General features: G+C 63.4%; 58 protein-coding genes (2 of these 58 running past the window's edge). 43 read left to right on the forward strand and 15 right to left on the reverse strand.

Translation table 11 applies throughout. From position 1 onward, the window contains the following. The 6 genes from HGI30_RS06685 to HGI30_RS06710 all read left to right on the forward strand — a co-directional run. Positions 1–183: the 3' portion of a Flp1 family type IVb pilin gene (locus tag HGI30_RS06685; RefSeq protein WP_168906912.1), read on the forward strand. It extends 30 nt beyond the left edge of the window; 183 of the gene's 213 nt are visible here — the last part of the coding sequence; its start codon lies beyond the left edge, outside the window; its stop codon occupies positions 181–183. A gap of 10 nt (positions 184–193) precedes the next feature. Continuing rightward, a complete protein-coding gene (locus HGI30_RS06690; protein WP_168906913.1) occupies positions 194–838 on the forward strand; it encodes a hypothetical protein in 645 nt (214 codons plus the stop codon). Between the two features lie 133 nt (positions 839–971). Beyond that, positions 972–3,191 (forward strand): hypothetical protein, encoded by a 2,220-nt coding sequence (locus tag HGI30_RS06695; RefSeq protein ID WP_168906914.1) that lies wholly within the window; start codon positions 972–974, stop codon positions 3,189–3,191. 7 nt (positions 3,192–3,198) lie between these two features. Continuing rightward, a complete protein-coding gene (locus HGI30_RS06700) occupies positions 3,199–4,122 on the forward strand; it encodes a hydroxyisourate hydrolase (RefSeq protein WP_168906915.1) in 924 nt (307 codons plus the stop codon). 36 nt (positions 4,123–4,158) lie between these two features. Then, positions 4,159–4,647 carry an A24 family peptidase gene (locus HGI30_RS06705; protein WP_168906916.1) on the forward strand — a complete coding sequence of 163 codons (489 nt, stop codon included), beginning with the start codon at positions 4,159–4,161 and terminating at the stop codon, positions 4,645–4,647. A gap of 71 nt (positions 4,648–4,718) precedes the next feature. After that, a complete protein-coding gene (locus HGI30_RS06710; RefSeq protein ID WP_168906917.1) occupies positions 4,719–6,434 on the forward strand; it encodes a DUF6382 and FHA domain-containing protein in 1,716 nt (571 codons plus the stop codon). On the opposite strand, the gene HGI30_RS06715 is transcribed toward HGI30_RS06710, so the two are convergent. From HGI30_RS06715 to HGI30_RS06725, 3 genes are all read right to left on the reverse strand, one after another. Then, on the reverse strand, positions 6,431–7,351 hold the full coding sequence (locus HGI30_RS06715) for a TIGR01777 family oxidoreductase (protein WP_168906918.1): 921 nt from the start codon (positions 7,349–7,351) through the stop codon (positions 6,431–6,433). The two genes, HGI30_RS06710 and HGI30_RS06715, sit on opposite strands and share 4 nt — an antisense overlap. A 53-nt stretch (positions 7,352–7,404) precedes the next feature. After that, positions 7,405–7,923: a LytA/YqiH family protein gene (locus HGI30_RS06720; RefSeq protein ID WP_168906919.1), complete on the reverse strand. Its 519-nt coding sequence runs from the start codon at positions 7,921–7,923 to the stop codon at positions 7,405–7,407. A 130-nt stretch (positions 7,924–8,053) separates the two neighbouring features. After that, complete coding sequence (locus HGI30_RS06725; protein WP_168906920.1) at positions 8,054–8,491, reverse strand: DUF2621 domain-containing protein; 438 nt, start codon at positions 8,489–8,491, stop codon at positions 8,054–8,056. 108 nt (positions 8,492–8,599) lie between these two features. On the opposite strand from HGI30_RS06725, the gene HGI30_RS06730 reads away from it, so the two are divergent. From HGI30_RS06730 to HGI30_RS06760, 7 genes are all read left to right on the forward strand, one after another. After that, positions 8,600–9,730, forward strand: a complete 1,131-nt coding sequence (locus HGI30_RS06730) for a deoxyribonuclease IV (RefSeq protein WP_168906921.1) — start codon at positions 8,600–8,602, stop codon at positions 9,728–9,730. Positions 9,731–9,949: 219 nt separating this feature from the next. After that, positions 9,950–10,849, forward strand: a complete 900-nt coding sequence (purU, locus tag HGI30_RS06735; RefSeq protein WP_168906922.1) for a formyltetrahydrofolate deformylase — start codon at positions 9,950–9,952, stop codon at positions 10,847–10,849. 138 nt (positions 10,850–10,987) lie between these two features. Then, positions 10,988–13,006: a transketolase gene (gene tkt, locus HGI30_RS06740; protein WP_168906923.1), complete on the forward strand. Its 2,019-nt coding sequence runs from the start codon at positions 10,988–10,990 to the stop codon at positions 13,004–13,006. 142 nt (positions 13,007–13,148) lie between these two features. Then, positions 13,149–13,466 (forward strand): pyrimidine/purine nucleoside phosphorylase, encoded by a 318-nt coding sequence (gene ppnP, locus HGI30_RS06745; protein ID WP_168906924.1) that lies wholly within the window; start codon positions 13,149–13,151, stop codon positions 13,464–13,466. Between the two features lie 113 nt (positions 13,467–13,579). Next, positions 13,580–14,239 carry an RNA polymerase sigma factor gene (locus HGI30_RS06750; RefSeq protein ID WP_168906925.1) on the forward strand — a complete coding sequence of 220 codons (660 nt, stop codon included), beginning with the start codon at positions 13,580–13,582 and terminating at the stop codon, positions 14,237–14,239. 145 nt (positions 14,240–14,384) lie between these two features. Then, a complete protein-coding gene (locus tag HGI30_RS06755; protein ID WP_168906926.1) occupies positions 14,385–15,191 on the forward strand; it encodes a hypothetical protein in 807 nt (268 codons plus the stop codon). A gap of 88 nt (positions 15,192–15,279) precedes the next feature. Continuing rightward, positions 15,280–15,609: a DUF2642 domain-containing protein gene (locus HGI30_RS06760; protein ID WP_168906927.1), complete on the forward strand. Its 330-nt coding sequence runs from the start codon at positions 15,280–15,282 to the stop codon at positions 15,607–15,609. Between the two features lie 173 nt (positions 15,610–15,782). Here HGI30_RS06760 and HGI30_RS06765 read toward each other — a convergent pair whose 3' ends face one another. Continuing rightward, the gene (locus HGI30_RS06765; protein WP_168906928.1) at positions 15,783–16,688 is read right to left on the reverse strand and encodes an NAD(P)-dependent oxidoreductase; all 906 of its coding nucleotides are present in this window, start codon (positions 16,686–16,688) and stop codon (positions 15,783–15,785) included. Between the two features lie 313 nt (positions 16,689–17,001). Here HGI30_RS06765 and HGI30_RS06770 point away from each other — a divergent pair, with 313 nt between their 5' ends. The 6 genes from HGI30_RS06770 (at position 17,002) to HGI30_RS06795 (ending at position 23,032) form a co-directional block, all read left to right on the forward strand. After that, a complete protein-coding gene (locus HGI30_RS06770; protein WP_168906929.1) occupies positions 17,002–18,351 on the forward strand; it encodes a glucose-6-phosphate isomerase in 1,350 nt (449 codons plus the stop codon). Positions 18,352–18,353: 2 nt separating this feature from the next. Continuing rightward, complete coding sequence (locus HGI30_RS06775; RefSeq protein WP_168906930.1) at positions 18,354–18,986, forward strand: YigZ family protein; 633 nt, start codon at positions 18,354–18,356, stop codon at positions 18,984–18,986. 285 nt (positions 18,987–19,271) lie between these two features. Continuing rightward, a complete protein-coding gene (gene cysT / locus HGI30_RS06780; protein ID WP_168906931.1) occupies positions 19,272–20,087 on the forward strand; it encodes a sulfate ABC transporter permease subunit CysT in 816 nt (271 codons plus the stop codon). Then, positions 20,084–20,881, forward strand: a complete 798-nt coding sequence (locus HGI30_RS06785) for a sulfate ABC transporter permease subunit (protein WP_168906932.1) — start codon at positions 20,084–20,086, stop codon at positions 20,879–20,881. Before cysT ends, HGI30_RS06785 begins: the two co-directional genes overlap by 4 nt. Before the next feature lies 1 nt (position 20,882). After that, complete coding sequence (locus tag HGI30_RS06790; protein WP_168906933.1) at positions 20,883–21,947, forward strand: sulfate/molybdate ABC transporter ATP-binding protein; 1,065 nt, start codon at positions 20,883–20,885, stop codon at positions 21,945–21,947. A 74-nt stretch (positions 21,948–22,021) separates the two neighbouring features. Beyond that, positions 22,022–23,032 carry a sulfate ABC transporter substrate-binding protein gene (locus HGI30_RS06795; RefSeq protein ID WP_168909768.1) on the forward strand — a complete coding sequence of 337 codons (1,011 nt, stop codon included), beginning with the start codon at positions 22,022–22,024 and terminating at the stop codon, positions 23,030–23,032. Positions 23,033–23,052: 20 nt separating this feature from the next. Here HGI30_RS06795 and HGI30_RS06800 read toward each other — a convergent pair whose 3' ends face one another. Continuing rightward, positions 23,053–23,676, reverse strand: coding sequence for a flavin reductase family protein (locus HGI30_RS06800; RefSeq protein WP_168906934.1), 624 nt, complete (start codon positions 23,674–23,676; stop codon positions 23,053–23,055). Positions 23,677–23,839: 163 nt separating this feature from the next. Then, positions 23,840–24,634 (reverse strand): Cof-type HAD-IIB family hydrolase, encoded by a 795-nt coding sequence (locus HGI30_RS06805; RefSeq protein ID WP_168906935.1) that lies wholly within the window; start codon positions 24,632–24,634, stop codon positions 23,840–23,842. A gap of 178 nt (positions 24,635–24,812) precedes the next feature. On the opposite strand from HGI30_RS06805, the gene HGI30_RS06810 reads away from it, so the two are divergent. Beyond that, positions 24,813–26,222, forward strand: coding sequence for a S41 family peptidase (locus HGI30_RS06810; protein ID WP_168906936.1), 1,410 nt, complete (start codon positions 24,813–24,815; stop codon positions 26,220–26,222). Between the two features lie 185 nt (positions 26,223–26,407). Here the strand turns inward: HGI30_RS06810 and map are convergent, their stop codons facing one another. Beyond that, on the reverse strand, positions 26,408–27,157 hold the full coding sequence (gene map / locus HGI30_RS06815) for a type I methionyl aminopeptidase (RefSeq protein WP_168906937.1): 750 nt from the start codon (positions 27,155–27,157) through the stop codon (positions 26,408–26,410). A gap of 118 nt (positions 27,158–27,275) precedes the next feature. Further along, positions 27,276–27,488, reverse strand: a complete 213-nt coding sequence (locus tag HGI30_RS06820; protein ID WP_168906938.1) for a hypothetical protein — start codon at positions 27,486–27,488, stop codon at positions 27,276–27,278. 123 nt (positions 27,489–27,611) lie between these two features. Here HGI30_RS06820 and HGI30_RS06825 point away from each other — a divergent pair, with 123 nt between their 5' ends. Continuing rightward, complete coding sequence (locus tag HGI30_RS06825) at positions 27,612–28,724, forward strand: M24 family metallopeptidase (RefSeq protein ID WP_168906939.1); 1,113 nt, start codon at positions 27,612–27,614, stop codon at positions 28,722–28,724. Between the two features lie 87 nt (positions 28,725–28,811). Here the strand turns inward: HGI30_RS06825 and HGI30_RS06830 are convergent, their stop codons facing one another. After that, a complete protein-coding gene (locus tag HGI30_RS06830) occupies positions 28,812–29,279 on the reverse strand; it encodes a cupin domain-containing protein (RefSeq protein WP_168906940.1) in 468 nt (155 codons plus the stop codon). A 172-nt stretch (positions 29,280–29,451) separates the two neighbouring features. Between HGI30_RS06830 and HGI30_RS06835 the strand changes: the two genes are divergently transcribed. Next, on the forward strand, positions 29,452–31,005 hold the full coding sequence (locus HGI30_RS06835; RefSeq protein WP_168906941.1) for a stalk domain-containing protein: 1,554 nt from the start codon (positions 29,452–29,454) through the stop codon (positions 31,003–31,005). Between the two features lie 108 nt (positions 31,006–31,113). Next, positions 31,114–32,904 (forward strand): B12-binding domain-containing radical SAM protein, encoded by a 1,791-nt coding sequence (locus HGI30_RS06840; protein ID WP_168906942.1) that lies wholly within the window; start codon positions 31,114–31,116, stop codon positions 32,902–32,904. Positions 32,905–32,989: 85 nt separating this feature from the next. Here HGI30_RS06840 and HGI30_RS06845 read toward each other — a convergent pair whose 3' ends face one another. From HGI30_RS06845 to HGI30_RS06860, 4 genes are read right to left on the reverse strand one after another with little or no spacing between them, the layout of a single operon-like run. Next, complete coding sequence (locus HGI30_RS06845) at positions 32,990–33,964, reverse strand: type I phosphomannose isomerase catalytic subunit (protein WP_168906943.1); 975 nt, start codon at positions 33,962–33,964, stop codon at positions 32,990–32,992. Between the two features lie 58 nt (positions 33,965–34,022). After that, positions 34,023–34,424, reverse strand: a complete 402-nt coding sequence (locus HGI30_RS06850; RefSeq protein ID WP_168906944.1) for a VOC family protein — start codon at positions 34,422–34,424, stop codon at positions 34,023–34,025. A gap of 15 nt (positions 34,425–34,439) precedes the next feature. After that, positions 34,440–35,060 (reverse strand): tRNA 5-(aminomethyl)-2-thiouridylate-methyltransferase MnmM, encoded by a 621-nt coding sequence (locus HGI30_RS06855; RefSeq protein WP_168906945.1) that lies wholly within the window; start codon positions 35,058–35,060, stop codon positions 34,440–34,442. Continuing rightward, the gene (locus tag HGI30_RS06860; RefSeq protein WP_168906946.1) at positions 35,060–36,157 is read right to left on the reverse strand and encodes a tRNA modification radical SAM protein MnmL/YtqA; all 1,098 of its coding nucleotides are present in this window, start codon (positions 36,155–36,157) and stop codon (positions 35,060–35,062) included. The genes HGI30_RS06855 and HGI30_RS06860 overlap by 1 nt, the downstream gene beginning before the upstream one ends. Positions 36,158–36,489: 332 nt before the next feature. Here HGI30_RS06860 and HGI30_RS06865 point away from each other — a divergent pair, with 332 nt between their 5' ends. Together HGI30_RS06865 and trmB are read left to right on the forward strand one after the other, a co-directional pair. Beyond that, the gene (locus HGI30_RS06865) at positions 36,490–36,684 is read left to right on the forward strand and encodes a hypothetical protein (RefSeq protein ID WP_206110033.1); all 195 of its coding nucleotides are present in this window, start codon (positions 36,490–36,492) and stop codon (positions 36,682–36,684) included. Positions 36,685–36,833: 149 nt separating this feature from the next. Further along, positions 36,834–37,607, forward strand: a complete 774-nt coding sequence (trmB, locus tag HGI30_RS06870) for a tRNA (guanosine(46)-N7)-methyltransferase TrmB (protein WP_168906948.1) — start codon at positions 36,834–36,836, stop codon at positions 37,605–37,607. 71 nt (positions 37,608–37,678) lie between these two features. Here trmB and HGI30_RS06875 read toward each other — a convergent pair whose 3' ends face one another. Beyond that, positions 37,679–38,200 (reverse strand): phosphatase PAP2 family protein, encoded by a 522-nt coding sequence (locus tag HGI30_RS06875; protein WP_235680349.1) that lies wholly within the window; start codon positions 38,198–38,200, stop codon positions 37,679–37,681. 579 nt (positions 38,201–38,779) lie between these two features. Here HGI30_RS06875 and HGI30_RS06880 point away from each other — a divergent pair. The 5 genes from HGI30_RS06880 (at position 38,780) to HGI30_RS06900 (ending at position 41,947) form a co-directional block, all read left to right on the forward strand. Beyond that, positions 38,780–40,024: a glycosyltransferase family 2 protein gene (locus tag HGI30_RS06880; protein ID WP_407945013.1), complete on the forward strand. Its 1,245-nt coding sequence runs from the start codon at positions 38,780–38,782 to the stop codon at positions 40,022–40,024. 291 nt (positions 40,025–40,315) lie between these two features. After that, on the forward strand, positions 40,316–40,813 hold the full coding sequence (gene infC / locus HGI30_RS06885; protein ID WP_168909770.1) for a translation initiation factor IF-3: 498 nt from the start codon (positions 40,316–40,318) through the stop codon (positions 40,811–40,813). Between the two features lie 28 nt (positions 40,814–40,841). Beyond that, the gene (gene rpmI / locus HGI30_RS06890) at positions 40,842–41,042 is read left to right on the forward strand and encodes a 50S ribosomal protein L35 (protein WP_168906950.1); all 201 of its coding nucleotides are present in this window, start codon (positions 40,842–40,844) and stop codon (positions 41,040–41,042) included. Positions 41,043–41,094: 52 nt separating this feature from the next. Continuing rightward, complete coding sequence (gene rplT / locus HGI30_RS06895) at positions 41,095–41,454, forward strand: 50S ribosomal protein L20 (protein ID WP_168906951.1); 360 nt, start codon at positions 41,095–41,097, stop codon at positions 41,452–41,454. A gap of 124 nt (positions 41,455–41,578) precedes the next feature. Continuing rightward, the gene (locus HGI30_RS06900) at positions 41,579–41,947 is read left to right on the forward strand and encodes a hypothetical protein (RefSeq protein WP_168906952.1); all 369 of its coding nucleotides are present in this window, start codon (positions 41,579–41,581) and stop codon (positions 41,945–41,947) included. On the opposite strand, the gene HGI30_RS06905 is transcribed toward HGI30_RS06900, so the two are convergent. Next, entirely contained in the window at positions 41,941–42,405 is a 465-nt protein-coding gene (locus HGI30_RS06905) for a GNAT family N-acetyltransferase (RefSeq protein WP_168906953.1), read from the reverse strand. The two genes, HGI30_RS06900 and HGI30_RS06905, sit on opposite strands and share 7 nt — an antisense overlap. 600 nt (positions 42,406–43,005) lie before the next feature. Between HGI30_RS06905 and ilvB the strand changes: the two genes are divergently transcribed. The 13 genes from ilvB to HGI30_RS06970 form a co-directional block, all read left to right on the forward strand. Further along, a complete protein-coding gene (gene ilvB / locus HGI30_RS06910) occupies positions 43,006–44,751 on the forward strand; it encodes a biosynthetic-type acetolactate synthase large subunit (RefSeq protein ID WP_168909771.1) in 1,746 nt (581 codons plus the stop codon). After that, positions 44,748–45,239: an acetolactate synthase small subunit gene (ilvN, locus tag HGI30_RS06915; protein WP_168906954.1), complete on the forward strand. Its 492-nt coding sequence runs from the start codon at positions 44,748–44,750 to the stop codon at positions 45,237–45,239. The genes ilvB and ilvN overlap by 4 nt, the downstream gene beginning before the upstream one ends. 188 nt (positions 45,240–45,427) lie before the next feature. Next, positions 45,428–46,420: a ketol-acid reductoisomerase gene (ilvC, locus tag HGI30_RS06920; protein WP_168906955.1), complete on the forward strand. Its 993-nt coding sequence runs from the start codon at positions 45,428–45,430 to the stop codon at positions 46,418–46,420. Positions 46,421–46,520: 100 nt separating this feature from the next. Then, complete coding sequence (locus HGI30_RS06925; RefSeq protein WP_168906956.1) at positions 46,521–48,065, forward strand: 2-isopropylmalate synthase; 1,545 nt, start codon at positions 46,521–46,523, stop codon at positions 48,063–48,065. Between the two features lie 201 nt (positions 48,066–48,266). Then, positions 48,267–49,352, forward strand: coding sequence for a 3-isopropylmalate dehydrogenase (gene leuB, locus HGI30_RS06930; protein WP_168906957.1), 1,086 nt, complete (start codon positions 48,267–48,269; stop codon positions 49,350–49,352). Positions 49,353–49,441: 89 nt separating this feature from the next. After that, positions 49,442–49,990: a peroxiredoxin gene (locus tag HGI30_RS06935; protein ID WP_168906958.1), complete on the forward strand. Its 549-nt coding sequence runs from the start codon at positions 49,442–49,444 to the stop codon at positions 49,988–49,990. 150 nt (positions 49,991–50,140) lie between these two features. Continuing rightward, entirely contained in the window at positions 50,141–50,383 is a 243-nt protein-coding gene (locus tag HGI30_RS06940) for a hypothetical protein (RefSeq protein ID WP_168906959.1), read from the forward strand. A 105-nt stretch (positions 50,384–50,488) separates the two neighbouring features. Continuing rightward, positions 50,489–50,914: a hypothetical protein gene (locus tag HGI30_RS06945; RefSeq protein ID WP_168906960.1), complete on the forward strand. Its 426-nt coding sequence runs from the start codon at positions 50,489–50,491 to the stop codon at positions 50,912–50,914. Positions 50,915–51,024: 110 nt separating this feature from the next. Then, on the forward strand, positions 51,025–51,858 hold the full coding sequence (gene sigI / locus HGI30_RS06950) for an RNA polymerase sigma factor SigI (protein ID WP_328805278.1): 834 nt from the start codon (positions 51,025–51,027) through the stop codon (positions 51,856–51,858). Beyond that, positions 51,855–53,195 (forward strand): anti-sigma factor domain-containing protein, encoded by a 1,341-nt coding sequence (locus HGI30_RS06955; RefSeq protein WP_168906962.1) that lies wholly within the window; start codon positions 51,855–51,857, stop codon positions 53,193–53,195. The genes sigI and HGI30_RS06955 overlap by 4 nt, the downstream gene beginning before the upstream one ends. A gap of 210 nt (positions 53,196–53,405) precedes the next feature. Next, positions 53,406–53,825: an anti-sigma regulatory factor gene (locus tag HGI30_RS06960; protein ID WP_168906963.1), complete on the forward strand. Its 420-nt coding sequence runs from the start codon at positions 53,406–53,408 to the stop codon at positions 53,823–53,825. Continuing rightward, positions 53,825–55,207, forward strand: coding sequence for an ATP-binding protein (locus HGI30_RS06965; protein ID WP_168906964.1), 1,383 nt, complete (start codon positions 53,825–53,827; stop codon positions 55,205–55,207). Before HGI30_RS06960 ends, HGI30_RS06965 begins: the two co-directional genes overlap by 1 nt. Before the next feature lie 79 nt (positions 55,208–55,286). After that, positions 55,287–56,198 carry the 5' portion of a leucyl aminopeptidase gene (locus HGI30_RS06970; RefSeq protein ID WP_235680350.1) on the forward strand. Its footprint extends 645 nt past the window's final position, so only the first 912 of its 1,557 coding nucleotides appear in the window; it begins with the start codon at positions 55,287–55,289; the stop codon falls past the right edge of the window.

A 56,198-nucleotide genomic window follows, 5' to 3' on the forward strand; every position in this document is an offset into this window, starting at 1 on the left:
GTCCGCTTGAACGAGGCGCTGAAGCGCTTTGCCCGTTCCGAAGAAGGACTGGGCACGCTGGAGATCATCCTGATTATCGCGGTCGTCATCATCATCGCCCTCATCTTCAAGGAATGGATCATCGACCTCATCAACAATCTCATGGGCAAAGCCGATGACCAGGCGAACAAGATTTTCGAATGATGAAAAGCCGATGCTGCTGAAGCGGCTCGCAGCCGGGGCGGAGGGCAGCCTCGCGCTGGAGGCAGCCTCGGTTTTCCCGCTGCTGCTTGCCGTGACGTTCGCTTGGATGATCGCCGCGCTGTTCATCTTCCAAGGAAGCGTGCTGCAAAGCGGGGCGGCCCGTGCTGCCGAAGCGGCTTCCCTGCACTGGGACAACAGCAAGCGGGAGGAATCCGGCCTGCCTCCTGCCGGGCAGGACGACGGCTTGTACGGGCGGCTGTCTCAGGACAGCCTGCTCCAAGGCCTGTTCGGACTTGCCGCCGGAGAGACTACCGCGAGCATCGCTTTGCCGGCGGCGCCATCTTCGAATGGTTCGCTCGCTGCGACGAAGCTGAGCAAGGCGGCCGCTCGGCTGTCTCCGGAGCTGCGCGGGGAGTTCGCCTACCGGAGAGAGGGGCTGGAGCGGCGCACGGAAGCCCGATTGCGCTTGCCGGTCGCGGCGGCGGAAGGACTGGCGCCGGCCGTTCGGGCATCGGCCGTCGTTACCGATCCGGTCGAATTCATCCGCAGTGTGGATCTGGTGCGCTATTATACCGCAAAATTCCGCTCCTCCCGTGACGTGCAGCCATCCTCGGCGGGAAAGGCGCTGACCGAATATGCTTCGGGCCGTCCTTAAGAGAGGCGCGGCAGCCTTCGGGCGTCGAGGCGGAGAATGCTCCGGCTGCAGTCTCCAGCCCTGCCGCCCGGATGAGCGGACGGGCGGTTCGGGCTTCCGTTCGACGCATGGCGCGGTCACGATCTGGACCTGCATGACCGTCTCGGCAGTCCTGCTGCTGATGGCGCTTCTTATCGACTATTCCCGGATCGCGGCCTTTCAGTACAAGCTCGACAGCCTGGCCGGGTCGTCGGTGCGCTCGGTGCTGGCCGCCTATGACGAGCCGCTGTACGAGCGGTACGGCCTCTTCGGGCGAGGAGGAACCGATGCCGCGCAGCTGGCAGCAGAGGCGCTTGACGCCTCGAGGGGACGGGACGGGCTGTCGGATCGGACGGCGAACGCGGATGACGCGTCGATGCGGCGGGTCGATCTGCTTCAGCTCCGTCTCGGCGAGCCGTCGGCCCAGCCGGCGCTCATGCTCGGCGAGTGGCCTGTGCTGCGCCGCCAGATCGAGCAGGAGATGAAGATCAAAGGACCGATCGATATGACGCTGGAGCTGTTCGACAAGCTTCGGCCGTTGGAGGGCTCGATGCAGCAGGCTAAGCAAGAGATCGACATGCTCCAGCAGTCGGAGAAAATCTTCGACAAGCGCCAGCGCGCGTTGACCGAGATGCTGGAGCTTGGCGAAGCCGCCGCCGCCGTCGCAAGCGAAACGGGCAGCGACGGGCTGGTCCCGCTGCCCGGTCTAGGCCAGGCGGACACGTTCAAGGCGGCGGCGGACGGCTACGGCCCTTACTTGGCGTGGCTGGCTGCCGATGAAGCCGCTCAAGCCGCCTATCAAGCCGCGCTCCTGGCAGCGCCCACAGGCGCTGAAGGCCTGCCGGGTTCCCCGATTCCGAGTCCGCCCATGCTGAATACCGCATCGATACAAGATTATGAAGCCGCCGCCGGCGAAGCGGCGAGCCGTTTGCTCGAGCTTGCTCCCGCAGCGGACCAGCATGATCGTCTCATCGGCCAGGCGCTGCAGCAGCTGGAGCTCGCCCTGCAAGCGGAGAAGGAGCTGGAGCGCCTGGCCGCTTCAGCGCCAGCCGCAGCGGCGCCTCCTGCGGGATCGGCTGCGCCGGCGGGAGGCGCAGCCGACTTGTCGGGACTGCTTCTCGGTCGGAGCTGGTTCGACCAGACAAAATCGGAGCTCCAGAGGCAAGGATCGCGCTTGCGCGCGTTCGCGGCTGAAGCATCGGTCGCAGGCAGACGTCTGGAGCAGGCTTTGACGCAGCGGTCCCTGGAATTTGTGCCGCTGCTCTTGGCCGATGCCGCCTTGCTCGCCGACAAGCTGAAGCCTTACTGGCAAGCTTATGTTTCACCCGGCCAGGAGCTGCAGGAACGGAAAGAAATGCTGAAGGCTTCGGACAACAGCAAGGGGCTGCGGGAAGCCGAGAAGAAAAAGGCGGACAGCCTCTGGAAACAGGCGAAAGAGATGCTCGATGGGTTCGAGCGGTTGAAGGCCGCGCAAGCCGAGCTGGAGGAATTCGGCAAGGTGGAGCAGTTGAGCGCAGCGAATCGTGCCTTCAACGAATCGCTTGGACAGCGGGCGGACAGTGGCGGCGGACAAGCAGAGACGGACGGCCCCGCGGACGTAGTCGACACGGCGGACGAGGCGATCGCCGATGCCCAGAACACGGGCAGCGGCGTGCTGGCCGGATTGGAATCGCTGCTGGCGGCAGGCGGCGAGCGCTTGCTGATGGCGGAATATGGCGCCCGCCGGTTTTCTTCCATGGACCCGAGAAGGCTGCAGACGCTGCTCGTCGGAGGGAGTTCGCAGGAGGCTCCGACGGAGCTTGCCTCGCTGAGCCAGCAGGAGCTGGAGTACATTTTATACGGATATGCCAACCCCGGGGCTAATCTCGCTGCCGCATACGGCGAACTGTTCGCTTTGCGGCTGGCGATCCGCACGATGGAAGGTCTGATCGCCAGCCGTGCCGCCGGCCATCCGCTGCTTGTGCTGGCCATGGCAGGCGTCTACGGCTTGCAGCATGCGCTGGGCGATATGCGCGAGCTTGGGGCGACGGGGACATCGGAGCTCTCCAAATATGCTCCGGTGCGGCTCGGGTATTTGGATTACATGCGTCTGTTCATGCTGGCGCACGGTACGGGAGACAAACCGCTCAGCCGCATGGCGGGGATCATCGAGCATCGGACGGGGGCAAGGCTCGACCAGGTGCCGACAGGAATGTCGGTCGCGCTGTCCGGCTCGATTCCGCTCTGGTTCCTGCCCGGCTTGGCGCGTCTTGCCGGACATGCAGGCTTGCTGGACGGACAAGTGACAGGAGGCAGGTATGAAGCGACATCGATTGCCGGCTGGTCCTACGGATAGCTCGGCCATGAAGCTGCTTCGCGGCCGCGAAGGCTCGATCGTGCTGGAAGCGGCGCTTGTCGTGCCGGTCTTCCTGCTATTGCTCGTGCTGCTCTCCGTGTTCCTGCAGCTGTCTGCGGCCGAAACGGCGCTGCAGAGAGCCGCCGACGCCTCGGCCAGACAGATCGCCGCTCATATGCGCCCGGCGCTGCTGCTGCAGCAAGAGGCGGCAGCGGCGATCGGGGCAGCCAACCCGAGCGGCTTGGACGCGGCTTTGCCAGGATGGAGGGAAGCGGCCGCAGCGGCGGCTGGGCGACTGCCGGAGCCGGCCGGTCCGCTCGCCGAATCGGTGTTGCGCGGCGAATGGAAGCCTGCGCTGCAGGCAGCCGCCGACACCGCGGCAAAAAAGGCGCTCGAGCCGCTGCTTCTCCGCGAGGCGGAGGCGGCGGGGCTGGAAAAGGAGCATGTTCGGCTCACGGCTGTCCGCTTGCCCGACCTCGACACCCGGGAGCAGGGATTCCTGCTGCTGGAGGCCGAGTATTCGTTTCCGATCCGAGTGCCGTTCACGAACGAACGCATCGTGCTGCGGCGGTGGGCCAAGGAACGTGCTTGGATCCCGGATGCGGCTGCGGCGACGGGCCGGGAACAAGCCGAGCCGGGAGAAGGCTCGGTACGGATTGCAAGCTTGACGCCGGTGCCGGCCCGTCCCGGAAAAAAGGCGACGTTGACCGCTGTCGCTGCTCCCGGTGTTCAGGTGACGCTTGAAGTCCGCTACAAGAGCGGCAGCAGCGTATCCCGACATGTCGGGACGAAAACGGCCGACTCGTTGGGCCGAGTCGATTGGACCTGGCTCGTCTCGGGCAATACGACGCCGGGAGTCTGGGAAGTGATCGTCACCTCATCGGACGGCGGAAGCGCGACGATGCCTTTCCATGTCAAGAAGAAGCCGTAGAGAAATCGACATTCATTCAAGAAAGGAGGCTCGGCGATGCCGATTTGGATAGGAGCTGCGACCGCTCTGCTGCTCGCCCTCGCTTTTTGGAGCGACGTCCGTACGATGCGGATTCCCAATGCGCTTACCGGAGGCTTTTTCGCCGCTGGACTCGGGGCGCACGGAGCCGTGGATGGCATATCAGGGATGGGCCAATCCGCTCTCGGGGCGGCAGCCGGCTTCATCCCGCTCGCGCTGCTTTACCTGCTGCGGGGCATCGGGGCCGGAGACGTCAAGCTGTTCGCGGCGATCGGGGCCTGGACGGGAGCGGCCGCAGTGCTCGAGCTGCTTCTCTACTCCATGCTTGCCGGCGGAATCGGCGGAGCCGTCTATCTGTTGTTCAGCCGTGCCCGCCGATTCAAGCGCGGATGCAGCAAGGGAGGAGCGCCGCAGGAATCCGATGCGGCGGAGCGGCCTGCGGTCCGCTTCCCGTTCATGCTGGCTGTCGTGCCGGGCGCGCTGGCGATGCTGCTGTTAGGAGGCTGAGTCTGGCTGTCGTCGGCTTGATGGCCGCCGCAGGAGCAAGGAACGCCAACGAAGCGAAAGGAGGACGCGGGATGCGTCAGATCGTAGCGGATTACGAATGGAATCGGGAGCATGAGCTCGTGCTGTCCCGGATCGGCGGCATCGGACGCGGCGACCTGGAGGAGATCGAGCTGGCGATGCTGGAAGAGGTCCAAGTGCCGGGATTGCTGCCGATCGGCTGGGAGGAGATGAATGGGGAGGTCAAGCTGAGATATCGGCTCACGGGCCGCAAGATGCTCAAGCAGAAGCTGGCGGACGGGATGGATCGGCCCGAGGAGCTCTACTCGCTGCTGTACGGTGTCGTCTCGGCCATCGAGCAATGCCGCGCCTGCCTGCTCGAGCCGGACAATCTGCTGCTGGAAGAAGCCCATGTATTCGTCGGCGACAGCTGGGAGGACTGCGGACTCGTTTACCTGCCGATGCGATTGGAGCATCGGCCGTCGGAGCTCCCGCTGCGCAGCCGGCTGCTTGCTCTATCCGCCGTATGCGCAGGCGCGGTTCGACAGGTCGACGCCGGCCTCCCGGCATTGCTCAAGGCGCTCGGTGACGATCAGGTCTCCATGGCGGGCTTGAAAGAGATGCTGCTGGAGCTGAGCGCCGGCCATAGCGGCCAAGCAGAGAGGAGACGCACCGAACGAGAACGCGGGGGAGAGCTTGAGCCGATGCTGTCTTCCATCGGCTTCCAAGGTCAAGCGGGCGAGCCGCTCCGTGCGGATCGACTTGTTGTCGGGGCGAAGGGCAGGCCTGTTTCTTCACCCTCCTTCGCGAATCCGCCATCGTCTGCTCGCGCCGTCCCGTCCGCCGCAGTCCCAGAATCGATATCCGAGCCGGAGGCGCCGGCGCGGCCGGCGGAGAAGCCCGGCGATGCTCCAAGGGAACGCAAGCCGGGGCTTCATACCTCGGATGCGTTGCTGCCGATGCGGCTGGATCCGTCCCCGGAGAATTCGCCGGCTCGTTCCACGAAGCCGCTGAATCGGGGCATCGTCATCCTTGCCGTTCTCGCTGCGGCGGCGCTTCCGTGGAAGATGCTCTACCTGGAGAGTCCGACGCGATCGAATCTGATGATTGGCCTGGGCACGCTCGCTGTCGCTGCAGCCGCGATCATATGGGTCTGGAAGGGGAAGCGGGGCGAGCAGCGGGAGGAGGCGTGGCCAGACAGCCACCCCTCCGCTTTCGAGCCGGACTCCGGTCCGCTGTCGCTCAAGAGAGACAAGCGCTGGTCGTTCGAACAGGGATCGGACGGGGAAGGAGAGGAGGAGGCGGAGCCGTGGAGATGGAACGCCCCTCCAGCTCCGCCGCAGCGTCAAGGTACGCCTCTTTCCGTTTCGGATCGAGCCCCGAATGAGGTCCGGCCTATGCCGTCACCGCCCGCTGCTTCGGACCCGACTGTCTGGCTCGGAAACGAGTTGGAGAAGGAGCAGGCGGATTCACATAGCGCGGCGGCAGGCGTCGTCAACCGGACCCGCGGAGGCGTAAGGGACAGCTTCGCTCTTGCTGCGGGGAGTCATACGATCGGGCGTGCGCCGGAGTCCGGGCAATGGCGGGATGAGACGAGCGGCGTCTCGCGCCGCCATGTCGAGCTGGCGTGCAGACCCGGCTCCTGCGAGGCCAAAGACCTCGGTTCAAGAAACGGTACGACCCTGAATGGCCGGGCGATGGTCCCTTATAAAAGCTATAAGCTGGAGGACGGCGATGTCCTCCAGCTGGCTGGTCGGGATGGTTCCCGGTATGAAGTTCGGCTCGGTTAGTGGGGCGGCTGACGGAGCAGATCGTCCAGCGCAGGCTGGATTTCGGCGAAGTGAAAGCGGAAACCGCTTTTCAGCGCCTTTTCGGGCAGGACCCGCTGGCCTTGAAGCAGCAGCTCCGACATCTCCCCTAGCGCCAGCTTGAGCGGAAGCGCAGGCGCGATCAGCCAATAGGGACGGCCGAGCGCCCGGGCCGCCGCCCGTCCGAACTGCTCGTTGCGGACCGGCTCCGGCGAAACGGTATTGACCGGGCCGGAGAGGCTGTCGTTTTCCAAAGTGTGGACGATCAGGCGAGTCAGGTCATGCAGATGGATCCAAGACATCCATTGCCGTCCATTGCCGACCGGGCCTCCCGCCATCGCGCGGAAAGGCAGGAGCATGCTCGGCAGCGCACCGCCTCCGTTTCCGAGCACGATCCCGAACCGCAGCAGCGCCCGCCGTCGGGCGGGAATGAGCTCCGCAGCTTGCTCCCAATCCCGTACGACGGAGGAGAGGAAGTCGCGGTCCGTCGTCGGACTCTCCTCCGTGAACGCAGCCGTCTCGTCAAAGCCGTACGCATTTACGCCGGACGCTTGGACAAGCACCTGCGGATCAGCGCCCGCCCGCTTCAGCAGCGTTCCCAGCCGGGACGCCGTCTCGATCCGTGAATCCCGAATGCGCTTCTTAGCCGCGCTCGTCCAGCGCTGGCTGATCGGCTCGCCGGCCAGGTTGACGACGGCATCCGCGGCAGCGAGCTCGCTCGGATCCGCCTCCAGCTGATCCCATCCGACAACGCGAAAGCTCCCGTCGCCGATCGGTGCGGCGGCGGGAGCTTTCGCGGAGCTGCGGGAGACGATCCAGCCGGCATGGCCGGCTTGGGACAGCCGCTGAACGAGCGCGCGGCCGATGAAGCCGGTCCCTCCGGCAATGATGATCTTCATCCTCGACTCCTCCGTTCTTCGGTCATGCCTCTTCAAGCGCCGTCAGCGGCGCTTCAGGAAGCTTCCTTGATGGAGACCAGCCACGGCTGCTTGATCTTGCCGTCCGTGCCTCCGTCGACTTCTTTTACAATGTAAGTATAGTCGACGCTCGTTCCCTGCTCGAAGGCCTGCATCTGCTGGACCAGCTCCGATCCGGCCTGGAATACGACCGTATCGGTAGGGGTCTTGATCTCGACCGAGTGGCCGTCCGCGAGGCCGTTGAACGTTCCGGACGCCTGCTGCTCCTCGGACTGCGTGACCGGGTCGCCGCTGGCAGCGGCTTTCTCGGAGTTCCCGGGCGTCGGCGTCGCTTGGGCGACGGGCTCGCCGGCGGAGTCCGGAGACACGTCGGACGAGCTGTCCACGATGCCGCTTCCCGTCGTGGCGTTGGTCGCGTTGGAAGCGTTGTCCGCCGGCATTTCTTTCACGCCGCACCCCGCGGCGATCATCAGCATCGACATCAAGGCCAGGCTCGCGGGCGCGAGGCTGGCTTTTCTTTTGCCGCCGGAGCGGCGGGCTGTCATCAGATTCATGGCAAGCACCTCCAAGGTCGTCTTCTCCTGTGCCCTTCCTTACCCGGACTGGCCGGAAGCCAATCCGTCGGCAGCGGAGGCATCTCTCTCTCCGCCGATCCGGCATCTCGCCGTCGAGGCGATCGGCGTCTCAGCGGTTCAGGAGATGGGTGTATGCGGAGTAGTCGATGCCGCGCTTGTCCAAGAACGTGACGAGACTGCGGTAGTCCCGCTTGGGCGTCGCGCGGATGTAGCCCTCGATGCAGTGGCTCCGCGTCACTTCGCTGGCGCCGCTCTCGACCGCGACTTGCCCGATGCGCGCAGCGATGGAATGGCGGGCGATGTCGCGAAACGGACCGGGCACGGGCGAGACCAGCTCGTCGAGCAGCTCCTTGGAGTCGTCGGTCCACATGTCCCGGCTGCGCTCGACCCAATAATTTTGCCAGTCGAGCTTGGACTTGCCGTCGCGCTTCGGCAGCACCTTGAGAAACTTGCGGAACATGAAGAAGCCTCCGACGGCCATCGAGCCGACCATGACGAAAGCCCAAAAAACGATGAAATACATGAACCAGTCTGGAATGTGCGGCATGAACGGTGTCACCTCACTCCAAATTATAGCCGATTCCTAGATTTATTTCGACGCACCTTGTAGAATAAGACTAATTGTTTTGACCATATCCGAAAGGGGCAACGAAGCATGCTCAACATCGGTTCCCATGTCTCCTTCAGCGACAAGGGACTTGTCACCGCCGCGCAGGAAGCCATCTCCTACGGATCAAGCTCGTTCATGATCTATACCGGGGCGCCGCAGAACACGAGGCGCAAGCCGATCGAATCCTTATATATCGAAGAAGGCAAGCAGCTGATGGAAAGCGCCGGCATCGGACAGATCGTCGTCCATGCGCCATACATCATCAATCTGGGCTCCTACAAGGAAGACACGTTCGAGCTCGCCGTACGGTTCCTGCAGGAGGAAATTCGCCGCACGCACGCGATCGGCGTCCGCAACATCGTGCTCCACCCGGGCGCATATACCGACAAGGACGCGGAATTCGGCATCAATCGCATCGCGGAAGGGTTGAACGAAGTGCTGTCCGGCGTCGAGGAGACCGATGTCAACATCGCGCTGGAGACGATGGCCGGCAAAGGCACGGAGATCGGCCGCACCTTCGAGGAGATTGCCGCGATCATGGACAAAGTGTCCGCCAACAATCGCCTGACCGTCTGCCTCGACACCTGCCATATGCATGATGCCGGCTACGACCTGGCGGGCGATCTCGACGGCGTGCTGCAGCAGTTCGACCGCATCATCGGCCTGGACAAGGCGGCTGTCGTGCATGTGAACGACACCAAGAACCCGCGCGGCTCCCACAAGGACCGCCATACGCCGATCGGCTCCGGCTGGCTCGGCTACGACGCGATCGAGGCGATCGTGCGCCACGAGGCGCTGGCCGGACGTCCATTCATCCTGGAGACGCCGTGGATCGGCAAGGATCCCAAAAAGCAGCGTCCGATGTACGAGGCCGAGATCGCGCTGCTGCGCGGAGACGGCCTGGAACGGTTCGGCGAGCGGTTCTTCGATCAGCTCGAACGGCTGCATCATTTCTTCGGCAAGCAGGAAATCGACCGCCGCACGTACGTGCTGTCGGTTTGGGATACGATCAAAAGCGACGCGAAGGCCCGCAAGGCCGATCCCCGCGAGCCGATGGAGCGGCTCTACGACCTCGTGCGTGAAGCGGGAGAAGATTTCCGCGATACGGCCGAGGAGGAGCTCAACCAGCTGATTACGTACTGGTTCGCCGGCAAGCAGGCGCTCGTCAACGCCTAAGGACCGGCCGTCGGCCGTCTTCGGCTTCGGCCGCAAGCCGTATCCAAGCTTGGCCCCTCGATCGGCAGGCTCGAGCCGTCCCGCAAGGACGAGCCGGACCTGCCTCTCTTTCAGCCATACACTTTAGCGCGGAGCCGTTACGCAGTTGTCCCAGACCATGCGCCGCTCGCGATTCGGCCGACACTTTATTTTTGAAAATGGAAGGAAGAAACGACTCCTATGCCTCACTCCTATCAATCCCTCCAGCCCGGAGCCGCGCCCGCATCCGGCCGCGCCCGCATGCTGATCTCCTGTCCGGACCGTCCGGGCATCGTCGCCGCGGTGTCCCAATTCCTGTATGAGCACGGTGCCAACATCGTCCAATCCGACCAGTACACGATGGACCCCGAGGGCGGCATGTTCTTCATCCGCTTCGAGTTCGACCTGGCGGACATGGATGCCCAGCTGCCGGTCCTGCAAGAAGACTTCGCCCGCGTGGCGGACCGCTTCGAGATGAAGTGGCATACGTTCCGCGCGAGCCGCAAGAAGCGCCTGGCGATTTTCGTCTCCAAGGAGGACCACTGCCTGCTGGAGCTGCTCTGGCAATGGCAGGCGGGCGATCTCGACGTCGAGATCGCGATGGTCATCAGCAACCATGACGACATGCGCGGGCTGGTCGAATCGTTCGGCATCCCGTACCATCATATCCCGGTCACGCCCGACACCAAGGCGGAGGCGGAGCGCAAGCAGCTCGAGACGATCGGCCGCAGCGCCGACCTGATCGTGCTGGCGCGCTACATGCAGATCGTTTCGCCCAAGGTGATCGAGCAGTTCCCGAACCGCATCATCAATATCCATCACTCGTTCCTGCCGGCGTTCGTCGGCGGCAAGCCGTACGCCCAAGCCTACAACCGCGGCGTCAAGATCATCGGAGCGACCGCGCATTACGTGACGGAGGAGCTGGACGGAGGTCCGATCATCGAGCAGGACGTGCAGCGGGTCAGCCATCGCGACGACGTGCCGAGCCTCAAGCGGATCGGCCGCACGATCGAGCGCGTCGTGCTCGCGCGCGCGGTCAAATGGCATGCCGAGGACCGGATTCTTGTCCATCAGAACAAGACCGTCGTCTTCCACGGCTAGACGGAGGCATCGCCATCATTCATGAAACCTTCATCCGGCCGGCCGAGCCGGGCGATGGCATTTGCTCCTGCGGCAGTGGTACAATCATTCACATGAAGCGACACGCATGAACCGCCGAAATTAGGAGGAGATTCTTTCATGGCCATCAGCCAAGCTACGATTGACCAGCTTTCCATCACGACGATCCGCACGCTTTCCATCGACGCGGTCGAAAAAGCCAATTCCGGCCACCCGGGCATGCCGATGGGCGCCGCGCCGATGGGCTACCAGCTGTTCGCCAAAACGATGACCCATAACCCTTCCAACCCGACCTGGATCAACCGCGACCGCTTCGTGCTGTCGGCGGGCCACGGCTCGATGCTGCTGTACAGCCTGCTCCATCTATCCGGCTACGACCTGTCCATCGACGACCTCAAGAGCTTCCGCCAATGGGGCTCCAGGACGCCGGGCCATCCGGAGCACGGGCATACGGCAGGCGTCGATGCGACGACCGGCCCGCTCGGCCAGGGCATCGGCATGGCGGTCGGCATGGCGATGGCGGAGGCTCATCTGGGCGCCGTCTACAACAAGGACGGCCTTGATCTGGTCGACCACTACACCTTCGCCATCTGCGGCGACGGCGACCTGTCCGAGGGCATCTCCAACGAAGCCGCCTCGCTCGCCGGCCATCTGAAGCTCGGCAAGCTCATCATGCTGTACGATTCCAACGACATCTCGCTCGACGGCGAGCTCAGCCTGAGCTTCTCCGAAAACGTCGCCAAGCGCTTCGACGGCTACGGCTGGCAGGTGCTGCGCGTCGAAGACGGCAACGACCTGAAGGCGCTGGCGGAAGCGATCGCTGCGGCCCAGGCCGAAAAAGGCAAGCCGACGCTGATCGAAGTGAAGACGATGATCGGCTTCGGCAGCCCGAACAAGGGCGGCAAAGGCGGCCATGGCGGCACCCACGGCTCGCCGCTCGGCGCCGAAGAGACGGTGCTGACCAAGAAGTTCTACGAATGGGCTTCCGAGGAGCCGTTCTTCGTGCCGGACGAGGTGCGGGCGCACTTCGCGGAATTGAAGCGCAGCGGCGAGCAGGCGAACGCCGCTTGGGACGAGCTGTTCTCCAAGTACGAGCAGGCCTATCCGGAGCTGGCCGCGCAGTTCAAGCGCTCCGTGAGCGGCGACCTGCCGGAGGGCTGGGACGCCGATCTGCCGTCCTACTCGCCGTCGGACAAAGCGGTCTCGACCCGCGTCGCTTCCGGCAACGCGCTGAACGGCCTCGCCAAGAACGTGCCTGCCCTCGCCGGCGGCTCCGCCGACCTGGAGAGCTCGACGATGACGCATCTCAAGGGCATCGGCGTCTATCAGGCTGAAAACTACGCCGGACGCAACATCTACTACGGCATCCGCGAGTTCGGCATGGCCGCGGCGATGAACGGCATGGCGCTTCACCAAGGCATGAAGGTGTTCGGCGGCACGTTCTTCGTCTTCACCGACTACCTGCGTCCAGCGGTGCGGCTGGCGGCGATCATGAGCCTGCCGGTCACGTACGTGCTGACGCATGACAGCATCGCGGTCGGCGAGGACGGTCCGACGCATGAGCCGATCGAGCAGCTGGCGAGCATCCGCGTCATTCCGAACCTGACGGTGATCCGTCCGGCCGACGGCAACGAGACGTCCGCGGCTTGGGCCTACTCGCTCGAGAACAAGAAGAATCCGGTCGCGCTCGTGCTGACGCGCCAGAACCTGCCGATCCTCGAAGGAACCGCCGAGAACGCCCGCGAGGGCATCAAGCGCGGCGCCTACGTCATCGCCGACGCCGAAGGCGGCAAGCCGCAAGTGCAGCTGCTGGCGACCGGGTCCGAGGTGCAGCTCGCCGTCGCCGCCCAGAAGGCGCTCGCGGCCGAGGGCATCCAGGCCCGCGTCATCAGCATGCCGAGCTGGGATCTGTTCGACAGCCAGGACAAGTCGTACCGCGATTCCGTCCTGCTGCCGGACGTCAAGGCCCGCCTGGCGATCGAGATGGCGCATCCGTTCGGCTGGCATCGCTATACGGGAGACGGCGGCGCGGTGCTCGGCATCGACACGTTCGGCGCGTCTGCCCCTGGCGACCGCGTCATCAAGGAATACGGCTTTACCGTGGAGAACGTCGTCGCCAAGGTCAAGGAGCTGCTGTAAGCTCCCTCTCCTGAGAGCGCAACGATCCGCTTCCATCCGCCGGAGAAGGCAGCCGCCTTCCCCGGCTTTTTCTCATTGAACTATTATGGTATGCTAAAGCGGTGAAGAGTCGAACCACTACCACCCGAAGGAGCACGAATCCATGTCTCAATTCGAAAATGTCACCGCCGTCAAAAAGGCGAATATCTACTTCGACGGCAAGGTGACGAGCCGCACCGTCCTGTTCCCGGACGGAACGAAAAAAACGCTCGGCATCATGCTGCCCGGCGAATACGAATTCGGTACCGACAGCAAGGAAATCATGGAGATTCTGGCGGGCGACCTGAAGGTCCAGCTGCCGGGCAGCGAGGAATGGATCGCAATCGAAGGCGAAGGCGAATTCACCGTTCCAGCGAATGCGAAGTTCAAGCTCGTCGTCAATCGCGTCACGGATTACTGCTGCAGCTACATCCAAGACTAATCACGCTCTTCTTCCGCTCATCCTGGCATGAAACGAAGGCAAGCCGTCCTCGGACGGCTTGCCTTTTTGGCGTCCAACCATCATTTTGGAAGAATAGGGAACCTAGGGGCGATGTGATCAGTCTAAGCGGCGAGGGGGTGAGGGTCATCGGCAAGGAAGGAACGGCCCATTCGTCCGCCTGGGGAAAAGGCGGCAAAAGGAAGCATGTCCAGCCCAGCGGTCATGCAGGAGCTGCTCGCCCGCAAGGGACGGAGCTGGAAGAGGCAGGAAAAAAAGAACGGCTCGCGGAATGGATGGACGAGCATGGAGATGCGGTATTCGGCTATTCGCTGGCGCTGACGAAAAGCGATGCGCTGGCCGGAGACGTCGCGCAGGAAACGTTCCTCAAAGCCTACCGGCACATGGACAGCTACAGGCAGCAGGCAGCCGTGAGGACGTGGCTGTTCGCCATCGCTCGCAATACGGCGCTGAGCGAGCTGCGATCCGCCTACTTCAAGCGGAATCGGCTGTTCGCACGAGTCGAGGACGGAAAAAGCGCGGGATCGGCGGAAGCCGCCTATCTGGACGCGGCGGCGGCCAGCGAGCTGAGGCAGGTCGTGCTCGAGCTGCCGTTCAAGCTCAAGGAAGCGCTGCTGCTGGAGCTGGATCATGGGCTCAGTCTCAAGGAGATCGGCGAAGCGCTCGGGCTGTCGGTCGGCACGGTCAAGTCCCGCCTGAGCCGGGCCAGGCGCAAGGTGGAGAGCGAATGGAGGCGAAGGAACGATGAACCATGACATTCCCGATTGGTATGGAAAAGCAGCCGACCGGAGCGCCACGAAGCGGTTCACGACGGAAATGAAGGAGCAGGTGCTGCGGCAAGCAAAAGCTCGGCCGCTGGCGCGCCGCCAGCCGCGCTTGTTTGCCGCCGCGGGGGGAGCTGTGCTGGCGGCGCTGACGGCAGTGCTGGTGCTGCTGTCCGTGCAGCCCGACATCCTGCGTGAGCTGGAGAAGCGTCGGCATGTAGATGTGGCGCAGCCGCAGGCAGCCGCTTCCGATGGCTCCGCCTCCTCTGCGGGCAAGCCCCTGCATTTTCAAGGCGGATTGTTAGAGACGGATGTTGGCGCTGCCATGAACGTTTTCATGCCGCAGAGCGTCCAGTCCCTCCCGCTGTCAGCCGTGAAGATCACGGAAGTTTCCAAGTGGCAGGAGGGAGCGAGGACGATCGCGTTCGAGCAGACGATCAACGACTATACGAGCCGCGGGAACGGTTTTCAGCTGATGGGTGCGGGCGGAGAGCCGGAGGAGAGGGTTTTCGAGGTCGGCCGATATGCTTCCAATGAGCTCGACATTGTGCCGACCTCCTTTTATGGAGAATCTGCATTCAAGCTGGAAGGAAAATGCGGATGGGGCGAGGAAAAAAATCCCTGCTCGCTCTGGATCGACCGTTCCCAGGAACAGATTCGCGTCTTCTATCCCGCCGTAATTCAGCAGGAACAGGAAGCGGACTTGGACGGAGACGGCCAGGCGGAGCTGATCGTGACCGAACCGTCGAACCGGATGATGATCTATAAGCGAACTGAAGATGGAGTCAAGGCGGCAAGCGTACAGGAAGCGCTAGCCCTTTCGAACAGCATCAAGCTGGAGCTTGATGAGCGAGCCGGGACGATTCGAAATCCAAGCAGCCGGACGACCTATCGGTACCAGTCGAAGGACGGGATCCAGATGCTGCTTCCCGAGAAGCGATGACCTCCAGGCGCTCCGAGCAGGCATGGGACGCGCACCCGCCCTCATAGGCTCAAGAGGAAGCAGCCGCACCAATGGGAGGGATTCGCTCATGTCCTATTATAAAGAACCGCCGCCGCAGCTGCCGATCGACCAGCCGGCTTATGTCGGAGGCTGGCAAGGAGCATGCGGGCCGATCGTGCCGATAGCGGGCGTGCCTCAGCCGAACGAGTACGTGACGTCGCTGGACCCGGTGTTCGTCCAGCACATCAGCCGCCATCAAGGCCAGCCGATCGCGGTGGAGACGACCTGCGGGAGGATCGAAGGCCTGCTCGCCGGCGTCGCCGTCGACCATATCCAGATCAATCGGGACGACCGTTCGATGCACATCCGCATCGCGCACATCGTCTATTTCGAGGGACCGGCGGTTTCGTACCGCTGACGGCAAAAGAGGGGCGGAGCGCCCGATCCGTCTTGGATCGGGCGCTCCGCCCCTTGCTGTTGCATAGCCAATCCTTCCGCTTGCAGCCCGCGAGTCCGAGCGTCGGACGAGCCGGCATTCGCCTCGAGCGTCCGCCTCCTCGCTCAGGCGCGGCGGTGCGCCCTCTCGGCCGTTCAGCCCTTGTCCGGCGTTCCGCCTAGAGACTGGCCGATCCACTGCTCGTACAGCTTGGCTACCGCGATCAGGTCCTCCTGATCGTAGCCGGCCGCGCTGCCGGCCTGGAACAGGCTTTTCGCGGCTTCGAGCATCGGCGTCGGCACGTTCAGGCCGTCCGACAGAGCGGAGGCGAGCCGCAAGTCCTTGAGCATGAGCGCCAGCGAGAACTGCACGCTGTAGTCGCCCTGCAGCAGCTTGTCCGACTTGAGCTCGGCCGCCTTGCTGCCGGCGCTGCCGGCACGCACGACTTCCAGGAACTTGGCCGGCTGGAGGCCGCCGCTCACAGCGACGGACAGGCCTTCGGCCAGTCCCAGGTTGTTGATGGCGACGATGGCGTTGTGGCCGAGCTTGGCGACGGAGCCGCTGCCGGACGGCCCGAGATGCACGATCTTGGTGCCCATCGCGTCCAGCACGGGGCGGACGCGCTCCAGCAGCTCCGCTTCGCCGCCGACCATGAAGACGAGGGTGCCGGATACGGCGCCTGGCTTGCTCCCGGTCACCGGGGCGTCGAGGAAGCCGCAGCCCTCTCCCGCCGCCGCGGCCGCGAGCTCGCGCGCCAGCGCGGGGGAGATCGTGCTGTTGTCGATCAATGCCGTTCCGGGACGGGCCGCGGACAGGATGCCGCCTTCGCCGCGGTACAGCTCCCGCACGACATCGTCGTTGCTGAGCATCGTAATGACGACGTCGGCCTCGCGGACCGCCTCGGCGGGGGAGCCGGCTTCCGTAGCGCCAAGCTCCTTGAGGTCCTCGGCCTTGCCCGGCGTGCGGTTCCAGACGGCGACGGAGAATCCCTTGCGGACGAGGTTGGCGGCCATCGGCGAGCCCATCGTGCCGAGTCCGATAAAAGCGATGGATAAAGTCATGGCATAGCACCGGCTTTCTTCTATAAGTTCGTCAAGCGCTGAAGCATCTCTCCCAGTCTACCATATCCGAACCGGGGCGAACGAGGAAGAATGAGGGAGAGCCTGGAGCGGTCCGCGACTTCCGTCACGAGCATCCCGAGCTGCCATGCAGGTTCGTGAAGCTTCCATGAAACGGGCCTGCGGTTGCTTGTTTTCGCCAGCCGCATCCAGTATCCTTAGGACATGCCGCAAGGCGAACGGGACCGGCCCCCGGCGGCCGGACGCGAGTATGGACGGGTGCTTTCACCCGAACTAGAAGGAGGCATTTTTCGTCATGAGCAAAACGATCCGCTTCGACTACAGCAAGGCGCTCGGGTTCCTGGGCCAAAACGAGATCGACAACCTGGAGGGCCCGATCCGCCTGGCCCATGAGCAGCTTCATAACGGAACCGGCGCCGGTTCCGACTACCTCGGCTGGATCGACCTGCCGACCGCTTACGACAAGGAAGAGTTCGCCCGCATCAAGAAATCGGCGGACAAGATCCGCTCCGACTCCGACGCGCTCGTCGTGATCGGCATCGGCGGCTCCTACCTCGGCGCGCGCGCCGCGATCGAGATGCTGTCGCATTCGTTCTACAACGTACTTCCGAACGGTGAGCGCAAGGGTCCGCAGGTGTTCTTCGCCGGCAACAACATCAGCTCGACGTACGTGACGCATCTGCTGCAGGCGCTCGAGGGCAAGAACTGGTCGATCAACGTCATCTCCAAGTCCGGCACGACGACGGAGCCGGCCCTGGCATTCCGCGTGTTCCGCGAGCAGCTGGAGAAGAAATACGGCAAGGAAGAAGCCCGCGGACGCATCTACGCGACGACGGACAAAGCCCGCGGCGCGCTCAAGAAGCTGGCGACCGAGGAAGGCTACGAGTCGTTCGTCATCCCCGACGATGTCGGCGGACGCTATTCCGTGCTGACGGCGGTCGGCCTGCTGCCGATCGCGGCGGCCGGCATCGACATCGACGCGATGATGCAGGGCGCGGCGGACGCTTCCGAGGCATACAGCAATCCGAACGTAGCCGAGAACGAGGCGTACCAGTACGCCGCGGCGCGCAATGCGCTGTACCGCAAGGGCAAGGCGACCGAAATCCTCGTCAACTACGAGCCGTCGCTGCATTTCGTGTCGGAGTGGTGGAAGCAGCTGTACGGCGAGAGCGAGGGCAAGGACCACAAGGGCATCTTCCCTGCCGCCGTCGATTTCTCCACCGACCTGCACTCGATGGGCCAGTTCATCCAGGAGGGCAACCGCAACCTGTTCGAGACGGTCATCCAGGTCGGGGAGCCGCTGGAGCAGATCACGATCGGCAGCGATACGGACGATCTGGACGGCCTGAATTTCCTCGCCGGCAAGACGATGGACTTCGTCAACAAAAAGGCGTTCGAGGGTACGCTGCTCGCGCATACGGACGGCCAGGTGCCGAACCTCGTCGTGAACATCGCCGACCTGACGCCGTATACGTTCGGCTATCTCGTCTACTTCTTCGAAAAGGCGTGCGGCATCAGCGGCTACCTGCTCGGCGTGAATCCGTTCGACCAGCCGGGCGTCGAAGCCTATAAGAAGAACATGTTCGCCCTGCTCGGCAAGCCCGGCTACGAGAAGGAGAAAGCGGAGCTGGAAGCCCGCCTGTAATCATGCTGGACCGCTACCGCACGCTCCGGGAGCCCGGCTCCAAGGAGATCGTCATCAAGAAGTCCCGCTTCATCGGCTACGGCCGTCCGGTGGAGAGCGAGGCCGAGGCGGTCGCCTTCATCGAGGAGATCAAGAAGCTCCACTGGAACGCGACGCACAACTGCTCGGCCTATGTCGTCGGCGAGCGGGACGAGCATCAGAAGGCTTCCGACGACGGCGAGCCGAGCGGCACCGCCGGCAAGCCCATCCTTGAGGTCATCAAGCATCAGGGGCTCAAGAACGTCGCGATCGTCGTCACCCGCTATTTCGGCGGCATCATGCTCGGCGCCGGAGGCCTGATCCGCGCCTACACGGACGGCGCCGTCGCCGCCATCGAGGCGGCCGGCGCGATTACGAACGTGCTGCATCGCGAGATCGCCGTCGAGGTCGACTATACGTGGTACGGCAAGCTCGAAAATGAGCTGCATGCCCGCGGCGTGCTTGTCGGCGGGGTCGACTTCACCGACCGCGTCGTCGTCCGCTGCCTGCCTCTCGCCGCCGAGGCGGATCGATTCATCGCCTGGATGACCGACCTGACCCAAGGTCAGGCCGAGATTTCCGCCGGCGAGACGAAGCATGTCACGCTCGATTCCTAAAGGCTTTCCGTTCTATTCCCCTGCTTCAGCAGCGCTCCGGCCCCTTCTGAAGCAGGGCTTTTTTCAAGCTGCTTCCCGCCTGCCCGCAGGCGAGGGAGCGGCTTTTTTTTGCTGTTTCCAAAATGAGCCGAAGGAAAGAAGATCAGACATTTTTCGCATTGACGGAATTGCGGAGCTTCTGGTACAGTAGCGTTAATACCAAGTAACTTAATAGGAATATTGAAATTCAATCAGCGCAAAGAATCGTTCCTTCGTGGGCACGAGCTTAGGAGGTTGTCCGGCAACGTGAACATCAGGCTTCGCAGCAGCTGGTGGAGCTTCGGCTTTCGATCGGCGATCCTGCTCTATTTCTTTCTTCTCGTCATCCTCCCGATCTTCGGCATCTACGTGCAGTCGTTCTCTCTCGGCTGGAGCGCCTTTGCCGACAGCGTGGCGGATCCGATCGCCTGGAAGGCGGTGCTGCTGACCGTCCGCCTGGCCGTTCTGGCGGCGCTCATCAACGTCGCGCTCGGCACGATGATCGGCTGGGTGCTCGTCCGCTACCGCTTCCCGGGACGCAGGCTGCTGAACAGCCTCGTCGACCTGCCGTTCGCCCTGCCGACCGCCGTCGGCGGCCTCATGATCCTGCTGCTGCTCGGTCCGAACAGCTGGGCGGGACTCGCCGCAGAGAGGCTTGGCTTCCAGATCGTCTTTCACGAGCCGGCCATCGTCATCGCGATGGTGTTCGTCACGTTTCCGTTCGTCATCCGGGGCGTGCAGCCGCTGCTGGAGGAGATGGACGCCTCCGAGGAGGAGGCGTCCTACACGATGGGCGCTTCCCGTCCGCGCACCTTCTTCCGGGTCATCCTCCCGACGATGCTGCCCGGCATCGTCAGCGGCGGCATGCTGGCGTTCTCGCGGGCGCTGGCGGAGTTCGGCGCCGTCGTGCTCGTAGCGGGCAACATCCCCGGCCGCACGCTCGTCGCCTCGGTGTACATCTTCGGACAGATCGAGAGCGACGAGACCCAGGCGGCCGCGGCGGTATCGGTGCTGCTGCTGACGCTCAGCTTCCTTATCCTGTGGGGCATCAACCTCGTGCAGGGAAGGAGGAAGCGCGCATGAGGAGGCTGTGGATCGGACTGACCTACGCGGTGTTCGCGCTGCTGATCGTCGTGCCGCTCGCCAAGATCGCGACCGGCTCCCTCGAGGACGGCCTCTCGGGCCTGGCGGACGCGCTGCTCCGCCCGGAGGCGCTTCATGCGCTCATGATGACCGGCATCATCGTCGTGTTCGTCACGCTCATCAACACCGTATTCGGCGTCATGCTGGCGATCTACCTCGTGCGGGCTCCGTGGCTGCATCCTCGGATCAAGGGCCTGCTCAACAGCATCGTCGACCTGCCCTACGCCGTCTCGCCGGTCATCGGCGGCCTCATGATCGTACTGCTCGTCGGACCGGATACCGCGCTCGGCGCGCTGCTCGAAGGGGCGGGCATCCAGATCGTCTACGCCCTGCCGGGCATGGTCATCGCGACGCTGTTCGTCACGTTCCCGCTCATGGTGCGGGAGGTGATGCCGGTGCTGCAGGAGATCGGGAGCCAGCAGGAGGAGGCCGCCACGATGCTGGGCGCTTACTCGTGGTACACGTTCTGGTACGTCACCTGGCCGTCGATCCGCTGGGGCGTCATCTACGGCATCGTGCTTACGGTCGCCCGCACGCTCGGGGAGTTCGGGGCGGTGCTCGTCGTCTCGGGCAACATCATGAATCTGACGCAGACGGCGACGACGCTCGTCTATCAGGATGTAGAGAACTTCAACGTCTTGGCCGCAAGCGGCGTCGCGCTCGTGCTGGCGGCATTTTCCGTCGGGCTGCTGCTGCTGATGGAATGGGCGAAAAAGCGAAAGGAAGTGCACTGACATGCATATCGAGGTCAAGGGACTGAGCAAGTCGTTCGGCGATTTCAAGGCGGTCGAGGACGTAAGCTTCGGCATCAAGAAAGGCCATCTGATCGGACTGCTCGGGCCGAGCGGCGGCGGCAAGACGTCGATCCTTCGCATGCTCGCGGGACTGGAGGCTCCTACCGCGGGCGACATCCTTTTCCACGGCCAGCGCGTCAACGACCTGCCGCCGCAGGAGCGGGGCATCGGCTTCGTCTTCCAGAACTACGCGCTGTTCAAGCATATGACCGTCTTCGAGAACGTCGCCTTCGGGCTGAAGGTCAAAAAGCTGCCCAAGGATCAAATCCGCGAGCGCGTGCAGAGCCTGATCGAGCTGACCGGGCTCAAGGGCTTCGAGCACCGCTATCCGGCCCAGCTGTCCGGCGGCCAGCGCCAGCGGGTGGCGTTCGCCCGGGCGCTCGCCCCGGAGCCGCAGCTGCTGCTGCTCGACGAGCCGTTCGCGGCGATCGACGCCAAGATCCGCTCCGAGCTGCGCACGTGGCTCAAGGAGATGATCGAGCGCGTCGGCATCACGTCGATCTTCGTCACGCATGACCAGGACGAGGCGATCGAGGTCGCCGACGAGATCATGATTATCAGCAAAGGCCGCCTGGAGCAGAAGGGCACGCCGTGGGACATCTACAAAAATCCGCAGACGCAGTTCGTCGCCGAATTCATCGGCGAGTCGACGACGGTGGACAACGTCGCCGCGCTGCACGGCTTCGAGGAAGCGGCCGCCTGGACCGGCACGAAAGGCCTCATCCGGCCCGAGTACATCGAGATCGGCAAGCCCGGCGAGATCACGCTCGCCTCGGCGACGATGCGGGGCGTCGTGCGGCATATCCATTTCCGCGGCAGCGAGTGGATGGTCGAGCTCGAGATCGGCGACATCCGCCTCATCACGTACCGCTCGCTGGAGAAGGAAGTGCTGAAGCCGGGCGATCCGGTCGACATCCTCATCCACCGCGCCTATCTGTTCAACGAATCCGACAGCTGGATCATGGAGAACAAGCTCAAAGTCGATCCCATGCCTGTCATCATCTAAGGGAGAATGCGATGCGAACGAATCGGACCCGAACCCCTTCCCTTCGCAGGGCGGCCGGGATTGCCGTCAGCTTGATGCTCGTGCTGGGCCTGCTCGGCGGATGCTCCGGATCGCCGGCTGGGGAGGCCGAGCCGGCGGCTGCGCAAGCGGATGTGACGCTCGTCATCGGCGCCTACTCGGTCGTCAAGGACGTTTTTGCCGAGCTGCTGCCGAAATTCAAGGAGCAGTGGAAGGAGCAGACCGGACAGACGGTCGTGTTTCAGGAGTCGTACGAGGCGTCGGGCACGCAGGCCCGAGCGATCATCGGCGGCTTCGAGGCCGACGTCGCCGTGCTGGCGATGGAGGGAGACCTGCAGCGCATCCGCGACGCGGGGCTGATCGAGCGCGACTGGCGGGAGGGGCCTTACCGGGGCAACATCACGACGTCGATCGCCGTCATCGGCACGCGCGCCGGCAACCCGCTCGGCATCGGCGGCTGGGAGGATCTGATGAAGCCCGGCGTCAAGGTGCTATACCCGAACCCGCAGACGAGCGGAGGCGCCCAGTGGGACATCAACGCCATCTACGGGGCGGGGCTGAAGCAGTCGGAACGGGAGACAGGGCAGAAGGACCCGGCCTATGCGAAGCGTTACCTGGAGCGCGTGCACGCGAACATCGAGTCGCTCGACAAAAGCGGCCGCGCGTCGATGGCCGCCTTCGAGTATGGCGTAGGCGACGCGATCGTCACCTACGAGAACGAGCTGCTTGCCCGCATCGCCAAGGGCGTCGCCTACGACATCGTCGTTCCGGACGATACGATCCTGATCGAGAATCCGGCGGCCGTCGTCGACCGCAACGTCGACAAGCGCGGGACGCGCGAGGTGGCAGAGGCGTTCCTGACGTTCCTGCGCAGCGTGGAGACGCAGCGGTATTTGGCTTCTCAGGGGTTCCGTCCCGTCGAGCCGCAGGCCGCAGAGGAGGCGCGAGCGAGCTACACGACGCCGCCGGGACTGTTCGACATCGGCTACCTGGGCGGCTGGGCCGAGGTCAAGAAGTCGCTCTATTCCAAACGCGGCGTCTGGTATCAGGTGCTGGCCGGCATCTGACCGGCATCTGACCGTTCATTTTATGTCGCCGTTCCCGGCCCGAACACCGGAGCCAGCTTCGACGCCGAAAGCGGGCCGCTCAGCCCGAAGTACTCGCAGAAGTTCATCATCATCGGATTCCATTTGGATGGATCGACATAGTCCGGATGTCCTGTCATCGTCAGCGCCTGCTCGACGTGGATCTTTTCGATGCGGACTTCCAAAGCGACCAGGGAGCTCGGCTCTTCGAACGGATGGGCGTTGACGAGCTTGGCTTCCAGGTGGACCGGACATTGCTGCACGCGGGGCGCTCCGACGATGCGAGACGGCACGGGAGTCAGCATGGAGACGCCGAATTTGTCCGGTTCGAATCGATAGCCTCGGGCTGCTTTGGAGTCCGGCACCGGGTCGCGGCCGGTCAGCAAGGTGAGGCTGTCGATCGCAGGAATCAAATCGACGGACGGCAAGTTCAGCACGCATTCGCCTTCTCGCAGCAGATTCATGACGGTCTGCGACTTGCTGCTCAGCCCAAGCATGCAGGAGCGGTTCAGCCACCAGGCGGAAGACATCGGGGCCAGGTTGGGGGTGCCGTCTTCGTTGAGCGTGCTGATGAGCACGACGGACGTGCCGAAGTACAGGATTTTAGGTTCAATATCGACATGCATGTACGTTCCAGCTCCTCTTATCAAGATGCGCTTACTGTAGCACATGCCGTCTGAAATCCCCATCTTTCCGGGATGAGACCGCAAGATGGCGCTAGGTTCTCCGCAAAAAAACCAGGCAAGCCGAACCGGTTCGGCTTGCCTGGTTTTTTTATGCGGCGAAAGCTCAGCTCAAGATGAATTTCTCTACGACATGGGCGACGCCGTCCTCGTTGTTGGACTTCGTCACGTAATCGGCGAGCTCCTTGAGCGCGGGCTGCGCGTTGGCCATGGCGACGCCGAGGCCGGCCTCCATCAGCATCTCGCGGTCGTTCCAGGCATCGCCCAGGGCGATCGTCTCCTCCAGCGAACAGCCGACATGCCCGGCCATGAAGCGCAGCGCATGGCCCTTGGTGCCTTCCTTGTGCATGAACTCCAGATAATGCGGCTTGGACTTGGTGATGTGCATGCGGCCGCCGAGCCGCGGCCGCAGCTCGGCGGCGACCTCGTCGAGCCGCTCCGGTTCGTCGATGACGAGCATTTTGAGCAGCGGCCGGCTCAGCAGCGACGCGAAGTCCGGCTCGACGATATAAGGAATGTTGGACTGGCGGGCATAGGCCTCGACCTTGTCGTTGTCCTCGCGCACGTACAGCCGGTCGTCCACGTACAGCTGCAGATGCAGCCCTCGGTCCGTGCAGTAGCGGTCCAGCTCCGCCGCCGCATCGGCAGGCACATAGCGTTCATATAGCACTTGGCCGTCCAGCAGCGTCTTGACGAGCGAGCCCTGGTACGTAATGATCGGCACGTTGAGCGCCAGCCCCTCGGCGACCTGGCGGGCCGAGGCGAACATCCTTCCCGTCGCGAGCGTCACCGTCACGCCGCGCTCCAGGGCGGCGGCGAGAGCGTCGCGCGTGGCGGGCGTCACCTCCAGCTCGTCGTTCAGCAGCGTGTCGTCTACATCGATGGCAATCAGCTTATACATCCGTTTCTCTCCTGTCTCTATTCGGCTCGGCCGAGAGCTTGATCCCTCCCATTGTACCGGACACCGGCGCAGAGCGACAAGCCGAGCCGGGCGGGCAAAATTGAACGTGCCTGCCAAATGAGATAAAGTGGAGAGATACAGAAACAGAGGCCTGCGGGCGGAAGCGGAGAGATCAGTCATGAATGAGCGCGGAACGGCGGCCAGGCAGCGCCTGGCGACATGGTGGGTGCTGGGGGCGGCGGCGGTGCTGATCGTCGGCTTCGGGGCGGGCCGGATATCGATGCTCGTCCAGTACCCGGTGCTGAAGGAAAAGGTATTTGCCAATTTCAACGCCTCCTACAAGGAGATCAAGCAGGACTTTCTGTTCGGGGCCGAGCCGGAGGCGCTGCTGAATGGAGCGACCAAGGGCATGCTCGCCTCGCTGGACGACCCGTATTCGGTCTACCTGCCGGGCAGCGAGGGCCAGGACTTCGTGCAGAGCTACCAGCCGGAGTTCGTCGGCATCGGCGTGCAGGTGAGGCAAGAAGAGGGACGATATCTCGTCGACAGCGTCATCAAGGACACTCCGGCCGAAAAGGGCGGCCTGCAGATCGGGGATGAGATCGTCCAGGTCGACGGAACCCCGGTCAAGGGCATCAGCATGGACAAGCTGGTCTCGCTGCTTCGAGGCGCGGAGGGGACGAAGGTCAAGGTGGCGCTGGCCAGGGCCGGCGTGCCGCAGCTTGCGGTGGAGCTGACCCGGGCACCGATCCCGGTGACGACGGTGACGCATGCGATGCTGGAGGATGGCGTCGGCCGGATTACGATCTCCCGCTTCGCGGAATCGACGGCCAAGGAATTCGAGACGTCGCTCCAGGCGCTGCTGGACAAGGGCATGAGCAAGCTCGTCCTCGACCTCCGCTCCAATCCCGGCGGGCTGCTGACGCCGACGATCGACATCGCGAGCCGGCTCGTGCCCAAGGATAAGCTCATCCTGGAGGTCGACTACAAGGATGAGAAGAAGGTGCAGAAGTACTTCTCGAAGCAAAAGGAGAAGCTCGACCTGCAGATCGCGGTGATCGTCAACGGGCAGACCGCCAGCGCGGGCGAGGTGCTCGCCGCGGCGCTGAAGGAATCGGCCGGAGCGACGGTCGTCGGCACGACGACGTTCGGCAAGGGCATCGTGCAAAGCTTCGGCCAATTCAAGGACAAGTCCGTGCTCAAGCTCACCGAGGCGCAGTGGAAGACGCCGGGCGGCCAGTCGATCCACAAGAAGGGCGTCGAGCCGGACGTCAAGGTGGAGTTGCCGGCTTATGCGACGCTGCCGATGCTGCCGACGGGCGAGGAGAGCAAGCAGGGCGACTACGGCGACTACGTCAAGACGCTGCAGACGATGCTGGAGGCGCTGGGATATCCGGCGGCGCCGGTGCCGGGCGTGTTCGGCGAGCAGACGACGGAGGCCGTCCGCGGCTTCCAGCGGGACAACGACTTGGAGGCGACAGGCGTCGTCGGAGACAAGACGTCCCATGCGCTTATGGAGAAGCTGCGCGACAAGCTGCAAAAAGAAGATCCGCAGCTCCGAAAGGCGCTTGACCAGCTGGGAGAATGAACGAAAAAACGTGCCGGAAGCAAGCTTCCGGCACGTTTTTTGTTGAGCGGCCCAAGCCGAGGGCCGCAGCTCCTCAGGACGGGCGGCCCCGGTTCGCTTCGGGTTCTGCGCGCTCCGGACTCCGGGCTCGCTCCAGCGAGCGGCGCGGCTCCGTCAAGGGATCGCCCGGCCGGTCTTGGCCGGAGCTATTGCTCCGTCAGGATGATCGGCCCGCCCTCCACGATCGCGATCGTGTGCTCGAACTGGGCGGAGCGCTTGCCGTCCATCGTCTTGCAGGTCCAGCCGTCGGTCTCGATGAACATCTCGAGCTTGCCCTCGTTGATCATCGGCTCGATCGTGAGCACCATGCCTTCCTTGAGGCGGAAGCCTTTGCCCGGCTTGCCGGCATGGGAGAAGTTCGGCTCCTCGTGCAGCTCGCGCCCGACGCCGTGGCCGAGCAGGTCGCGCACGACCGAGAACCCGTTCTGCTCGGCATGCTTCTGCAGCGCGTGCATGACGTCGCCGATGCGGTTGCCGGGCTGGGCGAGGGAGATGCCGATATCCAGGCATTCCTTGGTCACCTGCATCAGCTTGCGCGAGCTCTCCGGCAGCGTGCCGACGGCGTACGTCCAGGCGGAGTCGGCGATCCAGCCGTCCGCCTGGGCGACGATGTCGATCGTCGCCAGGTCGCCGTCGGCGAGCGGCGCGTCGCTCGGGAATCCATGCGCGATGACGTCGTTGACGGACGCGCAGGTCGCGTACTTGTACCCGTTGTAGCCGACGGTGTAAGGGATGGCGTCCTGGCTGCGGATGTAGCCGTCGACCATGCGCTCGATCTCCATCGTCGTCACGCCGGGGCGGATCATGGACGCGATGCGGCGATGGCATTCGGCGACGATTCGGCCGGCCCGGCGCATCTGCTCGATTTCTTCAGGCGTTCGGATCGGTATGGACATGATGGGTGTTCCTCGCTTTCGTTGACATGCTATTACGTTACTCCTCTGCCCGGGCTCGGTCAACTTCCGCAGGAAAGCAGGAAAAAGGCCGCATCCATGCGGCCCGAGATTCTCGTTTTCAGCGCGCCTTGCCTCCATCGCGGCTTTCGTCCTTCGGAGGAGCGGCCTCGACCTTGCGCGTATGGTCGTCGCTCAGATAGCTTTCACCCTTGCGGTCGCCGCGGCGGCGGCCCCATAGGACGAGCAGCACGACGATGACGATCGTCGCGATGACCCCGACATTCAGAAAGCCGCCTAAAAACAGGAATCCGTCTCGTGCCGTATCGTTCATCAGCTCATCACCTCTTGCACTACCTTACCCGGAGCAGGCTCCCGCTAGTCTCCTTCCGGAAGCGATATGGTACAATAGTGTGACAACCGAGCCGCAAGCCGGCTGACAGGAGGCACTAGAGAGATGATGAGCCAATCCCCCTACAAGCACAGGTATTTGCGGGTGAAGGAAGCGGTCAAGGCGGCCGGCTTCAACAAAGCGATCTTCACCTCGCCCGCGACGATCTACTATTTGACGGGCTTTTTCGCTGACCCGCATGAGCGGTTCATGGCCCTCGTCGCGGAGCCGGGGAAAGACGGCTACGCGCTGTTCGTGCCGGCGCTTGACGAGGAGAGCGCTCGAGATGCGGCGTGCGTGGAGCTCCTGACGGCCGTCGGCGATACGGATCGCCCCTATGAGCTGCTGGAGCGCCACTGCGGAGCCCCGGACGCCCGGCGGATCGGCGTGGAGAGCTCGCATTTGTCGCACGCTGGCTTCGTGCGCATGGCCGCCGTTTACCCAAGGGCGGACTTCGCGGATGCCGGACCGGTCATCATGAGCCTGCGGCTGTACAAGTCCGCGGACGAGATCGAGCGGGTCAAGACCGCCGTCGCGCTGGCAGAGCAAGTGCTGCGGGAGACGGTGTCCAAGGTGCGCCGTGGCGTGACGGAGCTCGAGCTGAACGCGGAGATCGAGTACCGGATGCGCGTGCTCGGCGGCGACAGGCCGGCCTTCGAGACGAGCGTGCTCGGCGGCGTGCGCAGCGCGCTGCCGCATGGGCGCTCGAGCGGCTACAAGCTGCAGGAGAACGATTTCCTCCTGATCGACATGGGCGTGTTCAAGGACGGCTACTGCTCCGACATCACGCGCACCTTCATCCTCGGCGAAGGCTCGGCCTCGCAGCTTCGCATCTACGAGGCCGTGCTCCAGGCCAATCGCGCCGGCATCGCCGCCGCTCGCCCCGGAAGGCCGCTTCAGGAGGTCGACCGCGCGGCCAGGGCGGCGATCGAGGAGCAGGGATTTGGCCTTTATTTCAACCATCGCACCGGGCACGGAATGGGGCTGGAGATTCACGAGCAGCCTTCCGTGCACGGGGAAAACCGGGAGCTCATGAAGCAAGGCATGCTGTTCACGGTCGAGCCCGGCGTCTACATTCCCGATCTCGGCGGCGTGCGCATCGAGGACGACATCTACCTCGGAGAAGACGGCAAGGCGCAGGTGCTGACCTCGTATCCGAAGGAGCTCACCCGGCTGTAGGCCGGACGGGGAGCGAAAGGCAAGACACGCAAAAAGCCGGCGATCCCGAGGATCGTCCGGCTTTTTGGACATGCGGCCAGGATGGAGCTAGCTGTCCGCCTCGACGACGAGCGTGAAGTCGTCATAATGAAAGGCCGGAGCCACGATGCAGGTGACGAACACGGGCTCGTCTCCGAGCGGACGGGCGGTCTGCCATGCGGCTGCGGGCACGAGCGCCTGCGGCGACTGGCCGGCGGCGATGTCGAGGCCGAGGATGAGCTTCTGCTGCTCCTCCGGCTTGTCGCCATGGCCGCCGAGCGTCAGCTCCAGGGGGCCGCCGGAGTGGAACAGCCACAGCTCGTCGGACAATACTTTGTGCCAGGCCGATTCCTCGCCGGGATGCAGCAGGAAGTAGACGGAGCTGGCTGCCGCGCGGGCGCCGGAGTAGGGAGCTCCCAGCACTTCATGGGGAATCTGGTAGGAAGCTTTCCACATTTCCTTGAACCAGCCGCCTTCGATATGCCGCTCCATGCCGAGCAGCCCGACGAACGGCGACAGGTTGGATGATTGGGTCATGGCAAAAATCTCCTCTTCGCGTTGGACTTGCTTCACTATAGCATGAGGGGCGCCGGTAATCCAAACCAGGGCTTGTTCCCGTGGACAACTCTTCTAAACGGGTGGTAGAATACGGGAAGTTTCGTATAAACCGGCACGTCCGGCTTATACTTGAAAAGAGGGATTCCGACCATTGACCAGCATTAAGATTCGTCCCGTCCGCTGCCTGTCCGTTCTGGCCGCTCCCGTCCTGGCCGTCGCTCTGCTCGCGGCCGGCGCCTCGCCTGCTGCCGCGGCCAAGCCTGCTGCCGTCCAGGCGGCAGCAGCCAAGTCCGCCGCGATCGCCGTCACGCTCGACGGCAAGAAGCTGAGCCTGCAGGCGCAGCCGATCCAGAGCAAAGGCGCGATCCTCGTGCCGATGAAGGATCTGTTCAAGGCGCTCGGCGCGACGGTCACCTGGGAGCCGACGACCCGCACCGTCATCGCGAGCAGCGGCGCCTACCTGACGCTGTCGCTTCAGATCGGCGCCTCCCATGCGGCGGTCAACGGCAAGAGCGTGAAGCTCGACGCTCCGGCGACGGTGCGCTCCGGCGTGACGTACGTGCCGATCCGCTTCGTCTCCGAGGCGTTCGGCGCCGCCGTCCGCTGGGATGCCGCCGCCCGCGTCGTGCGCATCCAATCGGAGGCGGCCCAATACGAGGAGCGGCTGCAGCAGGAGGAGAAGGAGCGCCAGGCGCGTCGTCTGACGACCGCTCAGATCGTCGCGCTGAACGACGACAGCGTCGTCCTCATCCAGACCGACTACGGGCAGGGGAGCGGCGTCGTCGTCGGCGACCGGCACGTGCTGACGAACCTGCACGTCATGCAGGACGCCAAGTCCGGGTCCATCCAGACGAACGACGGCCGGTCGCTGCCGATCGCCGGCGTCGCCGCCTACGACGAGAAGGCGGATCTGGCGATCGTGCTGACCAAGGACGAGCTCAGCCTCGATCCCGTCACCTTCGGCAGCTTCGACGACATGCAGAAGGGCGATCCGGTCGTGGCCATCGGCAGTCCGCTCGGGGCTCAGAACACCGTATCCGTGGGCGTCGTCAGCAACTTCGGCTATGACGGCGGCAGCATCTACTACCAGATCAGCGCCCCGATCGATCACGGCAGCTCCGGCGGAGGGCTGTTCAACCAGTACGGCGAGCTGATCGGCCTGACGACGTCCGGCTATGAGGATACATCGGCCGACCTCAACTTCGCCGTGGCGTCCGAGGATGCGGTGGAGCTGATCCGCAAGTCCGACATCGATCCGGCCAAGGTCGCCTTCCTGAAGCCGACGCTGCCGGAGACGCTGGAGGGCGCGTCCGACCCCGAGATTGCGAGCCTGCTGGCCAAGCAGTTCGACAGCGTGTCGGCGAGCGACGGGGAGCTCGCGCTCAAAGGCTGGACCGTCAAGCGGGACGAGAGCGGCTGGCTGCGGCTGTCGGCGGACATCGACACCGATTTCTATGACTATTACGGGTCCAAGATGCAGAAGAACCTGCAGGTGTGGGCGGCCAGCACCGCGAAAGAGCTGAACCGCATGCTTCCCAAAGAAAAGATCCGGCTGAACCTGGTTTATTCCAAAAAAGTCGGCTTCGAGCCTCGCGACTACGAGGCCGGCGCCGTGACCGCGCTGCCGGACGGAAAATGGCAGGTGCGGTATTCCATTCTCGACCTGCAGTTCCAGGACGAGCTGCTCATCCGCCTTCATCCTTGATCTCCAGCACTCTTTCGTTCGTCCAGCCGCCCGGGCTTCCCGGGCGGCTGTTTCTTTTCGGCAAGGATTGAGGTATCATGAACGTTGATTTGTAAGGAGGCTGCTCTCATGAACGTCGTTCTAGCGACGCTGAACGCGAAATATATCCATACCTCGCTGGCCTTGCGCTGCTTGAAGGCCTACTGCGAGAAGGACTTCCCGATCGAGATCGCGGAGTATACGATCAAGGACCCCGTCATGAACATCGTCTCGGACCTGTACGCCAAGCAGCCGCAGGTCATCGGATTCTCGGTCTATATCTGGAACATCGAGGAGACGATAAAGGTCATCCGCGTCCTGCGCAAGATCATGCCGGACGTCCGCATCGTCATGGGCGGCCCGGAGGTCAGCTACGACACGGGCGAGTGGCTGGACAAGCTGCCCGAGGTCGATTTCATCATCCATGGCGAGGGCGAGGAGACGCTTCACCACTTGCTTCAGGAGATCCAGGGCGAGGGCAAGTACCATCTCGTCTTCGGAGCCGCCTACCGCAAAGTCAAGAACGGCGCGCAGGAGACGGTCGTCAATCCGCCGCGCCCGAAGCTGAACCTGGCCGAGCTGCCGAGCCCGCACCGCTTTCCCGAAGACCGCGAGTCGCTGGCGAACCGCGTCGTCTACTTCGAGACGAGCCGGGGCTGTCCGTTCAGCTGCTCGTTCTGCCTGTCGAGCATCGAGGTCGGCGTGCGCTACTTCGACATCGAGCGGACCAAGGCGGACCTGCTCTATCTGATCGAGGCGGGGGCGAGGACGATCAAGTTCGTCGACCGCACGTTCAACATCAAGCGCGACTACGCGCTGGAGATGTTCAAGTTCCTCATCGAGAACCACGGAGGCTGCGTGTTCCAATTCGAGATCACGGCGGACATCATGCGGCCCGAGGTGCTGGACTATTTGGCGGAGCACGCTCCGCCGGGCATCTTCCGCTTCGAGATCGGCGTGCAGTCGACCAACGACGTCACCAACCTGGCGGTCGAGCGCCGGCAAAACTGGACCAAGCTCGTGCGCACGGTCACGAAGGTCAAGGACTCCGGCAAGATCGACCAGCATCTGGACCTCATCGCCGGGCTGCCGCATGAGGACTACGACACGTTCCGCAAGACGTTCAACGACGTGTTCGCGCTGCGGCCGGAGGAGCTGCAGCTCGGCTTCCTCAAGATGCTGCGGGGAACGGGACTGCGGCGCGACGCGGACAAATACGGCTACGTGTACGCCGATCAGGCGCCGTACGAAATCCTCGGCAACAGCCTCATGCCGTTCTCGGACCTGATCCGCATCAAGCGGGTCGAGGACGTCCTGGAAAAGTACTGGAACGCGCATCGCATGGACCATACGCTGCTCCATCTGATCGACCGCGTCTTCGGCTCGGCGTTCGACTTCTTCCAGCGGTTCGGCGACTATTGGGAACGCCAAGGCTGGGAGCGGATCGGCCATCAGCTGGAAGACCTGTTCTCGCGGCTGCGGGCGTTCCTGCTCTCGGACGAAGCGCCGCGCGGCATGGAGCTGGACGTCGTGCTCGGACTTATGAAGCTGGATTACTTCCTGGGGCACAACCACAAGCCGCGCAAGGTGTGGTGGGAGTTCGGCATGGACAAGTCCGAGCTGGCCGGCTGGATGAAGCGGCTCGCGGACGCCCCGGAAGAGGCGGGAGAGGAATTCTCCCGGCTCGGACTAGGAGAAAAGGAGCTGCAGAAGCATGCCGTTGTGGAGCGGCTCCCGTTCGATCTGGAGCGTTACCTGCAGGACGGCTCGGTCAGCCGGGAAGCGGAGACGCTGCTCGTCGTCCTCTACGGGACGGAGGGCAAGCGGGGAGGTCGCGCGTTCACCCTGCGGCTTCCCCGAGGCGCGGCTGCGGCTCTGTAGGAAAGGACAGCCCGCTCGAAGCGGCGCATGAGGCCAAAAAAAAGCGTACCGGAGAACCGGTACGCTTTTTTGCCATCGAGGCTCATCAAGGGACGAGGCTGCGCAGCACGGTCAGCTCGCCGTCCAGCGTGCAGGAGCCGAGCGTCGCCGGCAGCAGGAAGCATTCGCCGGCCTTGACGGGCTGCGATCGACCGTCGCCCCAGGAAATCGAGCCGGCGCCTTCCGCGATGACGAGGATGACGAAGCTCTCCGGCGATACCGCCAGCTCCCACGGACCGCGCACGATGCCTTTGTCGACGAGGAAGTAAGGGGACTCGGCGATCGTCAGCCAGCTGCCCGGACTCGCGCCGTCCGTGCTCATGCGCGTCGCTCCGGCGCCTTCATAGGCGATGACGTTCAGCGAATCCTCGACATGCAGCTCGCGCAGCTGGCCGTCGAGGCCCGGGCGCTTGTAGTCGTAGACGCGGTACGTCGTATCGGAGTTCTGCTGGATCTCCGCCACGACGACGCCGGCGCACAGCGCGTGCACGGTGCCGGCCGGGATGTAGAACGCGTCGCCCGCCTTCACTTCGACTTCCTGCATCGTCTCCATGACGCGGTCCTCGTCGATCGCCCGCTGCAGGGCGTCGCGGTCGACGCCTTCCTTGAGGCCGTAGATGATCTTGGCGCCCGGCTTGGCGTCGAGGATGTACCACATCTCCGTCTTGCCCAGCTCGCCGCCGGGAAGTCCTTCGTAGCTGTCGGTCGGGTGCACCTGCACCGACAGGTCGTCGTTGCAGTCGAGCAGCTTGATGAGCAGCGGGAAGCGGCCGTTCTTCTCGGAAAAGCCCTTGCTGCCGAACCATTCGCGGCCGTAGCGCTCGCGGATCTCGTCGAGGCCGAGGCCGTCCAGCGGGCCGCCGAGCACGGTGGTCGTGCCGTTCGGATGATCGCCGATCATCCAGCCTTCGCCGATAGGGCCTTCCGGCAGCTCCAGGCCGAACTGCTCCAGGGCGCGTCCGCCCCAGACGCGCTCCTTCATCTCGGGCTTGAATTTAAGCGGGTAGGGATTGATGGTCATCTGTAGGTCCACTCCTATGCGAATGATATGTCGGGATGATTGCGCAGCGGATCGCGGATCAGGCTTGCGGGGCCTGTCCCGGCTGAAACAGCTCGAGCAGCTCGCCGTCCGGCCCGTAGAAGAAGAAGTAGCGCGCGCCGTTCGGCAGCGTCGTCAGCTCGGTGTCGCGAAGCGGAACGCCGAGGCGCTTGATGCGCTCGAACTCTTCCTCGATGCTGTCGACCGTGAAGGCGATATGATGCGTCTTGCCCTCGGCCGGCAGATTGGAATTATAGCCTTCGATCAGCTCGAGCTCCGTCTGCTCGGAGCCGGGAAAACGCAGGAAGGCGAGACGGATCACGCCGTTCGTATGGGGAAGCGTGTACGTATGCTCCATGCCGAGCACCTGCTTGTAAAAATCGATCGAAGCCTCCAGATGCGCCGTCATGACGCCGACATGCTCCAGCTTGCGGATAGCCATTGATAATTCCTCCTCTTAGTGGAATGAACCCGAATCGGCCGGATCGGCCGGCGAAGCTTTCTTCTCGATTCCGAGCGCGTAGGGCGCGGACGGCTTTTGGACCATCCGATAGACGGCGGCTTGGGCCGCCTCCGCCGGCAGGCCGGACGCCCAGCCCATGACCTCGTCCGCTTCCTCCGCGCCGCCGGGATGGCCGGGATAGAGGACGCAGGCGAGGATGCCGCCGGGACGGAGGACGCGAAGCGCGGCCTGCAGCGCGGGCAGCGTCGTCTGCGGCATCGTGATGAGGCTCGTATCCGAGCCGGGCAGATAGCCGAGATTGAACAGCACGGCCGCGATCCGGCCGCGGAGCTCCGCGGGCACGGCGGCCTCCAGCTCGCTATGCGACCGGAGCAGCAGCGAGGTCCGCGCCGGGAGCCGGCCGGCCGCCCGCAGCGGCTCGAGCCGGTCGCGCGTGCGCCGCAGCGCCTCCTCCTGCACGTCGAAGCCGATCAGCGCGCCGCGCGGTCCGACGAGCTCGGCGAGGAAGCGCGCGTCGACGCCGCCGCCGAGCGTAGCGTCGACGACCGCGTCGCCGGGCTGGACGCGCTGGCGGACCCAGCCGTGCGCCATGCCGATGACGGAGAGCAAGCCCATCAGACCCGCTCCTCCGGCTCGCAGCCCGGCGCGTCCTGCGCCGCCGCCCGCATCAGGGCGGCATACTTGGCGGCGGACAGCTTGCGGCCCGGCTTGGTCAGCGCAGGCGCATGCTCCGGCTCCGGCAGCAGGCCGGGTGCGGCCGGCTGCCAGAGTCGGCCCTGCCAGGTGCCGCGGCGGGAGAGTTCGGCGTCGAAGGCATTCAGCACTTCCCATTTGCGCAGGCTCCACGTCGGTCCGATCAGCAGGTCGCGCGGCGCGTCGCCGGTGAGCCGGTGCACGATCATCTCCGGCGGCAGGAACTCCAGCGTGTCGACGACGAGCTTGACGTACTCGTCCATCTCCAGGAAGCGCAGCAGGCCGTCCTCGTACTGCTTGACCATCGGCGTCTTGCGCATGAGATGGAGCAGATGGATCTTGATGCCCTGCACGTCCATCGCGGCGACGGCGCGGCCGGTGTCCAGCATCATCGCATGCGTCTCCTGCGGCAGGCCGTAGATGATGTGGGCGCAGACGCGGATGCCGCGCTCGCGCAGGCGGCGCACCGCATCGAGGTAGCAGGCCGTGTCGTGGGCGCGGTTGATGAGGTCCGAGGTGGACTCGTGGACCGTCTGCAGCCCCATCTCGATCCACAGGTACGTGCGCTCGTTGAGCTCGGCGAGGTAGTCGACGACGTCGTCCGGCAGGCAGTCGGGACGGGTCGCGATTGACAGTCCGACGACGCCCGGCTGCGCGAGGATCGCTTCATAATAGAGGCGGAGCTCCTCGACCGGCGCGTACGTATTCGTATAGGCCTGAAAATACCCGATGTAGCGGGCGTCGGGCCACTTGAGATGCTGACGGTCGCGGACCGTATCGAACTGCTGGACGAGGTCGTCCCGGCGGCTGCCGGCGAAGTCTCCCGAGCCGCGGGCGCTGCAGAACGTGCAGCCGCCTGTCGCGACCGCTCCGTCGCGGTTCGGACAGGTGAAGCCGGCGTCCAGCATGACTTTGAACACCTTGCCTCCGAACCGCTCTCTCATCTCGTAATTCCAGGTATGGAACCGCTTGTCTCCCCATAGGAGCGGAGAGGAAGCGGAAGGCGTTGCATCTTGCATGGCGGCTCCTTTCGAACGGGCTTGAATCCGGCGGACGGACGGCCGAAGCCTCCGTCCTTGCGTATGGTTGCTACCATCATACCTGAATTTCGCTGTGGCGCCAAAGGTCCGGGGGCATGCAGGACTGCCGCCGCAGGTGGACAAGCTGGGAAAAATAATCCTTGAAAGCGCTTATTTCGGGCTTGCTATACCTTACATGATGTGTTAAATTGAAGAGGAAAGAAATCAATTAAATCAAGGGTTTTTCATCACTTGAACGCTGCCGCGACCCTGATTTTCATAAGCGCCCGATCTCCTGGGAATGCTGTAAAAAAATCCATGAGGTGATGAACATGAACACGGTGAAAATTCCGCAAGGCGACAGCAAGGTAACGGTCGAGCTCACGGTCAAGGAACTGATGGCGCTCGCCGGAATCCGGTTCCACGGCAATCACCGCCTTGAAATCGAGGCTCGCCGCAAGCTGAATCTCGCGCTGTCCGAGACGTACGAGCTGGACCAGCCGATTCCCTACCAGATGCTGAACTAGCAGCATTCCTCTCTCGAACCGAGCGGTTTCCGGGCAGGCCACGCCTCCCGGAGCCGCTTTTTCTTTACAACCGGACCCATCTTGGGCACAATAGGACGGTAGAGTCCGCTTCGGCCGACCGCCGAGGCTATTGGAGGAATAATCGAATCATGCGCTTGAGAGGAAGAAAAGGCATCCGCGAGGAGCTGGAGGCGCTGCCGCGCCTCGTCGTGCTCGATGCCGCGAAGCATAAAGGCAAGTGGAAGGAATTTTTCGGCAACGACAAGCCGATCCACGTGGAGCTGGGGATGGGCAAAGGAAAGTTCATCAGCCAGCACAGCGTCCGCAACCCGGACGTGAACTACATCGGCGTCGATATGTACGACGAGCTCATCCGCCGCGCGAGCGAAAAGGCGCTGCTGGCGAGGGAAGAGCTCGGACAGGAGGGCTATCCTCCGAATCTGGCGCTGCTGCGAGCCAACATCGAGAACATCGCCGACATGTTCGCGCCGGGCGAGCTGGAGCGCATCTACCTGAACTTCAGCGATCCGTGGCCGAAGTCCAAGCACGCCCGCCGTCGGCTGTCGCATCCGCGCTTCCTGGAGCAGTACGCGGTCCTTCTCAATGAATACGGGGAGATCCATCAGAAGACCGATTCGCGGCTGCTGTTCGAGTTCTCGCTCAACAGCTACGCCGAGACGGAGATGCAGCTGCGCGCCATCTCGCTCGACCTGCATCGCGACGAGGTCCGGGACGATCTGGTGCTCACCGAGTACGAAGGCAAGTTCATCCAGCAAGGGCTGCCGATCCATCGCTGCGAGGTCGTCGTCGGAGCCTCCGCGCTCGCCGCATACCGCGAGGAGAAAAATGCCCGCCGCAGCCGCGAGGCGGCCAAGGAGCGCGAGGACTTGGAGAAGGCCAAGCTTCACGGCTCCCAGGCCTGATCCCATTGCCGGCCCCGACATGAATACCGCCCGCCGCCCCTTCGCAGGGACGGCGGGCGGTTCGTTTTTGGTCAGCTTCCGATGAACGAGATGGCCAGCAGGGCGGTCAGCGTGCCGAGCAGCGCCCCCGCGCCGACGTCGGACGGGTAATGGAGTCCTAGATACATGCGGGACCATCCGACCGATCCGGCGATCAGGACGGCGACCGCGACGATGAGCGGCAGCCAGGCCGGGAGCTCGGAGGCCGCGGCGTAGGCCAAGGGAACGATCCAGGCGAAAACCGCTGTCGTATGGCCGGAGGGGAAGGAGGAGTCCGCGAGGGGACTTTTGCCCGTACGGACGCCTTCGATCGCCTGGTAAGGCCGCAGCCGCTTGAGCGTGCGCTTGACGACGGCGACCGGGATGTGGCTGACGACTACCGCAGCCAGGCTTTGCCAGCCGGCCAGCTCCCAGGCTCCTTCGCCGAGCAGCGCGAGCAGCAGGGAAGCGCTCAGCGTGAACGTCGCTCCGCCCATATGCGTCACGGTCGACAGCCAGCGCCTCACGACGGCGGCGAGCTTGACGCTGGCGGGGCCGCGGTTCAACCAAAGCAAGAGCCGACGCTCCTTCATGCGAAGCCAGCCGATGAACATCGCCACTCCTCCGTCCGTGTGGATTTCTTGTACCCCTATCATAACCTTCCGCACGCATTCTGAATATGCGGCAGCTCCATTCTAAACCCGAATTGTTCGGGCAGAATGAAGCGAAAGCCGTTTTAGGTTTCGCCGGCGTGGTAATGATGGGAGGAAGGACGCATCCCGCAAGGGATGCGTCCTTGAAGCGAAACCCTCGTTCACCGGATTGTCACCGCCTTTTGTCGGACCATGGGAACTTTCCGGGGCGGTCGCTCGTCGGTAAGGACGAAAGCATCAAAACGCCAGCAAATGAATGGAAGAAGCGGTTAGCGCAAGCAAATGAGGGCATCCTAGTCCTTAATGCTCGATGCAAGCGTTTTTCCCCTTGCTTTGAGCCGAAACGAAGGGGATTCGCCTTTTGACAAAGCCATGGGAACCATGGAAAATCAGAAGGGCCGTTTCCAGAAAAGCTGACATCAAAAAAACAGACAGAGAGAAAAGAGCCCGCAGCACGTACAGAGAGAATATTAAAATCGGGGTCTCAAGGGGGCAACACAAATGATCGCGAGTTCCATCATGATTGCATTGCAGATTTTTCTGGCGTTCGTCGGCGTCTATCAATTCGTCTTGGCGCTGTTCGGCATCGTCCGGAAGAAAAACACGGTCCAGCACAAGCCGCAAAAATCGTTCGCCATTCTCGTCGCGGCCCACAACGAAGAAAAAGTCGTCGGCGCGCTGATCGAGAACCTGAACCGCATGGATTATCCGAAAGAGCTATACGACGTCTTCGTCATTTGCGACAACTGCACGGACGGCACGGCCGACATCGCCCGCAGCATGGGCGCGCACGCCTGCGAGCGGTTCAACAACCAGCTCAAGGGCAAGGGCTACGCCATCGAATGGATGCTCAAGGAGCTGTGGGCGATGCCCAAGCACTACGATGCCGTCGTCATGTTCGACGCGGACAATCTGGTCAACACCGACTTCCTCGTCCATATGAACAACGACCTGTGCAACGGCCATCAAGTCATCCAGGGCTACCTCGACACGAAAAATCCGGACGATTCCTGGGTCACGGCTTCCTACGGCATCACGTACTGGTATTGCAACCGCCTCTGGCAGCTGTCCCGCCGCAACCTCGGCATGGCGAACTTCCTCGGCGGCACCGGCATGTGCTTCGAGAGCGCGCTGCTCAAGGAAATGGGCTGGGGCGCGACAAGCCTCGTCGAGGACCTGGAGTTCTCGATGCGCTGCGTGCAGCGCGGCGTGCATCCGGTGCTCAACTACGAGGCCAAGGTCTACGACGAAAAGCCGGTCTCGTTCCGCGCCTCCGCGCGCCAGCGCCTGCGCTGGATGCAGGGACATTTCACCGTCGCCCGCCAGTACTTCTTCCCGCTGCTCTGGGCCAGCATCAAGCAGCGCAGCTTCGTCAAGTTCGACGCGGCGCTGTACTCGTTCTCGGTCTACAGCACGCTGCTCGGCTTCGTCGGCACCGTGGTCATCTGGGTCGACTACCTGCTGCCCGGGGACAACGTCTTCTCGTCCATCTATGAGCATCTGCCGTTCTGGGTTCCGGGCGCGGCCATCGCGGCCGCAGCGCTCATGTTCCCGCTCGTCATGGCGCTCGAGGGCATCAAGTCGGGCAAGATGTACGCCCATCTGCTCTCCATGATCGTCTTCCAGCTCAGCTGGCTGCCGATCACGTTCTATGCGTTCTTCACGCAGAACAACAAGCAGTGGAGCCACACGCAGCATACGCGCGTCATCCGTCTCGAGGAAGTGCAGAGCAAGCAAGCTTCCTGATGCGCTTGACAGGCCGATGCCGATCATGGTACATTAGTCCAAGTGTTCTTGATGATTCACAACAATAGAATCGCACAAGCAGAAGCGCCCGCTTCTCACCTGACCGATACCCTCGGCTGGTATGCGATACGCACGATTGCCGCCTCCTCCCTTGCGAGCGAGGACGGATAATCGACTACGGCGTCTCACGCGGGTCCTGCTCCAGGGCCCGCTTTTGCTTTGTCATAGAGCATCCAGTCGCGCAGTACCCATTCCATTCGGAGGTGGACGATTATTAGCCGAGATCACCAAATCAACGACGATATCCGGGCAAGGGAAGTACGCCTGGTCGGACCCGAGAGCGAGCAGCTTGGCATCAAGCCGATTCGCGAAGCGCTGCAGATGGCCATCGATGCCAACATGGATCTGGTCAACGTCGCTCCTCAAGCGAAGCCGCCGGTATGCCGGATCATGGACTACGGCAAGTTCCGCTACGAGCAGCAGAAGAAGGAGAAGGAAGCCCGCAAGAACCAGAAGATCGTGGATCTGAAGGAAGTGTGGTTCCGCTCCAACATCGACGAGCATGATTATCAGACGAAGCTCCGCAACGTCATCAAGTTCCTTGGCGAAGGCGACAAGGTCAAGGCTTCCGTCCGTTACCGCGGCCGCGAGATCGCGCACGCGGCGGTCGGCCAGCGCATCCTGGAGCGCCTTCAGACCGAAGTGAGCGATATCTGCAACGTCGAGCGTGTGCCGAAACTGGAAGGACGCAGCATGATCATGATTTTGGCACCGAAGAACAACAACTGATCTCTACTTATTCAAGGAGGATAACGACATGCCTAAGATGAAGACCCACAGCAGTCTGAAAGACCGCTTCAAGATCACGGGAACCGGCAAGGTAAAGCGCTACAAGGCTTACCGCAACCATCTGCTCTCCCACAAATCGGGCCGCGCGAAGCGCGTTCTGGCTTCCCAGCCGAACATGGCTGCCGGCGACGTAAGCCGCCTGGCTCAAGGCCTCGCGCAGCTGAAATAGCATTTCCCTGAGATCATCTTTTATTGATTAGAACCTACAGGAGGGTATTATCATGGCAAGAGTAAAAGGCGGATTCGTTCGCGCCCGTCGCCGCAAACGGATTCTTAAGCTCGCAAAAGGTTACTTCGGTTCCAAGCATCGCCTATTCAAAACCGCGAAGGAGCAGGTCAACAAATCCCTGCTATACGCTTACCGCGACCGTCGCCAACGGAAGCGCGACTTCCGCAAGCTGTGGATCGTCCGCATCAACGCCGCTGCGCGTCAAAACGGACTCTCCTACAGCAAATTCATGTTCGGCCTGAAGCAAGCCGGCGTCGAAGTGAACCGCAAGGTTCTTGCCGACCTGGCCGTGAACGACATCGGTTCGTTCAACAGCCTGGCTGACGTAGCCAAGCAAAAGCTGAACGCCTAGCGCCAAAAGGCTGTTCCCGTCATGCAGATGACAGGGAACAGCCTTTTTTTGCTTTCATGCGGACATCCGTACAGCCGGGACCGCCGCCGGCAGAATAAGCTGGAAGGAACGGAAAGGAGGAATCATGTTGTCTAACGTCTCCAAACAGCAAGTGCAGGCTCTCGTCGGCCAGACGGTCGAGGTGAAGCTGAGGGACGGCTCCGTCGTGACGGGCAAGCTGGAGAAGCTGAGCGGCGACAAGCTCTACGTGCGCGTTCAGGAGCAAGCCGGCAAAGCGGGCACGCGCGCCTTTATCCTTCCGCTGGCGCTGTTCTCCGTCCTGGCCATCGGCCTTGCTCCTTTTGGTGCATACGGCGGCGGGGGATACGGCCCCGGCCCCTACGGCCCCGGCCCTTACGGTCCATACGGCCCCGGACCGGGCGGCCCGGGAGGGCCATACGGCCCTTACGGGCCGGGATGCTGCCCTCCCGTCGGTCCAAAAGGCTTTTACTGACCGGAAGGCTGCAAGGACTTCGTCCACTGCGTCACCTTGAGGTCGGGAAAATGGCGCACCGGCTCGTAGCCCTCGCGGGCGTAGAACCGGCGCGCCTTTTCATTGACGTCGTCGACGAACAGCACGGCCATGAGCGAGCCGTGGAGCGTTCCTTCGCGCTCGGCGCGGCGCATCAGCTCGAGACCGATGCCAGTCCCCCGGCTGAGAGGATCGACGACGAGCATGTCGATGTGGAGCAGGCCGTGAATCTCGCCGAAATGGACGAAGCCGATCGGCGAGCCGACTTCAGGCGCGGCGACAATCGTGCGGCCGCTGTCGAAGCGTTCCGGGAGTCCGGCCAGAACGACGGGATCATCGGGGCTGACCGTATGGGACATGGGCATCAGCTCGGTCCGGATGAGGCGGACGAGCGTCGGCAGATCGTCCGGGCGATGCCCGCGATAGCGGATTCGGCGCATGCGGGTGGCTCCTTCCGACGAGCCGGCGGATGGCTTTCGCGCGTGGCGGAAAAGCATGGTCATGACGGCCGTCTCACCCAGTCTATGCCGCGGCGGCGCCGGTTGCGAAGCGATTCGTTTTCCTGCCGCATACATAACTTTTCCTGCAGCCGCGTAATCTAAGTATTGACGGATGATAAGCTCAAACCTATAATAAGGTCTAAGCTAATACCCCAACAGCAATGAAGAGGACGAAGTGTTAAGGGCTCTACTGTCCAGAGAGCGACGGATCCGCTGCAACCGCCGCCAGCATCCCTTTCCAACGAGCTCACCTCGGAGCTGTTTTCCTGAACGAAGCGTTCTTCGCGCTTTCATTAGGGAGAATCGCCTGGCATGCGTTAACCTGCCGAAGTAGGACCGATGAGGCATGCATCTCGCGTCTTACTTCTTGAGACTCCGCATCGCGAGATGCGGCGTAAACCTGGGTGGTACCACGGAAGATCAACCTTTCGTCCCTATGCTTCGGCATAGAGGGCGAAAGGTTTTTTTGTTGCAACCCATAACGGTAGGGGCGAAGGCGGACCGTCGACACCGCCGCCGTCACGAAGGGAGGATCACATGATGGTGATGCAGGGCGAAGCATTGCGTTCCAAGGAAGAGATCATGGATAGAATGAGGAAGCCGGAAGTGGTGAGCGGCTCCGAAATGCTGCTCCGCAGCCTGGTGCTGGAAGGCGTGGAATGTGTATTCGGCTACCCGGGCGGCGCGGTGCTGTTCATCTACGACGCCATGCACGGCTTCAAGGACTTCAACCACGTGCTGACCCGCCACGAGCAAGGCGCGATCCATGCGGCGGACGGCTACGCGAGAGCGTCCGGCAAGGTCGGCGTCTGCATCGCGACCTCCGGTCCGGGAGCGACGAACCTCGTCACCGGCATCGCGACCGCGTTCATGGACAGCGTGCCGCTCGTCGTCATCACGGGCAACGTCGCGACGAGCTTCATCGGGACGGATGCGTTCCAGGAAGCGGACATCACCGGCATCACGATGCCGATCACGAAGCACAGCTACCTGGTGCGGGACGTCGAGGACCTGCCGCGCGTCATCCACGAGGCGTTCCATATCGCCAACAGCGGCCGCAAGGGCCCGGTCCTGATCGATATCCCCAAGGATGTCTCGGCGGCCAAAGCGCTGTTCAAGCCGGTGAACGAGGTGAGCATCCGCGGCTACAACCCGACCGTCACGCCGCGCAAGCCGCAGCTCGACAAGCTCGTCAAGGCGATCGCCCAGGCGGAGCGCCCGCTCGTGCTCGCCGGAGGCGGCGTCGTCTACTCGGGCGGCCATGAGGAGCTGCTGGAGTTCGCCGTCAAGACGGGCATACCGGTCACGACGACGCTGCTCGGCCTCGGCGGATTCCCGAGCGGCAACGAGCTGTGGGTCGGCATGCCCGGCATGCACGGAGCGTACGCCTCCAACAAGGCGATCCAGGAGAGCGATCTGCTCATCAACATCGGCGCCCGCTTCGACGACCGCGTGACGATGAAGCTCGACGGCTTCGCGCCGAAGGCCAAAATCGTGCACATCGACATCGACCCGGCGGAGATCGGCAAAAACGTGCCGACCGACATCCCGATCGTCGGCGACGTCAAGACGACGCTCGGCCTGCTCAACCAGGAGGTCGGCTACGCCGCCAAAGCGGACGCATGGCGGGCCCAGGTGCTGCAGTGGAAGCAGGAGCAGCCGCTTCGCTTCGTCGACTCCGACGAGGAGCTCAAGCCGCAATGGGTCATCGGGATGATCCACGATACGACCGAGGGCAACGCGATCGTCACGACGGACGTCGGCCAGCATCAGATGTGGGCGGCGCAGTACTACCGCTTCAACCAGCCGCGCTCCTGGATCACCTCCGGCGGCCTCGGCACGATGGGCTTCGGCTTCCCGTCCGCGATCGGCGCGCAGATGGCGCATCCGGACCGGCTCGTCGTCAGCATCAACGGCGACGGCGGCATGCAGATGTGCGCCCAGGAGCTGGCGATCTGCGCGATCAACAACATCCCGGTCAAGGTCGCGATCATCAACAACCAAGTGCTCGGCATGGTGCGCCAGTGGCAGGAGATCATCTACGACAACCGCTACAGCCACATCGATCTGGCCGGCAGCCCGGACTTCGTCAAGCTGGCCGAGGCCTACGGCGTCAAGGGCTTCCGCGCGACGAACAAGCAGGAGGCGGAGGCGGCCTGGAAAGAAGCGCTCGCCCATCCGGGTCCGGCAGTCGTGGAATTCGTCGTTCGCAAAGGCGAGAACGTCTACCCGATGGTCACCCAGGGCAACACGATCGACGTCATGCTGATGGGGGATGAACAATGAGCCAGAGATATACGATCGCCGTCCTCGTGAACAACCAGCCGGGCGTGCTCCAGCGCGTGTCGGGATTGTTCGGCCGCAGAGGCTTCAACATCGAGAGCATCACGGTAGGCGCCAGCGAGGAAGCGGGACTGTCCCGCATGGTCATCGTCACCGAGGGCGACGAGAAGGTGCTTGAGCAAGTATCCAAGCAGCTGTACAAGCTGATCGACGTCATCAAGGTCGTCGACGTCAGCGGGAGCCCCATGGTCGCCCGCGAGCTGGCGCTGATCAAGGTCAATGCCGAGCCTGCGGCCCGTCCGGAAATTCTCGGCGTCGTCGAGACGTTCCGCGCCGCGGTCGTCGACATCGGGCCGAGCTCGCTGATCGTCCAGGCGGTCGGCGGCTCCGACAAGATCGACGCGATGATCGAGCTGCTTCGTCCGTACGGCATCCGGGAGCTTTCCCGCACGGGCGTCACGGCCATGAACCGGGGCACGGTCCGATCCTAATCGGAATTTTCGGATAAGTTCGACAACGAATCTATAAAGCTATTCATTTTACCTATAAGCCAAACGAGCCCGCTTTGAGCGGGAGTTTAAGGGCGGCAGTCGAGCGGAGGCTCGCTCAGGCTTTAACGCGCTGTCTCTTTAAACACCCGCTCAAAGGGGTTCCATTCCAAAGGAGGCATCATCTCATCATGGCAGTTAAATTGTTCTATGAAAACGACGCGGATCTCAGCGTTCTCCAAGGCAAGACGGTAGCAGTCATCGGATACGGCAGCCAAGGCCATGCCCAGGCGCAAAACCTGCGCGACAGCGGCGTGAAGGTCGTCATCGGCCTGCGCGAAGGCAAATCCGCCGACAAAGCCCGCAATGACGGCTTCGAAGTGGTGTCCGTCGCCGACGCGACCCGCAAGGCGGACGTCGTCCAGATCCTCATGCCGGACGAGACCCAAGCCCAGGTGTACAACGACGAGATCGCCCCCAACCTGAAAAAGGGCGCCGCCCTCATGTTCTCCCACGGCTTCAACGTGCACTTCGGCCAGATCGTGCCGAGCAAGGACACGGACGTGCTGCTCGTCGCTCCGAAATCCCCGGGCCACATGGTCCGCCGCACGTACGTCGAAGGCTTCGGCGTTCCCGGCCTGATCGCCGTCGAGCAGGACGCGACGGGCAACGCCCAGGCGATCGGCCTCGCTTATGCCAAGGGCATCGGCTGCACGCGCGCAGGGGTATTCGAGACTTCGTTCCGCGAAGAGACCGAGACCGACCTGTTCGGCGAGCAGGCCGTCCTCTGCGGCGGCACGTCCGCGCTCGTCAAAGCCGGCTTCGAGACGCTGGTGGAAGCGGGCTACGCGCCGGAGATGGCTTACTTCGAGTGTCTCCATGAGCTGAAGCTGATCGTCGACCTCATGTACGAGGGCGGACTGGCGTCGATGCGCGACTCCATCTCCAACACGGCCGAGTACGGCGACTACGTCACCGGCCCGCGCATCGTGACCGACGAGACGAAAAAGGCGATGAAGGAAGTGCTCTCCGACATCCAGCAAGGCAAGTTCGCCCGCGACTTCATCCTCGAGAACAAGTCTGGCCGCGCCATGCTGACGGCGACCCGCCGCAACGAAGCGGAGCATCCGATCGAGCAGACCGGCGCGCAGCTGCGCGAGCTGATGCACTGGATCAAGAAGTAAGTCGAGTCAAGGACGCAAGGCAGCGCGCTTCTTCCACCAGGAATGAGGCGCGTTTGCCGCTTCATAAGCTAGAAGGATCCTACCGAACGGAGGTGCCGGTTTGCGCAAGATCTATATTTTCGATACAACGCTCCGCGACGGCGAGCAATCGCCCGGGGTCAACCTGAATACCCGGGAGAAGGTGGAGATCGCCCTCCAGCTCGAGAAGCTCGGCGTCGACCGCATCGAGGCCGGCTTCCCGGCCGCCTCGCCGGGCGATCTGGCGGCGGTGCAGGCCGTGGCGGCAGCGGTCAAGAACGCGACGGTCATCGGCCTCGCGCGGGCTGTCGAGCGCGACATCGACGCGGCCTGGGAAGCGCTCCAGCATGCGGCTGATCCGTGCATCCACATCTTCCTCGCCACGTCGCCCATCCATCGCAAGCACAAGCTCAAGATGGAGAAGGAGCAGGTGCTGGCGGCGGCCGACAAGGCGATCCGCTACGCCAAGCAGAAGTTCGCCAAGATCGAGTTCTCGCCGGAGGATGCGGGCCGCACCGAGCTGGACTTCCTGTGCGAGGTGACGGAGATGGCGATCCGGGCGGGAGCTACGGTCGTCAACATCCCCGACACCGTCGGGTATATGACGCCGGCCGAGTTCGGCAACATTTTCAAGACGCTGAAAGAGCAGGTGCCGGGCATCGAGACGATCCAGCTGAGCGCCCACTGCCATGACGACCTCGGCATGGCGACGGCCAATGCGCTGGCCGCGATCCAGAACGGAGCGGACCAGATCGAGGGCACGATCAACGGCATCGGCGAGCGCGCCGGCAATACGGCCATCGAGGAGGTCGCGCTGGCGCTCGAGACCCGGGCCGCCCTGTACGGCGCCAAGACCGGCCTCAAGCTGACCGAGATCGCCCGCACGAGCCGACTCGTCAGCAAGCTGACCGGCATGGTCGTGCCGGGCAACAAGGCGATCGTCGGCGCGAACGCCTTCGCCCATGAGTCCGGCATCCATCAGGACGGCATGCTCAAGGAGAAGACGACGTACGAGATCATCTCGCCCGAGACGATCGGCATCAAGGAGTCGAAGCTTGTCATGGGCAAGCACTCCGGCCGCCACGCCTTCCGCGAGAAGCTGCTCGATCTGGGCTACGAGCTGGCCGACGAGGCGTTGAACGCCGCGTTCGCCAAGTTCAAGGATCTGGCCGACCGCAAGAAGAATGTCACGGACGAGGATCTGCTCGCGATGCTGGAGGAGAAGCTCGTCGATACGCCGGAGGTATTCGTGCTGGATACGCTCGAGGTCCATTACGGCAACCGCTCCACGCCGAAGGGCACCGTATCGATCCAGGTCGAAGGCCGCGGCGTGCAGTCGGGGACGGCGGAGGGCAACGGCTCGGTCGACGCCTTGTTCAACGCGATCGATCTCGTCACGGGCGAGCCCGTCGAGCTGGACGACTACTCCATCAAGTCCGTCACCGACGGCAAGGACGCGCTCGGCGAGGTGCATGTCGTGCTGCTCCAGGACGGCGTATCCGCGCAGGGCCGCGGCGTGAGCACGGACATCCTCGAGGCGAGCGCGCGCGCCTATGTCGACGCGTTGAACCGGCTCATCGAAAAGCGCAAAGCCCCAGGCCGCCGGGACAAGATGAGCCTGATCTGACGGAGATTTCACCCTGAGACCGCTGTACGAGGTCCGTCTGCTCGCAGGAGCAGGCGGACTTTTTCATGCCATGAAGCGCTCGTTATAGGCATGTCCTATCAGCACCATAGCTATCCTATCTTGGTGTAAGGGAACCCGGATATGGTACAACTGATGATAGCTATTCTCATTCGTCACGAGACGAGACAGGAGTGTTGAACCATGGCAGAAGTGAAGAAAATCGCGGTCATCGCAGGCGACGGCATCGGACCGGAAGTCGTCGGCGAGGCCATCAAGGTCATTAAGAAGATCGAGGAGCTGTACGAACACCGCTTCGAATTCGAGCACGGCCTGTTCGGAGGCGTCGCGATCGACGAGAAGGGAACGCCGCTGCCGCAGGAGACGCTGGACATGTGCCAAAAGGCGGACGCGGTCCTGCTCGGCGCGGTGGGCGGGCCCAAATGGGACAACAACTCGAAGGAGCTGCGTCCCGAGACGGGACTGCTCGGCATCCGCAAGGCGCTCGGCCTGTTCTCCAACATCCGGCCGGCGACGGTGTTCGACTGCCTGAAGGACGCGTCCACGCTCAAGCCGGAGGTGCTCGAAGGCACCGATCTCATCGTCGTGCGCGAGCTGACGGGCGGCATCTACTTCGGTGAGAAATTCCGCCGCGAGGGCGAGCACGGGCAGGAAGCGGTCGACACCTGCGTCTACAACGTGCAGGAGGTCGAGCGCATCGTGCGTCAGGCCTTCGACATCGCCATGACCCGCGGCAAACGCCTCGCTTCGGTCGACAAGGCGAACGTGCTCGAGACGTCGCGCCTGTGGCGCGAGGTCGTGAACCGGATCGCTCCGGAATACCCGGAGGTGGAGCTGGAGCATGTGCTCGTCGACAACTGCGCGATGCAGCTGCTGCGCCGTCCGTCGAGCTTCGACGTCATCGTCACGGAGAACATGTTCGGCGACATCCTGAGCGACGAGGCGGCGATGCTGACCGGCTCGATCGGCATGCTCAGCTCGGCTTCGCTCGGCGAAGGCAGCTTCGGCCTGTACGAGCCGGTGCACGGCTCGGCTCCCGACATCGCGGGCCAGGGCATTTCCAATCCGATCGCGACGATTTTGTCCGTAGCGCTCATGTTCCGCCTCACGTTCGGCTATCATGAAGCGGCGCAAGCGATCGAGGACGCGGTCAAGGAAGTGCTGGACGCCGGCCACCGCACGGGCGACATCGCGGTCGACAAGTCCACGGCGATCGGCACCGAGGCGATGGGCGACCTGATCGTCGGCGCGATCCGCAAAGCCTCTTGAATGCAACGAGAGCCGGCGCCGTCTAGAACGCCGCTAGAACGGACAACCTAGATCCGAAGCGCTTTCCGCGCAAAGGAGGGGTTCCGCATATGGCAGAACGTTTGGTAGGCCGCCCTGCGCCGGACTTCACGATGGAGACCGTCGACGGTCCAGGCAAGGAATTCGGCAAGGTATCGCTTTCCGACTACCGCGGCAAATGGCTCGTTTTCTTCTTCTATCCGCTCGACTTCACGTTCGTGTGCCCGTCGGAGCTCTCGGCGCTGAGCGATGCGGCCGAACGGTTCCGCAAGCTGGACGCGGATCTTCTCGGCATCAGCATCGACAGCGTCCACAGCCATAGGGCTTGGATCCACGCGCCGAAGAGCGCGGGCGGGCTCGGCAAGCTGAACTTCCCGCTGGCGTCCGACATCACGAAGCAGGTTTCCCGGGACTACGGCGTCCTGATCGAAGAAGAGGGTATCGCGCTGCGGGGCCTGTTCATCGTCGATCCGGAGGGGGAGCTGAAGTATCAGGCCGTCAGCCACAACGACGTCGGCCATAGCGTCCAAGAGACGCTCCGCGTCATTCAGGCTCTGCAATCCCGCGGACTATGTCCGATCAACGGAAAGCCGGACGAAACGAACGATGCCGCGGACTGAAGCATCCGCAAGGAATTGCCAGGGCAACCGCCCTGGCTTTTTTTCATTTCCCTGCGGCATCCGTCGTCTTGGATGCGTCCAAGACGCTTTCCGGGGGTAAGAATAAGCAATTCCGATTCCACAAAACGAATGTCGAGGAGGCATCCCGCCATGACGATCGATTTCCATTCCCCGCAGGCCGGCGAGCGCGAGCCGGACAAGCACGCGCCGATACCGCCGGAGCCCGAAATTACGCCTCCGCCGTCTCCGGAGATCGAGCAGCCGAAAAGCCCAGAGCTGCCGCCTGCCGCTCCGCAGCCGGAAATCATGCCCGATCCGGGACCGGAAATTCCCGAGCTGCCGCAGGAGCCCGAGATCAAGCCGGAGGACGTGCCGCCGGCTCCGCTTCCCTGACGCCGGCCGATCGGCAGGAATTCCGCTGGGCAGAGCCGAATACAATGCAGGAAACGATCCCAAGCCATTCCGATGGCAGATGGAGAGAATAAGGAGGGAAGCAGGATGAGTTTTTGCTGCGGAGCGAGCATGATCGGTACGAAAGGAACGCTTAGACACTATCGGACCCACATTCATAACGTCCCCATTCTGTTCTGTCCGGTTTGCCATCGCGTGGATATTCATTATATGATAGAAAGCGAATATGAAATATTGGCTGAATACGCGCACGGAGACGGAGTGTCCGAGGTGGACTTCCAGGACTACGTCGATCAGCGCGGCAAGTCCTTATTCGAGAACTGCGTGAACCATGACAACGAGGATCCGATGGAAGTGGTCCTGAGCCAGATTGATATGGCGCTCGACCTGCTCGGATTCGCCAAGCATATCGGAGATGCGGGCTGGGAGGCCGAGCTGAAGAAACGGCTGGGCATCCTCAATTCCCGACGCAATAAGCTGAAAGCCAAGCGGGCCTCGGAAGGCCTTTGCTAAAGTCGAGCGGCGCCTCCTGAACCGGGAGGCTTTTTTAATTTGAAGCGACTCCCGCAATCGGCCCGGGTAGCTGCGAACCGTATAGGAAACGAGGTGCTCTGTTGCTGCTGATGGTGTTCAAAAGATGGTTCGGACGCTTCAGCGTCAAGCCGCATTCCGCCGGCTCCGCACCGGACAAGCTCCGCGAGTCGCTCGAGCGGATCCAGGCCGGCGACGATGCGCTGCGGGAGAAGCTCATCCAAGATTACCGGCCGTTCATCCTCAAATCGACGAGCCGATTCTGCAAGCGTTACATCGATCCGGTCCGCGACGACGAGTTCAGCATCGCGATGATCGCGTTCAATGAAGCGATCGAGCACTTTTCCCCGGCATCGGGGCGCTCGTTCACCGGCTTCGCCGAAACGGTCATCCGCAGGCGCCTGATCGACTACATCCGGCGCGAGAAGCGCCATCGCCAGACGATGCCGTCCGGCAGCTTCGACCAGGAAAGCGAGCTGGAGGACAGCCTGCAGGCGGCATGGATCCGCCAAGCGATCTCGCGCTTCCATCTCGATCGGGACGCGGAGAACCGGCGGCTGGAGATCGAGGACTTCGCGGCGGAGCTGAAGGGCTACGGCATCCGCTTCGCCGAGCTGGCGGACTGCTCTCCCAAGCATGAGGACTCCCGCCGGCTGCTGCAGGGCATCGCGCTTCGCCTGGCGGAGCAGGACTGCCTATGGGGCATGCTCGTCGACAAGCGGAGGCTCCCGGTCAAGGAGCTGATGGAGCAGTCCTCCGTCTCGCGCAAGACGATCGAGCGCAACCGCAAGTATTTGATCGCCATCGCGGCCTTGCTGCGAGGCCATTATCCATATTTGGAAGACTACCTGCTGATTCGTCACGGCCGGCAGCTTCCGGAGCAGCAGCGCATGCAGGAGCAGGCGGCGGGAGGGAGAAGGTCGTGAACGGTAACGGCATCGTGCTGGAAGTCAAAAAGGGCAGCGTCATCGTGCTCGCGCCAGACGGCAGCTTCCGCAAAATCAGAAGCCGCGGGGGAGAGGCGGTCGGCCAGGAGGTCGAGCTTCCGCCCGTCGTCCGCCCCTCTCGTCCCCGCTGGCTGCTGCCGGCTGCGGCCGGAGCGCTGGCGCTGCTGCTGGCCATCCCTGTCCTGTATGCAGGCAGGGCGGCCGCCAACCCGGTCGTCGCCTACATCAGCCTCGACGTCAATCCGAGCTTCGAGGTCGGCGTCGACGCCGACCTCAAGGTGCGCCAGCTGAGGGCGGTCAATGCCGACGCCGTGCCGTTCGTCGCGGCGCTCGACTACGAGGGACAGCCGGCCTCGCTCGTCATGGAGGAGCTGGCGGAACGGCTGGCCGAATCGGATTACCTGCGGGAGGAGACGGCCGAAGTGCTGCTCGCGGGCGTCCGGCTGCTCGGTGACGGGGAGGAGCTGGCGGAGCTCGGCGCGCAGGCTCGGCGGGCGCTGGAGGAGGCCGCGGAGCATGCCGGCGAGGATGACCTCCATGTGACCGAGCTGCGCTCCACGCCGGAGGTCCGTCTCGAAGCCGAGGAGCTCGGCCTGTCCATCGGCCAGATGACCGTATACTTGCTGGCGCTCGAAAAGGGCTACGACGTATCGCTCGATCGTCTGCGCACGCAGCCGCTCCCGGTCGCGGCGGATTGGAAAGGCGGCTTGGGCGCGCTCGTGCCGAACAGCGCCGAGCTGGACGAGAACAAGCTGGATCGGCTGCTTGAGACGGCAAGGTCCGCGAGGGCGAGCGCGCCGGCTTCCGGCACGGCGAAGCCGGCAGCGGAGGAGTCCGGGAAATCGACTCCGAAGCCGAGCGCCCAGACGACCATCAAGCCGAACGCCAAGCCGTCTGTTGCGGCCAGCAAGCCCGGTTCGCAGCCGGCGGCCGCAGCGCCGGTCCGGACCGCTTCGCCGAAGCCTTCCGAGAAGCGGCAGCGCGACCCGGCGGTCCGCCCTTCCGCGACGCCTTCGCATGGAAAGGGCTGGCGGCCGGCGTCGTCGGCCAAGCTGCCCGAGAGCGGACCAAGCGGGCATCGCGAGCATGGGCGCGATTCGGAACGATGGAAGCGGGAGGCGGAGCAGGCTCTCCGCGAGCTGGAGCGCAAGAAGCGCGCGGCCGAGAAGTTCCGGTCCGAGGCGGAGCAGCGCATCCGGGAAGCGGCGGGAAAGCGGAAGCAAGAGCAGGACAAATGGAGAAAGAAAGCGGAGGCCGAGTGGAAAAAGGCGGAGGAGCGGCGCCATGGCGGACGGGAGAAGCCGACCGACCGTTAAGAAGCCTCCGCATGTCGAAAGCGGGCCGATCCGGCCCGCTTTCGCGCGTCCGCGGGCAGGGACCGATCCCGGCTTCTCCGGAAACGGGCTGGCATTTTTCGACATTATTTCCGATTGACACTTGTTGACAGCCAATCCTATGATTGATTTACGAATCGACGGCTTGACTGCGATCCTGACAGCAAGGAACAGGGGGGGCGGAGCTCGTACATGGAGATGGAACTGTTCAACATCAACAATGTGAGGGATGCGATCCGAGCTCGCCAGCGAGGCCGGGAGCTGGCGCGGGAGCTGGGCTTCGGCATCATCGACCAGACGCGCATCGCGTACGCCATATCCGAGCTTTCGAGCGGTTTCGTAGAGATGCATCAGCACAGCCAGATGCTGATCGGCAAAGTGCGCAAGGAAACGGGAGAAGCCGGACTGGAATGGTCGCTCATCGGCAGCTGCAGCTTTTCCCGCGAGCTGGAAGAGGAATGGAATTCGCTATGGTCGGAGGAATGGGATATCGCCATCACGAGGCGCGTCGGCACCTGCATTACGTTCCGCAAATGGCTCCCTACGTCCTTCTACATGAGTTCGACCCCGATACAGCTCCAGTTGTTTGCGACCGGAGAGGAGCAAGGCTAATGCAGGCAATTCGAAAGCGCTATTTCCCGGCGCTTGCCGAATATATTCGAAGCGGGAGCGAAGCATCGCTGTATCAGGCAACGGAGCTAGGGAAAATGTTCCACAACATCGGCCCGGAGGAGATCATCGCCATCCATGAGGAAAGCATGCGCAACATCGTCCTCAACGTCGACTCGGAGGAAGCGCTCGACCTGTACAGCCGCTCGTTCATGTTCCTGATCGAACTGATGGTCGCCTACCGCTTCCGGTATCAGCCCGAACGCCCGGCGGACGAGCGGTACACCGAGATGAGGGAGCTGCTCAGCCGTTCCTACCGCTCGTTCGAACGGGTCAAGAGCAAGTACGAGAACGTGCTGCAGCATATGGACAGCGGGATCGCGCTCTTCGATACGGAAGGCATCGTGACGTTCATGAACCTGCAGATGGCCCGCTTTCTCGATGTCCCCCGCAAGACGCTCGTCGGCTGCAGCATCCTGGAGATTCTCCGCCACGCCCAGCTGACCCGCTCGACGAGGCGGCTGCTCGTGCGTCTATACCGGGAGATCATCGTGCGCCGCAACAAATATTTCGAGTTCCAGGACAGCAGCGGCCGGCATCTGCTCATCACGGCGACCTACGGCGATCAGCTGGACGGAGACTATCTCATCAGCATGAAGGACGTGTCCGAGTACAAGCAGATCGAGCAGACCGCCTACCAGAACGACAAGCTGGCCATGCTCGGCAAGATCGCGGCCGCGATCGCCCATGAGATCCGCAACCCGCTTACGTCGATCCGAGGCTTCATCCAGCTGCTGAGGCCGACGCTGGTCGATCTCGGCAAGGAAGAGTACGCCAAGATCATGGTGGCGGAGATCGACCGGGCCAACGACATCATCTACGAGTTCCTCAATTCCTCCAAGCCGACGGCTCCGATGAAGCAGACGATCCGGCTCGCGTCGCTGCTCAAGGAGGTCAGCCTGCTCAGCGAGAGCGAGGCGCTCATGCATAATTGCTTCATCGCCCTGGAGGCGCAGGAGTCCGACCTGCATGTCTCGATCGACGTCAAGCAGATCAAGCAGGTCGTGCTGAACCTGTTCAAGAACGCGATGGACGCGATCGCGGAGCTGGGGGGCGAGCGCGAGGGACGGATCGACGTCATCCTGAGCCGCAAATCGGACTTCGCGGAGATTACGATCCGCGACAACGGCAAGGGCATGGACCGGGCGACGCTGGGCCGTCTGTTCGATCCTTTTTTTACGACAAAGGAGTCGGGGACAGGCCTCGGACTGTCGGTCAGCTACCGGATCGTGCGCAACCACTCCGGCACGATCCGCGTCACGAGCACCGCCGGAGAAGGCACGTCGTTCATGATCTATTTGCCAATCGCCGAGCAAAAGCCTTAAAATCGGGGGAGAATCCCCCGATTTTTTTTGCGTTCCGGGGCAAAGCGAATGACGGGAAGGCGAAAGGAAGCGGAAACGAATGAACATGAACTTGACGATATCCACGACGGCGCAAGCGGCGGAAACGGCCGGAGCGCTGATCGTGCGGCCGGTGGCTCCTGCGGAGCTGCAGGAGGGCGCCGGCCCGGCGCAGCTCGGAGCGGGCGATCCGCTTGCGGTTGACGCCGTGCGGGAGTCGCTTCGGAGAAGCTATCGGCTCGGCGCCTTCAAGGCGGCGGCGGAACAGTCGCTGACGATGCCGCTGCTCGGCCTGCACGAAGCGGAGGCGGCCGTGTTCGTCGGCCTCGGCGAGGCGCTCGCCACAGGCGACGGGCTGCGCCGCTTCGGCGCGGCGGCGGTACGCGAGCTGAAGGCGCAGAAGGCGGAGCGCGCCGTCCTGCTCGTGCCGCCGGCGCTGCATGGCGGCACGGACGGCTTCGGCACGGCGCAGGCCGCCGCGGCGCTGGCCGAAGGGCTGACGCTCGGGGGCTACGAGCGCAGCAAGACGCGCGCCGGCGAGCCGCTAGCGGCGCGGGAGCTGCGGATCGAGCTGCAGCTGTGCGGCGGCGCCGGGGAGGACCGGGCTGCGGCCTGGGACGAAGGCGTCGAGCACGGAAGGCTCGCGGGCGAGACGGTCGCCTGGGCGCGCGATCTCGTGCATCTGCCGGGAAGCGTGCTGACGCCGGAGGCGCTGGCCGAGGAGGCCGAGCGGCTCGCGGACGAGGCGGAGCTCGACGTCGAGATCATCGACGAGTGGACGGCAGCGGAGCTCGGCATGGGCGGCCTGCTCGCCGTCGGCAAAGGCAGCATCCACCCGCCGCGCATGATCGTGCTGCATTACGAGGGCGATCCGGACAGCACGGAGAAATGGGGCCTGATCGGCAAAGGCATCACGTTCGACACCGGCGGCTACTCGCTCAAGCGGGGCCTCGGCATGGAGGACATGATCGGC

The sequence above is a fragment of the Paenibacillus albicereus genome (assembly GCF_012676905.1).
GTDB lineage: Bacteria > Bacillota > Bacilli > Paenibacillales > Paenibacillaceae > Paenibacillus_O > Paenibacillus_O albicereus.

Bases quoted from the DNA above. Each gene is read 5' to 3' on its own strand.
- HGI30_RS06935 (WP_168906958.1), top strand. From the start codon at position 49,442: ATGGCAGAACGTTTGGTAGGCCGCCCTGCGCCGGACTTCACGATGGAG.
- HGI30_RS06820 (WP_168906938.1), bottom strand. From the start codon at position 27,488: ATGAACGATACGGCACGAGACGGATTCCTGTTTTTAGGCGGCTTTCTG.
- HGI30_RS06800 (WP_168906934.1), bottom strand. From the start codon at position 23,676: ATGCATGTCGATATTGAACCTAAAATCCTGTACTTCGGCACGTCCGTC.
- HGI30_RS06865 (WP_206110033.1), top strand. From the start codon at position 36,490: ATGAACACGGTGAAAATTCCGCAAGGCGACAGCAAGGTAACGGTCGAG.
- HGI30_RS06850 (WP_168906944.1), bottom strand. From the start codon at position 34,424: ATGGCTATCCGCAAGCTGGAGCATGTCGGCGTCATGACGGCGCATCTG.
- HGI30_RS06940 (WP_168906959.1), top strand. From the start codon at position 50,141: ATGACGATCGATTTCCATTCCCCGCAGGCCGGCGAGCGCGAGCCGGAC.
- rplT (WP_168906951.1), top strand. From the start codon at position 41,095: ATGGCAAGAGTAAAAGGCGGATTCGTTCGCGCCCGTCGCCGCAAACGG.
- rpmI (WP_168906950.1), top strand. From the start codon at position 40,842: ATGCCTAAGATGAAGACCCACAGCAGTCTGAAAGACCGCTTCAAGATC.
- HGI30_RS06860 (WP_168906946.1), bottom strand. From the start codon at position 36,157: ATGCAAGATGCAACGCCTTCCGCTTCCTCTCCGCTCCTATGGGGAGAC.
- HGI30_RS06695 (WP_168906914.1), top strand. From the start codon at position 972: ATGACCGTCTCGGCAGTCCTGCTGCTGATGGCGCTTCTTATCGACTAT.
- HGI30_RS06775 (WP_168906930.1), top strand. From the start codon at position 18,354: ATGCTGGACCGCTACCGCACGCTCCGGGAGCCCGGCTCCAAGGAGATC.
- HGI30_RS06760 (WP_168906927.1), top strand. From the start codon at position 15,280: ATGTCCTATTATAAAGAACCGCCGCCGCAGCTGCCGATCGACCAGCCG.
- trmB (WP_168906948.1), top strand. From the start codon at position 36,834: ATGCGCTTGAGAGGAAGAAAAGGCATCCGCGAGGAGCTGGAGGCGCTG.
- HGI30_RS06790 (WP_168906933.1), top strand. From the start codon at position 20,883: ATGCATATCGAGGTCAAGGGACTGAGCAAGTCGTTCGGCGATTTCAAG.
- leuB (WP_168906957.1), top strand. From the start codon at position 48,267: ATGGCAGAAGTGAAGAAAATCGCGGTCATCGCAGGCGACGGCATCGGA.
- HGI30_RS06700 (WP_168906915.1), top strand. From the start codon at position 3,199: ATGAAGCTGCTTCGCGGCCGCGAAGGCTCGATCGTGCTGGAAGCGGCG.
- HGI30_RS06795 (WP_168909768.1), top strand. From the start codon at position 22,022: ATGCTCGTGCTGGGCCTGCTCGGCGGATGCTCCGGATCGCCGGCTGGG.
- HGI30_RS06830 (WP_168906940.1), bottom strand. From the start codon at position 29,279: ATGACCCAATCATCCAACCTGTCGCCGTTCGTCGGGCTGCTCGGCATG.
- HGI30_RS06945 (WP_168906960.1), top strand. From the start codon at position 50,489: ATGAGTTTTTGCTGCGGAGCGAGCATGATCGGTACGAAAGGAACGCTT.
- purU (WP_168906922.1), top strand. From the start codon at position 9,950: ATGCCTCACTCCTATCAATCCCTCCAGCCCGGAGCCGCGCCCGCATCC.
- ilvC (WP_168906955.1), top strand. From the start codon at position 45,428: ATGGCAGTTAAATTGTTCTATGAAAACGACGCGGATCTCAGCGTTCTC.
- HGI30_RS06810 (WP_168906936.1), top strand. From the start codon at position 24,813: ATGAATGAGCGCGGAACGGCGGCCAGGCAGCGCCTGGCGACATGGTGG.
- ilvB (WP_168909771.1), top strand. From the start codon at position 43,006: ATGGTGATGCAGGGCGAAGCATTGCGTTCCAAGGAAGAGATCATGGAT.
- HGI30_RS06880 (WP_407945013.1), top strand. From the start codon at position 38,780: ATGATCGCGAGTTCCATCATGATTGCATTGCAGATTTTTCTGGCGTTC.
- HGI30_RS06900 (WP_168906952.1), top strand. From the start codon at position 41,579: ATGTTGTCTAACGTCTCCAAACAGCAAGTGCAGGCTCTCGTCGGCCAG.
- HGI30_RS06855 (WP_168906945.1), bottom strand. From the start codon at position 35,060: ATGGGCTTGCTCTCCGTCATCGGCATGGCGCACGGCTGGGTCCGCCAG.
- HGI30_RS06805 (WP_168906935.1), bottom strand. From the start codon at position 24,634: ATGTATAAGCTGATTGCCATCGATGTAGACGACACGCTGCTGAACGAC.
- HGI30_RS06715 (WP_168906918.1), bottom strand. From the start codon at position 7,351: ATGAAGATCATCATTGCCGGAGGGACCGGCTTCATCGGCCGCGCGCTC.
- HGI30_RS06960 (WP_168906963.1), top strand. From the start codon at position 53,406: ATGGAGATGGAACTGTTCAACATCAACAATGTGAGGGATGCGATCCGA.
- tkt (WP_168906923.1), top strand. From the start codon at position 10,988: ATGGCCATCAGCCAAGCTACGATTGACCAGCTTTCCATCACGACGATC.
- HGI30_RS06765 (WP_168906928.1), bottom strand. From the start codon at position 16,688: ATGACTTTATCCATCGCTTTTATCGGACTCGGCACGATGGGCTCGCCG.
- ppnP (WP_168906924.1), top strand. From the start codon at position 13,149: ATGTCTCAATTCGAAAATGTCACCGCCGTCAAAAAGGCGAATATCTAC.
- HGI30_RS06785 (WP_168906932.1), top strand. From the start codon at position 20,084: ATGAGGAGGCTGTGGATCGGACTGACCTACGCGGTGTTCGCGCTGCTG.
- HGI30_RS06710 (WP_168906917.1), top strand. From the start codon at position 4,719: ATGCGTCAGATCGTAGCGGATTACGAATGGAATCGGGAGCATGAGCTC.
- sigI (WP_328805278.1), top strand. From the start codon at position 51,025: ATGGTGTTCAAAAGATGGTTCGGACGCTTCAGCGTCAAGCCGCATTCC.
- ilvN (WP_168906954.1), top strand. From the start codon at position 44,748: ATGAGCCAGAGATATACGATCGCCGTCCTCGTGAACAACCAGCCGGGC.
- map (WP_168906937.1), bottom strand. From the start codon at position 27,157: ATGTCCATACCGATCCGAACGCCTGAAGAAATCGAGCAGATGCGCCGG.
- HGI30_RS06825 (WP_168906939.1), top strand. From the start codon at position 27,612: ATGATGAGCCAATCCCCCTACAAGCACAGGTATTTGCGGGTGAAGGAA.
- HGI30_RS06965 (WP_168906964.1), top strand. From the start codon at position 53,825: ATGCAGGCAATTCGAAAGCGCTATTTCCCGGCGCTTGCCGAATATATT.
- HGI30_RS06725 (WP_168906920.1), bottom strand. From the start codon at position 8,491: ATGCCGCACATTCCAGACTGGTTCATGTATTTCATCGTTTTTTGGGCT.
- HGI30_RS06770 (WP_168906929.1), top strand. From the start codon at position 17,002: ATGAGCAAAACGATCCGCTTCGACTACAGCAAGGCGCTCGGGTTCCTG.
- HGI30_RS06720 (WP_168906919.1), bottom strand. From the start codon at position 7,923: ATGAATCTGATGACAGCCCGCCGCTCCGGCGGCAAAAGAAAAGCCAGC.
- HGI30_RS06840 (WP_168906942.1), top strand. From the start codon at position 31,114: ATGAACGTCGTTCTAGCGACGCTGAACGCGAAATATATCCATACCTCG.
- HGI30_RS06705 (WP_168906916.1), top strand. From the start codon at position 4,159: ATGCCGATTTGGATAGGAGCTGCGACCGCTCTGCTGCTCGCCCTCGCT.
- HGI30_RS06690 (WP_168906913.1), top strand. From the start codon at position 194: ATGCTGCTGAAGCGGCTCGCAGCCGGGGCGGAGGGCAGCCTCGCGCTG.
- HGI30_RS06730 (WP_168906921.1), top strand. From the start codon at position 8,600: ATGCTCAACATCGGTTCCCATGTCTCCTTCAGCGACAAGGGACTTGTC.
- HGI30_RS06905 (WP_168906953.1), bottom strand. From the start codon at position 42,405: ATGCGCCGAATCCGCTATCGCGGGCATCGCCCGGACGATCTGCCGACG.
- HGI30_RS06845 (WP_168906943.1), bottom strand. From the start codon at position 33,964: ATGACCATCAATCCCTACCCGCTTAAATTCAAGCCCGAGATGAAGGAG.